This window comes from Actinomadura livida (assembly GCF_014648675.1).
In the GTDB taxonomy this organism is placed as follows: Bacteria; Actinomycetota; Actinomycetes; order Streptosporangiales; family Streptosporangiaceae; genus Spirillospora; species Spirillospora livida.
The window spans coordinates 1-42,421 of record NZ_BMRO01000005.1; the positions used below are offsets into that span (position 1 = coordinate 1).

The 42,421-nt window shown below is 69.2% G+C and carries 43 protein-coding genes and 2 tRNA genes; 14 read left to right on the forward strand and 31 right to left on the reverse strand.

The features are described 5' to 3' along the window. Positions 1-322: 322 nt before the first annotated feature. Entirely contained in the window at positions 323-1,183 is an 861-nt protein-coding gene (locus tag IEZ03_RS12680) for a dioxygenase family protein (protein ID WP_184890187.1), read from the reverse strand. A gap of 868 nt (positions 1,184-2,051) precedes the next feature. Here IEZ03_RS12680 and IEZ03_RS12685 point away from each other — a divergent pair. From IEZ03_RS12685 to IEZ03_RS12695, 3 genes are all read left to right on the forward strand, one after another. Further along, positions 2,052-2,285, forward strand: a complete 234-nt coding sequence (locus IEZ03_RS12685; protein ID WP_184890188.1) for a hypothetical protein — start codon at positions 2,052-2,054, stop codon at positions 2,283-2,285. Next, positions 2,242-3,150: a helix-turn-helix transcriptional regulator gene (locus IEZ03_RS12690; protein WP_184890189.1), complete on the forward strand. Its 909-nt coding sequence runs from the start codon at positions 2,242-2,244 to the stop codon at positions 3,148-3,150. The genes IEZ03_RS12685 and IEZ03_RS12690 overlap by 44 nt, the downstream gene beginning before the upstream one ends. 314 nt (positions 3,151-3,464) lie before the next feature. Continuing rightward, positions 3,465-4,388 carry a DMT family transporter gene (locus IEZ03_RS12695; protein WP_184890190.1) on the forward strand — a complete coding sequence of 308 codons (924 nt, stop codon included), beginning with the start codon at positions 3,465-3,467 and terminating at the stop codon, positions 4,386-4,388. Here the strand turns inward: IEZ03_RS12695 and IEZ03_RS12700 are convergent. The 3 genes from IEZ03_RS12700 to IEZ03_RS12710 form a co-directional block, all read right to left on the reverse strand. Then, entirely contained in the window at positions 4,369-6,150 is a 1,782-nt protein-coding gene (locus tag IEZ03_RS12700) for a M64 family metallopeptidase (protein WP_184890191.1), read from the reverse strand. The genes IEZ03_RS12695 and IEZ03_RS12700 overlap by 20 nt on opposite strands. Positions 6,151-6,265: 115 nt before the next feature. After that, positions 6,266-7,057, reverse strand: coding sequence for an SDR family NAD(P)-dependent oxidoreductase (locus tag IEZ03_RS12705; RefSeq protein ID WP_184890192.1), 792 nt, complete (start codon positions 7,055-7,057; stop codon positions 6,266-6,268). 17 nt (positions 7,058-7,074) lie between these two features. Then, positions 7,075-7,284: a hypothetical protein gene (locus tag IEZ03_RS12710; protein WP_132050546.1), complete on the reverse strand. Its 210-nt coding sequence runs from the start codon at positions 7,282-7,284 to the stop codon at positions 7,075-7,077. A 230-nt stretch (positions 7,285-7,514) separates the two neighbouring features. Between IEZ03_RS12710 and IEZ03_RS37790 the strand changes: the two genes are divergently transcribed. From IEZ03_RS37790 to IEZ03_RS12720, 4 genes are all read left to right on the forward strand, one after another. Next, entirely contained in the window at positions 7,515-7,634 is a 120-nt protein-coding gene (locus tag IEZ03_RS37790; protein WP_221480955.1) for a DLW-39 family protein, read from the forward strand. A 23-nt stretch (positions 7,635-7,657) separates the two neighbouring features. Further along, entirely contained in the window at positions 7,658-8,005 is a 348-nt protein-coding gene (locus IEZ03_RS37795) for a hypothetical protein (RefSeq protein WP_229808255.1), read from the forward strand. Next, positions 7,933-8,373: an HAD family hydrolase gene (locus tag IEZ03_RS37800; RefSeq protein ID WP_229808296.1), complete on the forward strand. Its 441-nt coding sequence runs from the start codon at positions 7,933-7,935 to the stop codon at positions 8,371-8,373. Before IEZ03_RS37795 ends, IEZ03_RS37800 begins: the two co-directional genes overlap by 73 nt. Before the next feature lie 17 nt (positions 8,374-8,390). Beyond that, positions 8,391-8,466: transfer RNA gene (locus IEZ03_RS12720), tRNA-Ala, on the forward strand. 49 nt (positions 8,467-8,515) lie between these two features. Here IEZ03_RS12720 and IEZ03_RS12725 read toward each other — a convergent pair. The 9 genes from IEZ03_RS12725 to IEZ03_RS12765 all read right to left on the reverse strand — a co-directional run bounded on the left by IEZ03_RS12725 (position 8,516) and on the right by IEZ03_RS12765 (position 16,079). Then, positions 8,516-9,670: a tyrosine-type recombinase/integrase gene (locus IEZ03_RS12725; RefSeq protein WP_184890193.1), complete on the reverse strand. Its 1,155-nt coding sequence runs from the start codon at positions 9,668-9,670 to the stop codon at positions 8,516-8,518. Further along, positions 9,670-9,906: an excisionase family DNA-binding protein gene (locus tag IEZ03_RS12730; protein ID WP_308427965.1), complete on the reverse strand. Its 237-nt coding sequence runs from the start codon at positions 9,904-9,906 to the stop codon at positions 9,670-9,672. The genes IEZ03_RS12725 and IEZ03_RS12730 overlap by 1 nt, the downstream gene beginning before the upstream one ends. Continuing rightward, the gene (locus IEZ03_RS12735) at positions 9,903-11,582 is read right to left on the reverse strand and encodes a replication initiator (protein ID WP_312883186.1); all 1,680 of its coding nucleotides are present in this window, start codon (positions 11,580-11,582) and stop codon (positions 9,903-9,905) included. Before IEZ03_RS12735 ends, IEZ03_RS12730 begins: the two co-directional genes overlap by 4 nt. Further along, on the reverse strand, positions 11,579-13,036 hold the full coding sequence (locus IEZ03_RS12740) for an FtsK/SpoIIIE domain-containing protein (protein WP_229808256.1): 1,458 nt from the start codon (positions 13,034-13,036) through the stop codon (positions 11,579-11,581). Before IEZ03_RS12740 ends, IEZ03_RS12735 begins: the two co-directional genes overlap by 4 nt. A gap of 85 nt (positions 13,037-13,121) precedes the next feature. After that, on the reverse strand, positions 13,122-13,427 hold the full coding sequence (locus IEZ03_RS12745) for a hypothetical protein (protein ID WP_184890194.1): 306 nt from the start codon (positions 13,425-13,427) through the stop codon (positions 13,122-13,124). Positions 13,428-13,718: 291 nt separating this feature from the next. Next, complete coding sequence (locus IEZ03_RS12750; RefSeq protein WP_229808257.1) at positions 13,719-14,159, reverse strand: plasmid replication, integration and excision activator; 441 nt, start codon at positions 14,157-14,159, stop codon at positions 13,719-13,721. Positions 14,160-14,254: 95 nt separating this feature from the next. Then, positions 14,255-14,986, reverse strand: coding sequence for a GntR family transcriptional regulator (locus tag IEZ03_RS12755; RefSeq protein ID WP_184890196.1), 732 nt, complete (start codon positions 14,984-14,986; stop codon positions 14,255-14,257). Positions 14,987-15,305: 319 nt separating this feature from the next. After that, the gene (locus tag IEZ03_RS12760) at positions 15,306-15,608 is read right to left on the reverse strand and encodes a hypothetical protein (RefSeq protein ID WP_184890197.1); all 303 of its coding nucleotides are present in this window, start codon (positions 15,606-15,608) and stop codon (positions 15,306-15,308) included. A gap of 177 nt (positions 15,609-15,785) precedes the next feature. Continuing rightward, a complete protein-coding gene (locus tag IEZ03_RS12765; protein ID WP_184890198.1) occupies positions 15,786-16,079 on the reverse strand; it encodes a hypothetical protein in 294 nt (97 codons plus the stop codon). Between the two features lie 319 nt (positions 16,080-16,398). Here IEZ03_RS12765 and IEZ03_RS12770 point away from each other — a divergent pair, with 319 nt between their 5' ends. Continuing rightward, the gene (locus tag IEZ03_RS12770) at positions 16,399-17,283 is read left to right on the forward strand and encodes a DUF5919 domain-containing protein (protein ID WP_184890199.1); all 885 of its coding nucleotides are present in this window, start codon (positions 16,399-16,401) and stop codon (positions 17,281-17,283) included. Further along, the gene (locus tag IEZ03_RS12775; protein ID WP_184890200.1) at positions 17,280-18,086 is read left to right on the forward strand and encodes an inositol monophosphatase family protein; all 807 of its coding nucleotides are present in this window, start codon (positions 17,280-17,282) and stop codon (positions 18,084-18,086) included. Before IEZ03_RS12770 ends, IEZ03_RS12775 begins: the two co-directional genes overlap by 4 nt. Positions 18,087-18,093: 7 nt before the next feature. Here the strand turns inward: IEZ03_RS12775 and IEZ03_RS12780 are convergent, their stop codons facing one another. Continuing rightward, complete coding sequence (locus tag IEZ03_RS12780; RefSeq protein WP_184890201.1) at positions 18,094-18,900, reverse strand: hypothetical protein; 807 nt, start codon at positions 18,898-18,900, stop codon at positions 18,094-18,096. A 373-nt stretch (positions 18,901-19,273) separates the two neighbouring features. On the opposite strand from IEZ03_RS12780, the gene IEZ03_RS12785 reads away from it, so the two are divergent. The 3 genes from IEZ03_RS12785 (at position 19,274) to IEZ03_RS12795 (ending at position 21,093) form a co-directional block, all read left to right on the forward strand. Continuing rightward, positions 19,274-19,435 (forward strand): translation initiation factor IF-2 N-terminal domain-containing protein, encoded by a 162-nt coding sequence (locus tag IEZ03_RS12785; RefSeq protein WP_184890202.1) that lies wholly within the window; start codon positions 19,274-19,276, stop codon positions 19,433-19,435. A 414-nt stretch (positions 19,436-19,849) separates the two neighbouring features. After that, positions 19,850-19,929, forward strand: a tRNA-Ala gene (locus IEZ03_RS12790). A 687-nt stretch (positions 19,930-20,616) separates the two neighbouring features. Beyond that, positions 20,617-21,093 (forward strand): hypothetical protein, encoded by a 477-nt coding sequence (locus IEZ03_RS12795; RefSeq protein WP_184890203.1) that lies wholly within the window; start codon positions 20,617-20,619, stop codon positions 21,091-21,093. A gap of 80 nt (positions 21,094-21,173) precedes the next feature. Here IEZ03_RS12795 and IEZ03_RS12800 read toward each other — a convergent pair whose 3' ends face one another. From IEZ03_RS12800 to IEZ03_RS12875, 17 genes are all read right to left on the reverse strand, one after another. Continuing rightward, the gene (locus tag IEZ03_RS12800) at positions 21,174-21,500 is read right to left on the reverse strand and encodes a hypothetical protein (protein ID WP_184890204.1); all 327 of its coding nucleotides are present in this window, start codon (positions 21,498-21,500) and stop codon (positions 21,174-21,176) included. A gap of 540 nt (positions 21,501-22,040) precedes the next feature. After that, a complete protein-coding gene (locus tag IEZ03_RS12805; RefSeq protein ID WP_184890205.1) occupies positions 22,041-22,232 on the reverse strand; it encodes a hypothetical protein in 192 nt (63 codons plus the stop codon). Positions 22,233-22,332: 100 nt separating this feature from the next. Next, a complete protein-coding gene (locus IEZ03_RS12810; protein ID WP_184890206.1) occupies positions 22,333-22,647 on the reverse strand; it encodes a hypothetical protein in 315 nt (104 codons plus the stop codon). A gap of 310 nt (positions 22,648-22,957) precedes the next feature. Next, on the reverse strand, positions 22,958-23,137 hold the full coding sequence (locus IEZ03_RS12815) for a hypothetical protein (RefSeq protein WP_221480956.1): 180 nt from the start codon (positions 23,135-23,137) through the stop codon (positions 22,958-22,960). Positions 23,138-23,142: 5 nt separating this feature from the next. Then, complete coding sequence (gene cydC / locus IEZ03_RS37805) at positions 23,143-24,882, reverse strand: thiol reductant ABC exporter subunit CydC (RefSeq protein WP_221480957.1); 1,740 nt, start codon at positions 24,880-24,882, stop codon at positions 23,143-23,145. Continuing rightward, complete coding sequence (gene cydD / locus IEZ03_RS37810) at positions 24,879-26,534, reverse strand: thiol reductant ABC exporter subunit CydD (RefSeq protein WP_221480958.1); 1,656 nt, start codon at positions 26,532-26,534, stop codon at positions 24,879-24,881. Before cydD ends, cydC begins: the two co-directional genes overlap by 4 nt. Further along, positions 26,531-27,541: a cytochrome d ubiquinol oxidase subunit II gene (cydB, locus tag IEZ03_RS12825; protein ID WP_184890207.1), complete on the reverse strand. Its 1,011-nt coding sequence runs from the start codon at positions 27,539-27,541 to the stop codon at positions 26,531-26,533. Before cydB ends, cydD begins: the two co-directional genes overlap by 4 nt. A 14-nt stretch (positions 27,542-27,555) precedes the next feature. Continuing rightward, a complete protein-coding gene (locus tag IEZ03_RS12830) occupies positions 27,556-28,965 on the reverse strand; it encodes a cytochrome ubiquinol oxidase subunit I (protein WP_184890208.1) in 1,410 nt (469 codons plus the stop codon). 141 nt (positions 28,966-29,106) lie between these two features. Then, complete coding sequence (locus IEZ03_RS12835) at positions 29,107-30,366, reverse strand: ATP-grasp domain-containing protein (RefSeq protein WP_184890209.1); 1,260 nt, start codon at positions 30,364-30,366, stop codon at positions 29,107-29,109. A 119-nt stretch (positions 30,367-30,485) separates the two neighbouring features. Further along, a complete protein-coding gene (locus IEZ03_RS12840) occupies positions 30,486-31,784 on the reverse strand; it encodes an MFS transporter (protein ID WP_184890210.1) in 1,299 nt (432 codons plus the stop codon). Then, positions 31,781-33,046 carry an ATP-grasp domain-containing protein gene (locus IEZ03_RS12845; protein WP_184890211.1) on the reverse strand — a complete coding sequence of 422 codons (1,266 nt, stop codon included), beginning with the start codon at positions 33,044-33,046 and terminating at the stop codon, positions 31,781-31,783. The genes IEZ03_RS12840 and IEZ03_RS12845 overlap by 4 nt, the downstream gene beginning before the upstream one ends. Before the next feature lie 71 nt (positions 33,047-33,117). After that, positions 33,118-34,221, reverse strand: a complete 1,104-nt coding sequence (locus IEZ03_RS12850; RefSeq protein WP_184890212.1) for an amidinotransferase — start codon at positions 34,219-34,221, stop codon at positions 33,118-33,120. Continuing rightward, positions 34,214-35,635 (reverse strand): iron-containing redox enzyme family protein, encoded by a 1,422-nt coding sequence (locus IEZ03_RS12855; RefSeq protein ID WP_184890213.1) that lies wholly within the window; start codon positions 35,633-35,635, stop codon positions 34,214-34,216. The genes IEZ03_RS12850 and IEZ03_RS12855 overlap by 8 nt, the downstream gene beginning before the upstream one ends. Then, positions 35,632-36,759 (reverse strand): 50S ribosomal protein L11 methyltransferase, encoded by a 1,128-nt coding sequence (locus IEZ03_RS12860; protein WP_189241190.1) that lies wholly within the window; start codon positions 36,757-36,759, stop codon positions 35,632-35,634. Before IEZ03_RS12860 ends, IEZ03_RS12855 begins: the two co-directional genes overlap by 4 nt. Before the next feature lie 80 nt (positions 36,760-36,839). Then, complete coding sequence (locus IEZ03_RS12865; protein WP_184878178.1) at positions 36,840-37,277, reverse strand: Rieske (2Fe-2S) protein; 438 nt, start codon at positions 37,275-37,277, stop codon at positions 36,840-36,842. 143 nt (positions 37,278-37,420) lie between these two features. Continuing rightward, on the reverse strand, positions 37,421-38,800 hold the full coding sequence (locus tag IEZ03_RS12870) for an iron-containing redox enzyme family protein (RefSeq protein ID WP_184878181.1): 1,380 nt from the start codon (positions 38,798-38,800) through the stop codon (positions 37,421-37,423). Positions 38,801-39,402: 602 nt separating this feature from the next. Next, positions 39,403-40,398: a helix-turn-helix domain-containing protein gene (locus IEZ03_RS12875; protein WP_184878183.1), complete on the reverse strand. Its 996-nt coding sequence runs from the start codon at positions 40,396-40,398 to the stop codon at positions 39,403-39,405. A gap of 104 nt (positions 40,399-40,502) precedes the next feature. Here IEZ03_RS12875 and IEZ03_RS12880 point away from each other — a divergent pair, with 104 nt between their 5' ends. Both IEZ03_RS12880 and IEZ03_RS12885 read left to right on the forward strand, forming a co-directional pair. Further along, positions 40,503-40,949: a rhodanese-like domain-containing protein gene (locus IEZ03_RS12880; RefSeq protein WP_184878185.1), complete on the forward strand. Its 447-nt coding sequence runs from the start codon at positions 40,503-40,505 to the stop codon at positions 40,947-40,949. A 177-nt stretch (positions 40,950-41,126) separates the two neighbouring features. Then, positions 41,127-42,421, forward strand: a 1,295-nt coding sequence (locus IEZ03_RS12885; RefSeq protein ID WP_189241191.1) for a DEAD/DEAH box helicase, incomplete at its 3' end; no start/stop codon positions are given.

Sequence of the window (42,421 nt, forward strand, 5' to 3'; positions counted from 1 at the left end):
GCGCCACCCTGCACGAACCGGCACACAAGATCACGTAACCACGCCGACCCAGATCAACTTCTCAAACACGCACTTAGGGGGTGTGGATAACCGCGACTCTGTGGAGTGGCGGACGAAGTCGGTTACGGCCGGCTGGACGGCTCTGCGAGGAGCCGCATTGTTGGTGCGGAAGAGTGCCGTCCGCCGCCGAGACGGCCGGGGATTCGGCTATCAGGTGGGGTCCGGGGCATGGCGGCTTGAGCGTTCGGACTCGGCGCCGGAAGGGGCTCGGTTCGGCATGGGGGTGGGGCCTGATTTCCACAGGTTGTGGATAAGTGTGTGGTCAGGTTCGGGCTTTGGTCAGGGTCAGGTCGAACTCTGCGCGCCGGAAGGGGGGCCGGAGGCCGTACTGCGCGGCCTCCTGTTCGTCGTTCGACTCGGCGAAGTCGACGATGAGGCTTTGTTTGACCGCGAAGACCGCGTCGGAGTCGAGGTAGGGGCTTCCTGCGACGAAGACGTGGGTCGTCAGGGGTGTGTGGCCGGCCGCCTGGACGATGAAGTGGATGTGCGCGGGACGGTACGGGTGTCGTCCGGTGGCCTGCAGCAACCGGCCTACCGGTCCGTCTGTGGGAATCGGGTAATGGCTGGGGACGACCGTGCGGAAACGGAATCGTCCTTCGGTGTCGGTGTGGAAAAGTCCGCGGCCGTTGCCTGGCGGCTGTAGGTCAGGTTGCTGGACGTCGTAGAACCCTTGTTCGTTGCACTGCCACACGTCGACTTCGGCGTCGGGAAGTGGCGTCCCGTCGGTGTTGAGTACGCGACCGGAGACCGCACATGGTTCTCCTTCGCCGACGAGATCGATGTTGTCGCCTAGGTCGCGTGGGGGCGAGTCCACCATGTGGAAGGGGCCCAAGACGGTGCTCTCTGTTCCGCCCGCGCGTTCGTTCAGGGTTTCCACGAGCATTGAGACACCGAGGACGTCCGAGAGCAGAACGAACTCCTGGCGGGTGTCGCTGCAGGCGTGGCCGACCGCCGTCAGGAACTGAATCGCCTGCTCCCACTCCTGGATGGACGGTCTCGTCTCGCGGACGAAGGCGTGCAGGTGCGCAGTGAGTGCGGTCAGGATCTCCTGGAGACGCGGATCCGGTGTCTTGCCGAAGCTCTCCTGGACGGCCCGGGCGGCAGTGTCCACGTTGAAGTCCACGAGATGCCTCCTATCCACAAGCTGTGGATAACTTTGCGCGGCGGGGAGGCCGGTGTTTCGTCCCCGGTCCGGGCGGCGCCCCGTCCCTTCCCATAATCCTCTCCTGTTGTGGTCTTCGCACGGCCGAATGACGCGTCAACGCTCCGTCGGGAGGTGTGCATGTAGCCTTCGCGACCGCCCGCGCCGGTGGTTCGGCGGCGTTTGCGCATGTCATGATCACGGTGCTGCGGGGCGGCGGGTTGTGTGTGGGGCTGGGGATTTCCGGTGGGCAGCGCTGTCCACCGGTCTCGGGGGGTTGTGGAGGCCGGTTGCCCACAGGGTGTGAACGGGGTGTGGGCGACACTCCGTCCAGGGTGGCGTTGTGGCTGGTCAGCAGGTTTTCCACGGCGTGGACAACGGGGCCGCGGGGTTGGGGGCAACCTGGGGAAGAATGGTGGACGCCGCGGCCGGCGGTCGTACCCAGGGTGTGCACAGTAGTTATCCACAGGTTGTGGATTCCGTGCACGGCGGTGCGGCGGGGTGGATCCTGTGAGAGGACGGAGGGCAGGAGGTCGCTCGAACCGTGGAGAACCCCGTTGTTCTGGGGATCTCCCTGTGGATGCGACCTTCTGCAGCACCGAGTGGCATGGTCCGGCGGATGTGTGCGGACGATGTTCACAGCCTGTGGATAAGTGTCGGCCGGAGGTGGGGAGAGGGATGTCGCTTCGTGGTCTGTACAGGTGCCGCACCATCCGGCTGAATGTCGGCATGAGGTCAAGTCTCGTGGCGTCCACGGCGGCGTGCGGGCGCGGCTGCGTACGATGGCCCGGTCGCTCCACGGTGCCTCCGACCTGCGAACACCAGTTCGAATCCGTGCTACGCTCGCGGAATGGGGCAGTTGCTGAACGAGCCGGTTCGCGCCGAGCACGACCCGGCGGGACGGCTCACCGCGTACGAGTGGCGGGGGACGCGCTACGCGGTCGACGAGGTGCTGAAGACGTACGGGACGGCCCAGGAGGGGCGCGTGTACCGGGTCCGGGTCACGGGCGCCGAGGGAGTGGCCGTCGCGGAGCTCGGCCGTGACGAGGATCGCTGGCGGATCCGGCACGTCTTCTCCGCCTGACCCCTCGGGTGGCGCCGTCGACCAGACCCTCTGGACGCGGGTGGACGGCGTCCAAGGGAGCCCGCTGGACCTGCTGACGGCCCGGATCGGCCGGCGGCACTACGCGCCGCACATCCACGACGAGTACGCCATCGGCGTCACCGTCGCCGGGCTTGAGACGATGCGCTACCGCGGCGAGAAGATCTACTCCGGCGCGGGCAGCGTGGTCGTGGTCGAGCCGGGAGAGGCGCACACGGGTGGTCCCGCCCTCCCCGAGGGGTTCGCCTACCGGTGTTTCTATCCGGATGCCGAGCTCCTCAGCGCTGCGACGTCGGGCGGCCCGTCGGCGCTGCCGCACTTCCGTGAGGCGATCATCGACGATCAAGGGCTCGGCGAAGCGCTCCGGCTCGCGCACCGCGCCTTGCGGCTAGGGGAAGACCCTCTTGAAGGAGAGTCACGCCTGCTGAGTGTTCTGGGGACGCTCGTGGCCCGGCACGCCGTCCAGACCCCGAAGATCGTTCCTGGCGGGCGCCGGGGCGACGCCGGACGGATCGCACGAGCCGTCACCGCGCGCCTGTCCGACGAACTCCTCACGCCGCCGACCCTCGCGGAGGTCGCCGACGGCCTGGAGCTCTCCCGCTACCAGCTGCTGCGCGCCTTCCGGGACACCGTGGGCATGCCGCCGTACGCGTGGCTCGCCCAGTACCGGGTGATGCGGGCCCGCACGCTTCTGGAGGCGGGGCACCGCCCGGCGGAGGTCGCGGCCCTTGTCGGGTTCGCGGACCAGGCGCACCTCACCCGATGGTTCCGGCGAGTCGTGGGCGTCACACCCGGCGTTTACCGCAACAGCGTTCAAGACAGCATGGTGCGCCGCATCGCATCCTGAACCCGTCAATCGGTCGCATATCCCGGGCCGCCATGCCGTCCGGCGCGTGTCGTCCAGTCGCCTGTCACGCGCCGGCCCCCGCGGTGACGTGTCGCGGGCCATGCGTCCACAGGGGCTCCGTCACGGAACGTCCGTCGAACCATGCTTGTTGAGGACGTTGGACGCGGACGCGCCCTGTGCGCTCGGCGCTCGTCCGGTGGGACGGGGGCCGAAGCGTTGATCAGATCCTGTCGCGGGATCGCGCGCCGGTAGGCGCCCGTAGTTGTGGGTCGCGCTCCTGGGCGGCGGAGCGGGCATCGGGAATGGAGGTCGGGGTGAGCCGTCGAGGTTGGGCGCTGTTCGTGCTGATGGGGGTGCTGTGGGGCATTCCCTACCTGTTGATCAAGGTGGCGGTCGAGGACGTCTCGGTGCCCATGGTGGTGTTCGCGCGGACGGCGCTGGGCGCGGCCGTGCTGCTGCCGCTCGCGATCCGGGCTGGGCGGCTCGATGTGGTGCGCCGGCACTGGCGTCCCCTGCTGGCCTTCACGGCGGTGGAGATCCTCGGCCCGTGGGCGCTGCTGTCGCACGCCGAGACCGAGCTGACCAGTTCGATGACGGGCCTGCTGATCGCCGCGGTCCCGATCGTCGGGGTCGTGCTCGCCAGGCTCGTGGGCGACGCCGAGCGGCTCGGCCCGGTGCGCTGGGCGGGGCTGCTGGTCGGGCTGACCGGCGTCTGCGTGCTGGCGTGGCCGCATCTCGGCGGCGGCAGCGCGTGGGCGGTCGGCGAGGTCATGCTCGTCGCGCTCGGCTACGCGATCGCGCCGATGATCGCGCTCCGGCGGCTGCAGGACCTCCCGAGCCTGCAGATGGCCGCGTTCTCACTGGCCATCGCCGCGGTCGTCTACACGGGGCCCGCGGCGCTCACCTGGCCGGACTCGATGCCGAGCACGCAGGTGCTGGCCGCGCTCATCGCGCTCGGCCTGGTGTGCACGGCGCTCGCCTTCATCGTGTTCTTCGAGCTCATCCGGGAGGTCGGCGCGTCCCGGGGGATGGTGTTCACCTATGTGAACCCGGCCGTAGCGGTTGCCGCCGGTGTCGTCTTCCTCAGCGAACCGTTCACCGGAACGATCATGCTTTCGTTCGCGCTGATCCTCGGTGGGTCCGTCCTCGCGACCGTGCAGCGCCGCCAGGCGCCCGGGCCCACCCCCGAACCGAAGGGCGCGCGGCGCGATCCGGCGGTCAGCGAAGGGTCACTGTGAACTTCGCGGGCTTCCCGATGTTGCCCGCGCGGTCGATCGCCCGGTATTCGATGGTGTGCCGGCCCTTGCCGAGTCTGCCGTGGGTGAGGCCGTCGATGACGGTTCCTTCCGCAGTGAACAGCCAGGGGGCGGACGAGTCGGTCGGCCAGCCGAAGTAGTTGAACCAGCCGTCGCCGTCCACGCGGAACTCCGTGACGACCGCGCCTGGACGGTCGTCCTCGCCCGTCAGCCGCATCGTGAAGGGACCGTCGAAGACGTAAGGGCCTCCTGGACGAGCGTGCGCCGCCTCCGACAGCTCGTAGGACGCTGTCGGAGGTTGCGCGTCGATCGTCCAGGCCCGGCTACGGGAACCGACACGTGCGACCAGTTGATGCGTGCCCTTTGACAGGTCGAGGCGTGCGAGATCGATGTCGCGGTCACCGCCCCGTACGCGTCGCCCGTCGATCTCCCAGCGAACGGTGGGCTCGCTGTGCGTCGGGTGCGTCGTCTCCACGTACACGACCGATTCACTGCCCACGGGCTTGTCGGTGGGTGTGGACGAAGTGAAGTCGACCGGCACGTGCTCTGGCGTAGTGGCGATGTCGGTATCGACCGTCCACGTGCGGGTCTGGGTGAGTGCCGGCATGGCGCGTATGGCCGGGTCCCTGACGAAGTGGGTGGGGTCGGTGACTTTCACCTGGACGGTGTGCAGGCCCTTCTTGAGTCGCAACCGGGCCAGGTCAAGGTCGGAGCCCTTCTGCACGACACGCCCGTCGACCGTCCAGGTCACGGACAACCGGTGCCTAGCCGGGTGCATGGTCTCCACCCACAGGACACGGTCGTCGCCCACAGCCGTGTCGTTCGGTGTGTGCGCCTGGATCAGATTGACCTTGGCTGAGATCCGCTGGGTCATCTGTTCGCGGCCGACCTGGTCGAAGTAGTAGCCCAGCGTCTTCATCATCGAGTGCTGGCTCGGCCTCCACACGCCCTTACTGAAGTAGAGCCCGCCCTCGTACCGCCCTATGGTGCCCCCGGACTCGCTTCGTTCACCGAGCCACCGCCACCACTTCTTCTTCTGCGACTTCATCTCGTGCTCTGTCAGCAGCGTGTGGTGGACGGACTCAGGCTCCGGACCGCTGTACGTCCCGCCCGGAACGCCTCGCTGGTAGTAGTCGTACTCGTCGTTCAACCCACCCAGCGAGTGCCCCAGTTCGTGCGGCGCGATGAGAGCCGACATCGCGTTCCCGCCCGACGCCGTCGCATATGCGCCGCCTGCACCGCCGTAGGTGTCGCTGTTGGCGAGCGCGAGAATCTGGCGATTTCCTGCGTTCGTCCCTGCGGCGAGATCCGCATACGTCTGGGCCGCTGTGGAGTCGACCGTTAGAAGCCGCTGGATACCGTCCTCCCTGCAGCCGCTCCAGAACGCCATACGCAACGGCGTCGTCCGGCGTGGGGAAGTCAGCGACGGATCACAGCTAACCCCAGACTCACCGGACGGAATCTCGACCGCGTACACGTTCATGTAGCTGCGGTACGACTTGAACGGCTCGATCGTCCACAGGTCGTTCAGATGCTCGGCGAGATGGGCGCGGAACTTCGGCATGTCCTCCGCCGTGTAGCCGTCGCCAAGAACGACCAGATTGAAGCGCTTGGCCGGATCTCCGGTGATTTGAACAGGGACGACCGTCGCGTCCTCGGGCTCCACCGCCTTCGCGGGCGCCGCCGTCAGGGACAAGACGGCCACGGCCGCCGCGACGGCCACGGCCACCCGGCCCGTCCACATGAGCAGACCTCCTCGCGTGGGCGCGCGGCGGGCGGGGTGCGGCCCGGAGGGCGCCGGCTCACCCCGCTGATCAAGCGGGGACAGTCCGGATTATCACCCGCAATCCGTCCAGTCGCTAGCGTTTGCCGCGCTGGCCGTCCGCGAGCCCCCGCGCGACCCGATGCCCGCCAGCCCGCCGCTGCACGGCCGCCGACAGGCTGGGCGCGACCCCGCCCAGCCTTGCCCCGAGGCGCAGCCCGAGCGGCGCCACGTCGACCTCCGCGATGTTCCGCTCGATGGCCCGGACGGTCGCCCGCGCCACGTCACGCGGCGTCCGCGTGCCGACGCCCTTGGGCAGCGTGACCCCGGCGTCGGCGAACATGCCCGCGTCCCGGATGAAGCCGGGGAACACCGTCGACACGCCGACGCCGTGCGGCCGCATGTCCTCCCGCAGGGCCAATGCGAATCCCCGCATCCCGAACTTTGTCGCGTTATAGAGCGACGCGTGGCCGGACGCCGTCTTCCCGGCGAGGGACGACACGAACACCAGGTGCCCCCGGCCACGTTCGGCCATCTGCGCGCCCGCGAGCTTCGCCATCACGATCGGCGCCCGCAGGTTGACGTCCAGCACGCGGTCGATCTCGGTCATCGAGTACTCGTCGAGCAGGCCGGACGCGGGCAGCGCCGCGTTCGCGACGAGCACGTCCACCCGGCCGACCTCGTCCAGCAGCAGCTCGGCCGCCGCACGATCCGCCAGGTCGGCCACGATGGCCCGGCCGCCGAGCCGTTCGGCCAGGGGTTCGAGGACGTCCGCCCGCCGGCCCGTGAGGACGATCTGCCCGCCGCGATCGGCCAGCGCGATCGCCAGCGCCCGGCCGATCCCGCCCGTCGCCCCGGTCACCAGGACGGTCGCTCCACCCAGCTCCATGACGTGATCCTTTCGGATCACATGCCGATGCGCCAGAGCAGCAGAATGATCGACGAAAGCACCAGCCCGGCCGCGCCGAGCGGGACCTCACCCATCGCGATCATGGCCGTGCAGCCCGTCGCGGTCAGGCCGGCGACGAGCACCATCCCCCGGCCGCCGGACGGCTCCTCCCGCGGCGCGCCGGAGTCGAACTCGCGTTCCCAGCGCCGGAAGTCGTCCTCTGCCATCGGTACTCCCGAAGGTCCGTCCCAGGGATTATGCGGCCGCCCGGCCACCCCCGCGCAATGGCGCGGACGTGACAGGACCCCCACCGGGATTGGACGCCGGGTCCGATACGGGCGAGGGGGTGCGGATCGCCCGCGAACGGTTGCTAGGCTGCTGAGAGCCTGGGAAAGCAGACGCTGATGCGAACGCGTCCCGGGTTTTGACTTCATAGTCGAGGTGAAGGGGTCCCACCATGAAGAAGCTGCTCGTTCTTGCCGTCGTCGCACTTGGTGGCTTCGCCGTCTGGCGCCGGATGCAGCAGGACCGCGCCGAGCTGGACCTGTGGACCGAGGCCACGTCGTCCGACAGCTGAGCCGCCGGCGATAAGGCCCCGGCGTGAACGAAGCAGAGCCGATCACCGTCGCCTGCCTCGATCTCGCCGGGACCACTGTCGCGGACGGCGACACCGTCCGCACCGCCTTCACGGAGGCGATCGCCGCACTGGGGATCGTCTCCGGCACGGCGGCCCACGAGCGCGCCCTGGCACGCCTCCGCGAATCACACGGTGAGTCGCAGATCGGTATCTTCCGGTCGCTCTTCGACGAGCCCCGCGCCCAGGCCGCGCACTTGGCCTTCGATCGCTCCTACGACGAGCTCGTCGCCGCCGCGGCCTGCAGCCCGTCCCCGGCGCCGCCGAAACCCTCGACCTCCTCCGCGGCGCCGGCATCAGCGTCTGCCTGCTGACCGCCTTCAACCGCCGCACGCAGGCCCGCGTCCTCGACACCCTCGACTGGTGGCACCGCGTCGACCTGACGCTCTGCCCCGAGGACGCCCCCCGCGACCGCCCGCGCCCCGACCTCATCCTCACCGCGGCCCTGCGCTTGGGCGTGGACGACGTCCGCAACATCGCCGTCTGCGCCGACACGGCCACGGCCATCCGCTCGGGCCGCCGCGCCGGCGCCTCCATCGTCGCCGGCACCCTGACCGGCGCCCACGACCACGACCGCCTCCGCACCGCCGGCGCCACCCACATCCTCCCCAGCGTCACCGCCCTCCCCGACCTCCTCCTCCCGGCCCCCGCCGGTGACACGTTGACCGCCGACCACCGGTAGGCTGGTCCCCGCCGCACGGGGCCTTAGCTCAGTTGGTAGAGCACCGGCTTTGCAAGCCGGGTGTCAGGGGTTCGAATCCCCTAGGCTCCACCAGCCAAAGAGCCCAGGTCAGAACCGAAGTTCCGGCCTGGGCTCTCGCCTCTCAGGATCTTTTCTTCCGCTTCCGTGCCCGTTGCGTGCCCGATCGCTTCTTGCCCTTGAGTTCAGCCTTGGCCATGGCGCTCAGGGTGTCGGCGATCTCCCGGTGCCGCTCGTCCGTCGCGTGCAGGTAGATCATGGCCGCGCGGTCGCTCGCGTGGCCCATGCGCTCCTTGAGTTCAGGGAGCGTCGCGCCTGCGATCGCTGCGAGGGTGTTCCCGGTGTGGCGCAGGTCGTGAAACCGCACGTCCTTGAGATTCGCCTTCTTCAAGGCCCGCACCCAATTACGCCGGAAGTTCGCCCGGCGGAGCAGCGCGCCTTTAGCACCGACGAAGATCAGCCCCTCGTCGCCGTCCTGGGCGAACTTCTTGACGTGCTCCTTCAGGTCGGGGAGCACGATTGCCGGAATAGGAAGCGTCCGGACGCCCGCCTCAGTCTTCGGAGGGCCGAAGTGAAGCGGCCTGCCGGTGACCTCCACAAGCGTGCGCTCGACTCGCACCGTGCCGGCCTTGAGGTCCAGATCTTTGCGACGCAGCGCCACGGCCTCACCCCAACGCAGGTTCGCGAAGGTCGCGAGGAGGACGAGCGCCCGGTAACGACGGTCGATCACCTCGGCCAGGGCGAAGACTTCCGCGATGCTGAGGACGGGTCGCTCTGCCGAGTTCTCAGCCCCACCGCCCTTGATCGTGCACGGGTTTCGCTTGATCATGCCGTCACTGACCGCCGTGCCCATGATGGCTTTGAGTAGCCGATACGCCTTGGCTACCGTGACGGCTCCGGCCCCCGATTCGAGCAGCCGGTTACGCCAGCGCCGCACATGAGCATCCTTGATCTCTGAGACGGCCGAGTTGCCGAAAGTCGGGATCAGGTGGAGCCGGACGAGCCCCTCATAGCGCTCGACAGTCTTGGGGCGAAGGCCAGGCCGCTCCTTGATCCACGCTTCCGCGTACTCCTTGAAGGAGACGTCACCAGCGTCCGGAGACAGCCAGTCACCGCTCTTGATCTCGGCTTCCTTGAGCACAAGCCATTGCTCGGCGTCACGTTTGGTCACGAACGTGTACGGCGCAGGTCGATCGATTCCGTCTGGCCCTGGGTAGCGAGCTTGAAACCGTCCCGAGGGCAGCCGCCGGACGCGTCCGAAGCGCCGCTTGCCAGCCATTACGCAGCCCTCCTTGGGGAGCGGAACCGAAGGGTGACCGGCTCCACGAGGCCGGACGCAACGAACTCACGAAGTGCAGACTCGGGGATGCGGACGAACCGGCCGACCCGCACGAACCGGATACGCCGTTCCTCGATCAGACGCCGTGGAAATCGTTCGGAGGTGTTGAGGTACTCGGCCGCCTCCGCCACTGTCAGCAGCCGGTCAGCCGGGGAGATGCCGGGTCGCTTGGTCACGCCGCCTCCGCAGTTGCCGAAAGTTCGGGGGTTGGGTTGTGGGTTGCTTGGTCGAGTTGCTTGCGTCGCTGGATGCGTTCGTTGATCAGCAGCAGTAGGCGTTGTTCTGCGGGTTTCACGTCCGGGTCGCCAGGCCCGGCCCGTTCCCAGACGTGCACGGCGTTCGGGTCGGCCGGGTTGGTGACGGGGACACCGGCTTCAGCGAGTCGTGCGAGGACCCAGGCTTTGCGGTCGGCTTTGTGGTCGGCGAGGGTCTTGCCGGACCATTTGCGGGAGACGAGGACGCGGCGGCCGCCGTAGCCGAGGTGTTCGCGTCGGTGTGCTTTGCCCTTGCAGTAGCCGGGTGTGAGGCCCTTGCGGGGGTTCTTGGGCTGGACGCCGTAGCGCAGCCAGTTCGCGCACGTCGGTGAGCACGGCTCGTACCGGAGTGCTTCGGCCATCCGGTCGACGTGCTCACGCTGCGCCGGAGTCTCGGCGTTGTGGCACTCGGCGACGCCCTTGACGAGGTACTTGGTCAGGTAGCCGATCAGCTTGCGCGACTGCGCGGAGTCGGCGAGGACGCCTTGTGCGTCGATCTGCCGCCCGAACTTCACCACGTGCAGCGGTTCGGCGTCCTCGTCCTGGCCGAGGGAATCAAGCGCCTCATCCCAGGTTGGGAGCACTTCACCGGTCGCCGGGTCGAGGTACCCGCCGTTCTCGCCCGCCGCCTCATCCCAGACCGGGAGCCGCTCCCCCTCGAAGACGACACGATCGGTCGAGGGCCACCACACCTGGTGGTACGTGGCCGCCACTACCTGCCGCAGCTCAGCCCGCGAAATGGTCCCGCGGATGGCCATGTGCAGGTGCGGAGCGAGCCGCCGTTGTGGTTCGACGGCCGCGAAGTACTGCACGTCGTAGCCGACGAACCGGCGAAGGTTCTGCACGAACCGATCGACCAGCTTGGAGAAGTGAAGCGCGTCCCGCGCCGCCCGTGTGTAGTCGTAGCCGTCCGGGTCGACCGGGGTTCCGTTCGAGCGCACCCGCCCGTAGGAGTCCAGGGTCAGGGTGAGGAAGATCGAGGGCCGGAACGCCTTGCCGTCCTTGCCCCGGAAGACCTTGCCGACCGTGCGGGAGTCGACCGGACGCCGGGGAAGGTCGGGGGCATCCTGCCGCCTACGGGTCGACCGGGTCCGCCGGCTCTTGCCCTGTTCTGTCTTGAGGGAGCCGCGGACCCCGGTGCGTTCGAGCTCGTTGTCGAGGTCGCGAATGACCGCGTCCCAGAACTCGGAGTCTTCCCCGTCCGCCGTACCGTCGACGGCCGCACGGTCACGGGCCGCCGCCGCATGCGCCCGCAACTCCATCCACGCCCGCTGTTCCTCGTCCGGGTCGGCACGTGTGATGATCGGTTCTTCGGTCAGGTGCCAGCCTTGACGGCACTGCACGGCGCGGAGCTTGCGCTTGCGTTCGGCGCACGAGGGGCACACCGAGGCCAGGGTGTGCCCGCACGGGACATACACCACCTCGGCCGCACCCGTGTTCAAGTCGACCCGCCGCATCGGCACGGGGCGGATGCAGACGCCGTGTTCGACCGCGACTGCTTCCAGCACCCCCCGCGCCAGCGGAGGCAGCGTCTTGACCACCGGTTCCGGACCGGGCTCGTCTGGAGCGTCGGGGGCGTCGAGGGTGGGTTGCCTCACGCCGCCTCCACATCGGGCAGGCCGAGCGCGACCATCGCCCGGATATCGGCATCAGCCACGTAGGCCGCCCGCACCCGCACCGGGTCGGGGGAGGCTTCCAGCCGGACGAACCCGACCCCCGCGCCGACCTCCGGAACCGATGAGATCTGGTCGGCCAGCGCACCACGGTCGCGGGCACCGTCACCGAGCACCATGTCGACCTGCTCGTCTTCATCGAGGCGCAGGGCGATGCGGTCGGGGAACAGGTTGCGCAGGTTGTTGACCTCTTTGCGCGCGTCCTGCTGCGCGCCGATGACGCAGTACCCCACCGACCGGCCCTGCGAGGTCAGCACCGCCAGCGCCGACTCGGCCCGCTTTCTCAGGTCGCGTTCGGGGCAGTAGGCGGTCAGGAACGCCAGCTCATCCACCACGATCACCCGGAACGGGAACTCAGCCGAGGGCGTGAACGAGCGCGTCATACCGGCGAAGCGTTCGGCGCGTTCGTTCATGTCCGCCGCAGCTTCCTCCAGGAGCTTGACCATGCCGCCCTTGGGATCGGAGGAGTACCGCCCGTACCGCTCGAACAGCACCCGCCCAAACGACAACTCCATCCGTTTCGGGTCGACGGCCCACACCTCCACCAGCCCACCGATCATCAACGGCAGCAGCGCGCGGACGGTCGACCAGATGACCGAGCCCTTGCCGGCCCCCGTCGCCCCCGCGATCAACACGTGCGTGCCGAGGAGCCGCAGCCGCCACGGTGAGCCGTCCTCGCACCGCCCGACCACCACGCCGGACAGGTCGACGTCGGAGGCGTCCGGGACGGGGAGAGCCGGTATCGGTTCGGCGAGGGCATCACGGCGGACGAACTCCAACCACACCCGTCCCGGACGGTCCCCGTCCCGCACCCGCGCCAGGGACGCGCCGAAGCCGTGCGCCAGGTTGGCCGTGACCCGCTCCCACGCGTCTGGGGCTTGACCTTTGAGCATGCGGACCAGCACCCGGTCGGACGTGGGACCGCAGCGGACGCGGACCAGGGAGGGCAGGTACTCCCTGCCCTTGTGCATCTTGGTCAGGCCCGCCGTGACCAGGACCGGTTGCCAGTGCCGCCGGTACACCCACACCATGCGCCACCAGGACCGAGCCGGACGGGCGATCCAGCGGACGAAGGACGGACGGTCCACCCCCGCCCACACACCCAGGCCCATGGCGAGGAGGGTCAGGACCAGGACGGGGACGGTCCACCCGTAGGCGTAGCCGAGCCAGCCGAGCGCGGACGCGGCCGAGACGGGGACGATGTTGCGGACCAGGAACACGAGCATGCGGACCAGGAAGCGGACGGCGTTGACGATGAGCACCAGGCCCTCGGGCATGTGCCACACCGGAGGCGCCCACTTGGGCGCCGCGAACGGGTCACGCTGGGTTTCGACGGCGACGTTCTCACCGGGGGCGAGCTTGCGGAACTCCCATGCCATGATGGGTCACACCTCTTCTTTGAGCAGTTCAGGGGAGAGAGAAGGGGCGGCCGGAGATGCGACCTCCAGCCGCCCCACTCGCTTGTCAGGCCGCCGACTCGGCCGACGCGCCAGGCACCGAAGCGCCGTTGAGGACGTGGAGCCGTTCCACCTCGGCCGCGTACCGCGCGAACGACTCGGCGAGCTTGCGCGCGACGGCCAGGTCTTCGGCGGTCGGAACCGTCGGGTTGGTCGGGGTGATGGTCACGTGCGCCTGTGCGTGCGAGATCACGAGCTGGCCACGGTCACGCACGCACAGCAGCGAGATCTGCTCATCCGGCCGCAGGGTCACGTTCACCGATGCCGTCCCGTCCGGGTCGACCGTGAGTGTGGTGTAGCTGTAGGCCCCCATCAGACAGCCGCTCCCTTCCCCGACGAACGGCGCGCCGAGGACCGGCCCGACGAGGGCGACGGCCGCAGCGGTACAGCCGCTCGACCTCGCCCGCGTACGCCGCCGCCTGCTCGGCCAGCCGCCGCGCGAACTCCACATCCGAGGCGCCCAGCCGCTCCGGAAGCGTCAGGGTGACCAGCACCCGACCCGCCGACACCGAGAACAGCGGAGTACGCGCCCGAAACGACTTGAACTCGGTCGAGGCCCCGCCGTCGATGGGCAGCGACAGCGCCGACATGCGCCCGCCCGCCATCACGCCGCATCCTTCGCGGCGTTGTCCTTGCCCGAGCCACGGGCCGCGCCGCCCTTGAAGTTGGCCGGACGCACCGCCGCCGCCTTGAGCGAGTAGGCCAGCCGCCCGGTACCGCTGTTGACGTACGGCGTGACCGCCAGGCCGTCGAACTCCACCGGCACGAACGGGAAGCCCGCCGGAGCCTCCGGCATCACCGGCTGAACCGGCGCCATCAGCTTGACCTTGAACGTCCCCTTGGACTCGGGGTCGGCGTCCAGGACCTCCACGGCCCACACCAGTTCCCCGGTGTCCTTGTCCCGCGCCTGGACGAAGTTCTCCCGGGTCGACCGGTCGAAGTCCCGCACCGGTTCGACACCGCCCTTGACGAACGCGCCGTAGGGGAACACGTCCCCGAACGCGACCTTGAACGGACCCTGCACCGCCATGACAATCGCTCCCATCCGGTCAACTGTCTGTCAGTTGACCTATCAAGTGCGATCCTAAGCGTATCCAGCTTGGTCTATCAAGTAACTAACCGGCGAGTGGCCGGATACGGTCACGCCAGCGGGTAGGCGTCTTCCAGCTCATGCAGGTCAGCAGGCAGGACCGTGTCAATCACCATCAGCGGACGACCAGCAGCGTCCCGAGCCGTCGCGTACACGACCAGGACGGGCGTCCCTTCACTCATCGACAAGGCGCCCGCCTCCTCACCTGTCGGCATCCTCGCGACGATGTGCTCGATGACGTGATCGAGCTTCACATCCTTGCGGGACTCCAGATGCTCCCGCACACCTTGTTTGAGCGGTTCGGCGCTGGTGAGGTTGGTCCCCTCCGCCAGGTCCAGCGGCAGCCACAGGGACAGGAGTTCAGACGGCGAGCCGTCAGCCGTCAGCAGCCGCCGGCGAAGGAACGCCTTGCTGGTAGACCCGAGGCCGAGCAGGGAGCGGATGCGGTTCGGTGCGTCAACGACGCCAGCGGCCAGGACCTCACCGGGGATGGCCGCCTCCGAGCCAGCCAACCGCACCTGCCCCGCCCGTGCGCTCTCCAGCGAGGCCAGGGCGGGACGGCCCCGGACGAACCGCCCCTTGCCCTGCTGAGAGTCGATCCAGCCTTGATCCCGCAGAACCCGCAGGGCCGCCACCACGGTCGGGCGACTCACCCCGAACTCTTCGATGAGCTGGTGTTCGCTCGGCATCGCCGAGCCGGGGGCGTACCGGCCGGACTCGATGCGCCGTTGAAGTTCCGCGACAAGCTGGGCGTACTTGGGGGGTACGGATTCTAGGCTCATCTCGTCCGTCCATCATCCGACAGGTTGTCTTACCAGGTCAGCGCTAATCTACGCCGAACCCCTCCCGGCTGTCACGACTAACGGACGCCAGCAGGCCCGACTACGCCAGCAGGAGCAGCCGACCCAACCGCCTCAGCCATCCGGGTCGCAAGCTCCATCGGCGTCGCCGCTTCTAGGAGCACCCACCGCGCCGACCATGGCAAGACAGCCCACCACCGCAACGTATGGTGCCCGAACCAGACCGACGAGCCGGGGAACCGGCGTTGCAGGGTGACGACCGCCGCGGTCACATCGTCCGGTGCGTCCCCGGCCCACGGCATCACGGCCGGTGCCCCAGCGGGTAGGAGGCGGCCGGTTCGGTCATAAACGCGGTGATGCGGTCGGCGGCCCCGTCCAGGTCCTTCACCGGGTGAAGGTTGTCCACCCGCCACCAGGAGACCACTCCTTTGCGACGGTTCACCACGACATAGCCGACGACATCCTTGGCCGTCCCGCCGGGCCGGGTGACCGTCAGTCCGGGTATCGCGTCGCGCATCTGCACGCACAGGCCACGGGCGACCAAGGCCCGACACAGGGCACCCAACACGCGCAGTTCGGCGTCGCGGGACAGCGAAGGACTCATCACCTGTTCTCGCTTTCGTTGGAAGCAGAGCCGGAGGCGCGGGGCCAGGTCCGTCCCTCCCACACGCGTGACCTGCTGGGGGAAACGGGGGCGATCACGCGACGGACCGTCCTCGCCGCGCCGCCGGCTCTGCCGTTCAATGCGCTATGGCCAGCCCCTCGGGCCAGCCGCACAGCGCTAGTCGAAGTGGTCGTTCGCCGAGCCGTTGAGCTGCCCGGCCTGTGCGGTCACAAAGCGAGCTACCTTGCCCGCCGCGCCCGCCACGTCATCGACCGGGTGCTTGCTGTCGTCGCGTCGCCAGGTGAACGTCCGGCCCGAGGCCCCGACGAACACCCACACGAACAGGCCCGGATTAGCAGTAGCCACCAGCAGCCCCGGCATTGCCTCATCCAGCCGGACGGCCAGGCCCAGACCCAGGAGGGAGGCCCGCAGATCAGCCAGAAGCCGCAACTCGACATCCCGCGCGTTCACGACCCCGCACCATCCCGCCGCCCGGACGCACGACCCGACCCCAGACAGTCAGGGCAGGAGTCCCGACGACTGTCAGCCGGAACGCCCGCCACGTGCCCCGGCGTCAACGTCCGCCGCGCCACACGCCGCTTGAACCCGCGGCCCCTGCAAGAGGTGCAATCGCTCGCCATGACGACACCGTGCCAACAAGTCACGTTGCGTCACGACGCCGTGATCATCTCGTCTCGCACATCAACGTCTTACAACCGTCTCGACTTTGTCTCGTCTTCAACGTCACGCCGCGCCTAGCCTGGTGAACGTCGACCAGAGAGGACGGCCGGTGTCTCCCCAACCGATCCTGCTGCAAGTCGTGATCCGCCAGCACCGCCTACAGCGGTACGGCATGTTCCAGGCCGCCTACAACGAGGCCGCCAAGAAGGTCTCGCCCGAGCTGGCGGGCACCGCACCGAGCCGCGCCCAGCTCCACCGCTGGACGTCCGGGGAACTCAAACGCCTTCCCTACACAGATCACTGCCGGGTCCTGGAGGCGATGTTCCCCGAGTGGACGGCCGACGAGCTGTTCGCCCCATGTCCGCCTCACGTCCTGGCGCACGAGCCCGCCGCCCATACCCGCAGCGACGAGCGCGCCGACCTTGAGTCGACCGCCGACCGAGTAGGCCCCAACCCCTACGCCGACGTCACCGCTGTGTTCGCCACCCGCGCCGAGTTCTCATTCGCACACCCGCCGCACGCCCTACTCGACGGCGCGAGCAGCATCCGGGCCGCCGGCCTCTCCCTCAACATGCTGTGCCAGCAGTACCCCGACCAGCGTCTCTACCGGCTCATCGAAGACGGCGCCACCTTGCAAGCCCTGTTCCTGGACCCCGAAGGGGAGGCCATCCGAGCCCGCGAACAGGAAGAGGGCTACACGGACAACCACCTGACGACCCTCACCCGCCTGAACATCGAGGTCCTGACGCGCCTACGCAAGCGCCTCTCGCCCGAGGCCCAAGACCGGCTGTCCGTCGCCGTCTATGACGAGACGATCCGGTTCAACATCACGCTCATCAACGACAAGCTATGCGTGATGCAGCCCTACCTACCGAACGCCCGCGGAGTCGACTCGCCCACGTTCCTCGCCGAGCGCAACTCGACCGGCACCGGCCTGTATGGGACGTTCGAAGAGATCTTCACCGCGCTATGGGAACGAGGCCGAACCGTATGACCGACGCACCCACCGCACTCCTACCCGTCGCACTCCGAGCAGCGGAGATAGCCAGCGACCTAGTGCGCACGCGCGTCCCCGGCCTGCTCACCGCCAAGGGTGACCGCGACATGGCCAGCGAAGTTGACTACGCCGTAGAACGCGCGGTCCGCGACTACCTTAAAGAGCGAACCCCGGACATCGCCATACTCGGCGAAGAAGAAGGCATCAGCGGAGACACTGCTGGCGACCTCATGTGGGCCATCGATCCGGTAGACGGCACCGCCAACTTCGTTCGCAACATCCCGCTCTGCGGATTCTCACTCGGCCTGATCGAACGGGGCCGCCCCGTGGTGGGCGTCATCGACCTACCGTTCCTAGGCACCCGCTACCACGCAGCCCAGCACACCGGCGCCTACCTCGAAGACCGCCGCATACAAGCCAGCATGACCACCGACCTCAAAGACGCCATCGTTGCCATCGGTGACTATGCCGTAGGCGAGGGAGCCGAAGCCAAGAACCGCCAACGCATCGCCCTAACCGAACGCCTAGCCGCCAACGTCCAACGAATCCGCATGCTCGGCTCAGCCGCTATAGATCTCGCATGGGTAGCCGAAGGCAAGCTAGACGCGAGCATCACGCTCTCAAACAAGCCATGGGACACAGCCGCCGGCGTCATCATCGCCCGGGAAGCAGGAGCCATGGTCATCGACAAGGATGGCACAGACCACACCTTGAAGTCAGCGGCAACGATTGCGACTACGTCAACTCTAGCTAATGCCTTTCTCGACCATATAAGCTATTGCATATTCGGTGTGAGTTGACGGCCATTTATGGTGAGAAAATCAGAGCGCCTTCGAAGCCGGGACAATCAACCACAGTTGGCCGCCCTCCGTCGGCTGCAGAGCAGCGATTTCTGATCGTCAATGCGTACATATGCATTCCATGTAGACAGTAATAGAAAACCTCTTCATCGATCTGAACTTGATCACCGGTTTCGTAGCCTAGCCAAGGGCAACTGTCAACAAGACGTCGATCCACAACCCCCGCCCTGTGTACGATTACATTGCGTAGTTGCTGGCTCTGGAAAAGGGACCTCTTTACTCGCGGATCTACAACCCCGCCGAGTCCGATCGCCTCCAGGAGGGGCTCGTACTTAGTGACGCCGCTCTTCAGGTCGACCTTCAGGTCTCGCTGCAACTCCGTAACGATCAGTCGCGCCCGTTCGTCCTCGCTCAATTGAATAAATTCACCCAGAGGAATCTTTATCTTCGAGATGGGAGACGTCTTAGTGATATCGGGCTTGTATTTGATCCAACTTTCTACCAGATCTTCAATAAGTGCTTCTAGTGACCCCCATGCTCCTACTAGTGCATGTGCGTGAAGTAGTGGAAACCCCTTCTCTTTCTCCTTTTGGGCTAGATCTGCTTTTCTTTTGGCGTCGGCAACTCTCTTTGCTTTGCCTTCGTCTGCATCGTCGAAAATTGCATCAAAAAGTTCGGGTCGCAAAATGAGCCCATGAAACCCTTCATGTGTGAGATGTATGAGATTCTCAATGTCCGCACTTTGTTTAGAGTAGCGACTAAAGGGCTTTTGCCATATGCGCCGATTGCGTTCGGAGGGTGACTCGATCGACATGTATCGATCGTACGCTCACTACGCCTGTGGCTGAAGTAGATTTAGGCTCCCAGCCCAGAGCGGATCACTGCGAGTCGGTTGTTGCTCAGAGGCTTGCCGAATTGGGCTGTTTAGGATCAAGGGGCGGCGGCGCTCAGGCCGCTGCGCGGCCCCGCGCCTGGCCGCCCGGAGCGTGCGGCGTGGGCGCCGGTCACCGGACGGCCGCGCCGGGCCGCGCGTCCTGCCACCGCCGCCCCGTCCGCCAGGTGCCGGCGGTCAACGGGTCCGCGCCGCCGACCCGTACCCTTGTTGGTGTCCCACCGGGGCTACCTGGCCCGTCCACGCGTCATACTCTGGTTCCGGCCGAGCCGATCTATGGACAAGGGCCGATGCGATGACCATGCGTATCTACGAACTCGCAAAGGAACTCGACGTCGAGATCAGGGTAGTCATGAACACCATGCATGAGCTCGGCCTGTTTATACGCAGTGCGGCATCGTCCATCGCACCAGAAGAAGAGAAGCAGATCCGCGAAAAGCTTCACCGTGATCCGTGACAAGGGCCAGGGTGCGCATCGCCGCCCGACTACCGGCTGACCGCGAGGGCTGCGGCTCCAACACGCCTCCGGCGGGGGCCTCCGACTCCGGGAAGCTCAGCCTGAGCCTTGACGGTCACCGTGGGTTGGGTGGGAAGCCTGAGCTTCCCGTCTGCCGCCGTCCCGATCAGTGATCTACCAGACCAGGGCCAGGGGGCCAAGGTCGTTCGTCCGGTAGGGCGCTCCACCTTGGCCCCCTGGCCCTGGCCCGGCAGCGCGGAGCGCGGGACGACGGCAGACGGGAAGCTCAGGCGGGGTGAGTGGTGCGGAGTGGTCGCCAAGCCAAGGGCGTGCCCGTTGCGTGCCCGATCCCAAGGTGATCAAGGGGGACTCGCGGTCACCAGCGGGGTGATCGTTGGGGAGGACCAGGTCAGCGGGTTGCCAGGTCGGGCGGGAGGTTCATGATCGGCTTTGCAAGCCGGGTGTCAGGGGTTCGAATCCCCTAGGCTCCACCAGCGAAGACGCCCCCGTCCGGATCTTGGACGGGGGCGTTCGGGCCATTAACGGGCCATTAGGCCACCGGGACGAGCACGCCGCTAGGCCCGTCACCGTCACCGCCGTGCCGCTCCGCTCCGCTTTGATCTTGTCGTTGAGCGCGTCAGCGATCACCGATCGACCCCGCCTCTGAGGTGGCGTGCTCCCTGGACGCGGTCAACACCAGGGGGAGCAGTGGACCAAGCGCCTCAGCCATCCTGGTCGCGCGGTCACTCGCATGGCCCCATGCGCTGTTTGAGTTCGGGGGGAGCTCCGCGCCCGCGATCACGAGGGCGTATGCCGAGCCCCCTGAAACCAGTCAGCCCACGTCCCGTACTCCAGAGACTCGTCAAGCAGGGGCTCACCGACATCGAACACCACAGCGCGGATCACGTTGCCAGATGGCGATCAGGATCAAGTCGTACTCGGTCCCACGCCGGTCGAGCACGACACCACCAACCAAATGGAGCAGGGGCCTCGCGTCTTCAAGGCGCCTGCTACGCCGATCGCCTGCGGCGACCGGCTTCGGGCTGTGCGTTTGGGACAATTCGCGGATGACCAGCCCGCAGGAGGACGCGCCGCAGGGACATGACCCATGGCGGTCACCTCGAGCGGGATATGTGGTTCCTGCAGCGTCGCGGCGGTCTCGTCATCGTGGTCTCGCCGGCGTGGTGGTGTCTACGCTCGTACTCGCACTGTTGGCTATCGGCGCCAGATGGGCGCTTTCGGGCGGGCTGTATGGGTGTACCGACCGCGACGAGCGGCTTGCATCCACTCTGGTTCGATCGGACGTTCTGAGGCTGCATCCTCGTGGTGCCACACTCCAGGACCAATACTCTGGCTGTGATGAGGACGACGGCTTTGCCTACGCCGGGCGCCAGTATCGCCCTACATCCAATGAGGAGAGCATCCTCGCCTTTTATCGAACTCGGGCGCTGGTGGCCGGGTGGAAGCTGTTGAAGGAGAACGCGACGCCGGTTCCTCCGGAGGGGTTGGTAGGGTCGGCGACGCGTCTCTGCTTCACCAAGGCCCTCAACGATGTGACCGGCTATCTATCCGTGTGGTTTCCCAGCGACTTCGGTGACAACACCACCTACTTCGGTGTCGAGGTGACAGCTAGTCACGACGGATCGGCGTGGTGCTGAGGTCCCTCCGTCGGCCAAGCCAGGCGGGAGCGACGTGGCCACCCCAATGGAACGCCTTAGCGGGCACTCCGGCGCTGCGGTCAGGAGCGAGTTAGTGCCCATGTGGTTTCGAAGATCTGGGCAGTGATGCGTTCTAGGCCCCAGGCCTCCGGATCCATTTCGCCCTCGGCTAGGAACCCGTGTTCGTCCTCCAGGTGTTGCCAGCTGTACCGCAGAACCCTGCCGGTGTCTTCGACTTCGATGTGGCGGATGGGCCAGTGTGCCCCTTGATCGATGATCGTTTCGAACAGGAAGAGCCGGTCATCTACCTCATCGTGTCGACCACGCCAGTGGTGGGTCGCTCGACCCGACTCGGCGAGCGCCCTAATCGCTGGGCCGCGCTGGTCCCTCATTACCGGCCACTGCACGGCAGGAGCTTACGGCACGCCCTCAGTGGGCAGCTGGTTACGGATGAAAGTGGCGTTGGCATGGCGGGCGTTCAGGGCCCGATCGTTGCAGCGTGGGGCGTTGTGGGGTGGGGGCTTCTAGGTTTGGACGGTCACGGTGGTGGGGTTGTGAGAGTGAGTGTGAATGCTGGGCCGGGTTCGGTGGGGGTCCAGCCGCTGGCCAGGGCCTGGCGGATTGCCTTGGATACCGTTCGAGGCAGAACTGCACCGGTGGGCAGAAGGAGTAGCCAGTTGCTTGGGTGGGCGCAGGGTAGGGAGACGACCAGCAGTGCGCCCTTTGTATCGGCGGCCTCTACGACGAAGGTCAGGGGAGACTCACCCAAACCTTGGGAGTATGTGGGGCGGCCACGCACCTTCCAGCGGTAAGTGGATCCGTCCAGGACTATGTGCCGGGACCCCTTCTTTGCCAGAGTCACGGGACCTCCGTCATGTCGTGTTTGCAGGTACTGCTGCAGGGTGGGCCAGGATCCGGGGCCGGGCTTTGCTCCGCTGATTGCTGGGTCAGGGGCGTCCCGATCGCTTCTGGGTGAAGCGGACGGTGTCGATTATGGCTCCGATTATGATGCCTGCTATGGCGCCCAGCAGGCCGGTGCCGATTGCGCTGTCGCCGGATTCGTAGCTGTTGCCGAACCATCCCCAGGTTGCTCCCAGGGCCGCGCCTGCCAGTAGACCGACCAGCCATCCGAAACTCATTCGCATAGGGAAACCCTCAGACGTCGACGACAAGTTTCCGTGAGTATGCAGAGGTTGTTGATCTTTGTCGAGTTGGGGGCGGCCGATATTCGGGGTGGGGTTACGGGGGTTGGCGGGTTAGGGCTGCGATGGCGTCCACTGTTGTCAGTGGGATGAGTAGGGCGGCGTCCCAGGTTTCGTCGTCTTGGCCGATCAGGAGGGTTGCCTGGTCGTCGGTGGTCAGTGACCAGAAGACGGGGGTGCCTGCGCAGATGCCCGCTTGTAGGGAGCGTCGGTTGGGCCAGGTTGCCTCGCGGATCTCGCTTAGGCGGGATAGGTCCTTGAGGGGTGCCCAGACGTGTATCTCCCAAGATTCGGACTGCAGGATTAGTAGCGGGGTTGGGCCGGCGTCCATGTCCAGGGTCACTTCGACCATCTGGGGATGGTTGCACAGGGGTGGGCGCCTCTGTGCAGGATTTCCTTTTGGGGCGGCGCGTGAGGGGGGAGGGTGAGTGTATGTGGTTGTGGCTGGTTGTCGGGTTCTTTGTTCTGCTGTTTGGGTTCGGGGCCGTCTACGATTGGCGGCTTCGGCGGCGGGGGCATCGGCTGCGGGACGGGGCGCAGCTGATGGGCGAGGCCCGGGAGAACCGTCGTGACATGCGTGCCTGGTACCGGGGGTCGCACGGGCACAGCGGCGAGGATTTGTCGTGGACGGCTGAGAAGCGGCGGTATCGGCGGTGAGTCGTTCAGGTTCGGGAGCGGCCCACGTAGAGGTTGCGTGCTCGGTAGTAGGTGTCGGACGTCGGGCCGGGCGAGCCTGAGGAGCCCTCCATCTGCAGGTTGATGATTATCCACATTGGCTGGCCGACGAAGTTGGCTCCGCGGTGGCCGCCTACCCAGGAGCCGTCCAGGTAGTAGTGAATCACCAGCTCTAGAGCGGTTGGGCGGGTTCGGTGGTGCGTTCTCTGGTCCAGAGGGTGCGGTAGGTGCCGGGGCGGGTCAGTAGGTCGTCGTGGGTGCCGCGGTCGGTGACGGCGCCCTCGTCCAGGACGATGATCTCGTCTACGGCGTCCAGGCCGGCTAGGCGGTGGGTCACCAGGAGTGTTGTTCGGCCCTCGGTGGCGGCTAGTAGGTCGGCGGTTAGGGCGTCGGCGGTGGCGATGTCCAGGTGTTCGGCGGGCTCGTCCAGTAGGAGGATCGGGAAGTCCGCTAGGAGGGCGCGGGCCAGAGCGATGCGCTGGCGCTGGCCTCCGGATACCTGTGCGCCGTGTTCGCCGACGTGGGTGTCGAGGCCCTGCGGCAGGGAGTCGACCCAGTCGAGGACGCGAGCGCGGTGCAGGGCGTCGCGGATCTGGTCTTCGGTCGCATTAGGGCGGGCCAGGCGGACGTTCTCTCCGATGGTCGAGTCGAACAGGTGGGCGTCCTGGGCGCAGAGGCCGATGACCTGGCGGACGTCATCGCCGCGCAAGGCGCGGAGGTCTACGCCGTTGAGGGTCGCTTGGCCGCCTGCCGGTTCCAGGAAGCGGAGAAGGACGGCGGTGAGCGTGGTCTTGCCGGAACCGCTCGGTCCGACGATCGCGCAGCGGCGGCCTGGGGTCAGGTCCAGGGAGATGCCGTCGAGCGCGTAGGGGGCCTTGGGCGTCCACCGGGCACGCAGGTTCTTCACCGAGAGCGTGTAGGGCGCCGTAGGAAGAGGTGCGGGGTCATCCGGGTCGTGCACTGGCTCGGGGCTGTCCAGGACGGCGAAGACCCGCGTGGCCGAACGGCGGACCCGTTCCATGTACTGGGCGGCCAAGGGCAGCCCGGCCACGACCTCGAACGCGGCCAGCGGCAGGAGGACGATCACCGCGAGCAGCACCCCGTCGAGCACACCCGAGCGGACGGCAGGGAGCCCGACCGCGAGGCTGCCCCAGACGGCCAGACCGCCGGCGAGGGCCGAGATGGCCGCTCCGGCGCCGGCGGTGGTGGCGGACCGGGCTGTGGCGCGGGTGAAGTCGCGGTCGAGTCGCGTTGCCTCGGCGAGTTGTGCGGGGGCGGCGCCGTAGGCGATGAGTTCCGGCGCGCCCTGGAGGGTGTCGACCACGTGCAAGGTCAGCTCGCCGCGCAGGTCCGTCGTCCGGCGTTCGGCACGCCGCGCCATGGCGGACGACAACCAAGGAGCGGCGACACCTGCGAGCAATAGTGCGAACAGGAGCACGGCCCCGGCGGACGGAAGCAGCGCCCAGGCGAGGCCGACGGATGCGCCCCCGACGACGGCGGCGACCACGCAGGGCAGAAGCACCCTGAGGAAGAGGTCCTGAACGGCATCGACATCGGCGACGAGACGGCTCAGGAGGTCCCCGCCACGGAACGACGGAAGCCCGCCGGGCGCCAGCCGTTCCAGCCGTTCGTACACGCGTGCACGCAGGTCGGCCAGGATGCGGAACGTCGCGTCGTGCCCGACGAGCCGCTCGACGTAGCGGAACACGCCGCGTCCAAGCCCGAACGCCCGGACGGCCACGATCGCGACCATCAGCGTGAGCACCGGCGGATGCTGCGCCGCCCGCGAGATGAGCCACGCCGAGGCCGCCATCAGCCCGACACCGCTGCCGAGTGCCAGGACTCCGAACACCACGGCGATGACGAGCCGCCCCCAGGCGGGCCGGGCGAAGCGGAGCAGCCGGAGGATCATGCCGTCACCGCCGCCGGGGCGATGGGGACGGCGCGGTCGGCCACGGCGGCGAGGGCCGGGCGGTGGGCGACGAGGATCACGGTGCGGGTGGCCGCCAGGCGGCGGACGGCGTCGATCACGGTCGCCTCGCTTTCCGCGTCGAGGTTCGAGGTGGGCTCGTCCAGCAGGAGGAGCGGCGCGTCCCGCAGGAAGGCGCGGGCGAGGGCGATGCGCTGCCGCTGCCCGGCGGACAGGCCGAGCCCCCGCTCGCCGAGCGGCGTGTCGAGGCCCAGCGGGAGGACGTCGATGAACTCCAGCGCGTTCGCGGCCGCGGCGGCGGCCCGGACGTCGGCGTCGGACGCGCCGGGGCGGCCGAGCCGGATGTTGGCGGCGACGGTCCCGGCGAACAGGTGGGGGCGCTGCGGCACCCACGCGATCTGCGCGCGCCAGGCGTCCGGGTCGAGGTCGGCGAGGTCGTCCCAGTCGGCCATGACGCGTCCGGTGTCGGGGCGGACGAAGCCGAGGAGCACGGCGAGGACGGTCGACTTGCCGGCCCCGCTCGGCCCGGTGAGCGCGACGGTCTCGCCGGGGTGGACGGTGAGGCTGAAGTCGTCCAGCGCGGGGGCGCCGCGCCCGTCGTAGTTGACCGTCACGCGGTCCAGGCGGAGCGTGGTGCGGACGAGGTCGGGCACGTCGGTGCGCGTGCCGGCGGCGGGCGCCGGCGTCTCGATCACCTCGAAGATCCGCGCGGCGGCGGTGAGGCCCTCGACGCTCGCGTGGTACTGCGCGCCGACCGCCCGCAGCGGGAGGTACGCCTCCGGCGCGAGGATCAGCACGAGCAGCGCGGTCTCCAGGCCCATGCCGCCCTCGACCAGCCGCAGCCCGATCGACACGGCGACGAGCGCGACCGAGATCGTCGACAGCAGCTCCAGGACGAGCGCGGACAGGAACGCGATCCGCAGCGTCGACATGGTGGCGCGCCGGTGCCGGTCGGTGACCTCGCGGATCTTCGCGGCCTGCGCCTTCGCCCGGCCGAAGATCTTCAGGGTGGGCAGCCCGGCGACGACGTCCAGGAAGTGCGCGGCGAGGACGGACAGCGTCCGCCACTGCCGGTCCATCTTCCGCTGGGTGGTCAGCCCGACCAGGATCGCGAAGACCGGGATGAGCGGCAGCGTCACCGCGATCGTCACGGCGGACAGCCAGTCGCCGAGCAGGATCCGCGCGCCGACCGCGACCGGGACGATCACGGCGAGCACGAGCTGCGGCAGGTAGCGGGAGAAGTAGTCGTCGAGCGCGTCGATGCCGCGGGTGGCGAGGGTGGCCAGCTCGCCGCTGCGCTCCCCGGCGAGCCAGCGCGGGCCGAGGAGCAGCGAGTGCGCGAGCAGCCGGCCGCGCAGCTGCGACTTGACCGCGGCGGACGAGCGGTGCGCCGCGACCTCCTGCAGCCACGCGACGAGCGTCCGCCCGGCGACGACGGCGAGCAGCAGCAGCATCGGGGTGCGCAGGTCGGCGAGGGACGCGCCGCCGAGGAACGCCCGGGTGAGCATCCCGGCGAGCAGCGTCGCCTGCGCGATGATCAGCCCGGCGGTGGCGGTGCCGAGCACCACCGACGACAGGAGGAAGATCCGCGTCGTCCGGGCGTACTTCAGCAGCCGGGGATCGAGGGGCTTCATTTCACGGGCTCGCGCACGGGGATGTGGGACGTGCCGATGCGCTTGCGGAACACCCAGTACGTCCAGCCCTGGTAGATCATGACGATCGGGGTGAACACCACCGCGACCCACGTCATGATCGTCAGCGTGTAGTGGGTGGAGGCGGCGTTCTCGGTGGTCAGGCTGTTCGCGGCGCCGAGGGTGGACGGCATGACGTCCGGGAACAGCGCGGTGAACAGCGTGGCGACGGCGAGGACGATGGCGGTCCCGGTGCCGATGAACGCCCAGCCCTCGCGCCCCCGCCCGTTGGCGGCGGCGGCGAACAGCAGCGCGGCGGCGGCGCCTCCGGCGGTCAGCCAGGTCACCGGCTTGCCGTGCTGGAGCTGCGTGATCAGCAGGAAGCTCCCGCCCGCGGCGACGGCGGCGACGGCGGCGATGCCCGCGACGCGGCGGGCCTGGACGCGGATGTCCCCGGACGTCTTCAGCGCGAGGAACACCGCCCCGTGCAGGACGAACAGGATCATCGTGGTGAGCCCGCCGAGCAGGGCGTACGGGTTGAGCAGATCGGTCAGGGTGCCGACGAACTCGTGGTCGGCGTCCAGCGGCACGCCGCGGACGATGTTCGCGAACGCGACGCCCCACAGGAACGCCGGGACGAGGCTGCCCCAGAAGATCGCCTTGTCCCAGCGGGCGCGCCACCGGGGGTCGTCGGACTTGCCGCGGTACTCGAACGCGACACCGCGGATGATCAGCGCGAGCAGGATGGCCAGCAGCGGCAGGTAGAAGCCGCTGAACAGGGTGGCGTACCACTCGGGGAACGCGGCGAACATGGCGGCGCCCGCGACGATGAACCACACCTCGTTGCCGTCCCAGACGGGCCCGATGGTGTTGATGACGACGCGGCGCTCGACGTCGTCGCGGCCGAGGACGGGCAGGAGCATCCCGACGCCGAAGTCGAACCCCTCCAGGAAGAAGTAGCTCGTCCACAGGAAGGCGATGATGATGAACCAGACGGTGGTGAGTTCCATGACCGGCGGCCCTCTCAGTAGGCGAACGCGAGCGAGCGCTCGGAGTCGTCGTCATCGGCGGAGTCCGGCGGCAGGACCTCGTCCTCCGAGGGCGGCCCGGCCTTGGCGTACCTGATCATCAGCCCGGCCTCGATGACCATCAGGACGCCGTACAGCGCGGTCAGCGCGACGACGGAGATCAGCATCGAGCCCGCGCTGACGCCAGGGGAGACGCTCGCGGACGTCTTCAGCACGCCGTAGACCGACCAGGGCTGCCGCCCCATCTCGGTGAAGATCCATCCGGCGGAGTTGGCGATGAACGGAAGCGTCAGCGACAGCACGCCGACCCGGTAGATCCAGGGGCTGGCCGGCAGGCCCCTGCGCCGCAGCAGCACCAGCCCGGCCGCCGAGATCAGCGCGGTGAGGAGCCCGACGCCGACCATGAGCCGGAAGTTCCAGTAGGTGACGGGGACGAACGGCCGGTAGTCGCCGGGCCCGTAGGCGGCCTCCGCCTCGGCCTGGAGGTCGTTGATGCCGCGGACCTCGCCGTCCCAGCTGCCGGTGGACAGGAACGACAGGACGGCCGGCACCTTGATCCCGAAGATCTCCTCGCCGCCGTCCGGGGTGCCGACGGCGAACAGCGACAGCCCGGCGGGCCGCTCGGTCTCGTAGATCGCCTCGGCCGCGGCCATCTTCATCGGCTGCCGCTCGGTCATCGTCTTGCCGAGGAGGTCGCCGCTGATGGCGACGCCGATCGAGGCGACGAGGGTGACGCCCAGCGCGAGCTTCAGCGACGGGCGGAACACCTCGACGTTCTTGCGGCGGGCCAGGTGCCAGGCGCTGACGCCGGCCATGAACATGCCGCCGGTGACGAACGCGGCGGTGATCGTGTGCGGGAACGCGGCGAGGTGCACCGGGTTGGTGAGCACGGCCCAGAAGTCGGTGAGGACGGCTCGCCCGGTCTCCTCGTCGATGCGGTAGCCGACCGGGTTCTGCATCCAGGAGTTCGCGGCGAGGATGAAGAACGCCGAGAGCACGGTGCCGATGGACACCAGCCACATGCACATCACGTGCAGGAGCTTGGGCAGCCGGTCCCAGCCGAAGATCCACAGCCCGAGGAAGGTCGACTCGACGAAGAACGCGAGCAGCCCCTCGATGGCGAGCGGGGCGCCGAAGACGTCGCCGACGAAGCGGGAGTAGTCACTCCAGTTCATGCCGAACTGGAACTCCTGCACGATCCCGGTGACGATCCCCATCGCGAAGTTGATCAGGAAGAGCTTGCCCCAGAACTTCGTGGCGCGCAGGTAGGCGGTCTTGCCGGTCCGGATCCACGCCGTCTCCAGGATCGCGACGAGCGCGGACAGCCCGATCGTCAGCGGGACGAACAGGAAGTGGTACACGGTGGTGATCCCGAACTGCCACCGGGCGATGTCGACAGGGTCCATGCTCGCGGGCCTCCGGCTACTACTACAAGCTGTAGTACTACATGCTGTCAGACATACTACGGGCTGTAGTAGTAGGGGAGGGCGTTCGATGCGTCACAGCCCCCGGGCCGGGTGGCCCGGGGGCTGTGGACGGCTTGCGGATCAGGCGTCGGCGTCGACGACCAGGTCCTTCTCGATCTTGCGGATGGCCTCCCGGTCGGCGTGGATCTGCGCCGCGTCCTCGTGGGCGAGGATGATGTAGCCCATCGTCATGCTGGCGAACAGGTCGGTGCTGGCGTCCACGTGATCGCCCGTGCCCACCACGTGCACCGGCGAGTGGTAGCTCGGCAGGTCGCGGGCCTGGTCGTAGATCTCCGCGTTGCGCACGATGCCGGTCGAGTGCGACATCAGGAACACCGCCATGACGTTCTGCCGCAGCGTGTAGCCGGGCGGCATCTGCGGGCCGAGGCCGCGGCACACGTCCACGATCCGGGTGACCTGGCTCTCCCCCGTGGCGATCTCGGTGACCGCGGGGTTGCCCGCGCCGGCCAGCCGCGCGTTGACCTCCAGCAGCCGCGGCCCGTCCGGGGTCATCATGACCTCGGTGTGCGCCGCCCAGTTGCGCAGGCCCACCGCGTCCAGCGCGGCCAGCCCGTAGTCGATCAGCTCGCCGTAGGCGTCGGTGTCGTACGGCAGCCACTCCACGAAGTCGTAGACCGCGATGCCCTCGCCGAACGGCACCCGCTTGTACTTGATCATGTCGGTGATCGAGTGCCGCCCGTCGTGGCTGACCGTGTCGATGGCGTACTCGGTGCCGGTCATCATCTCCTGGACGAGCACCTCCTCGGCCAGCACGTCCAGCTTGTCGCGGGTGCCGAGCATCGCGGTGAACAGCTCCCGCCAGCCCTGGCCGCCCGGCGCGCGGCTGACCCCGACGGTCCCGGCGCTGGTCGGCGGCTTGACGACGAGGTCCTTGCCCGCGAGCCCCTCGCGCTCGATCCAGGCGGCGACCGCCTCGGGGTCGCGGGTGGAGATCTGCCGCGGGACGGGCAGCCCCGCCTCGGTGAGCGCCTGGTGCATGAGGTACTTGTGGCGCCGCGCGTCCACCAGCTCGGCGACGTTGGAGAACTCGGGCGCGAGCGCGTCCGAGCACTCCTGGGCCAGCCGCAGCGCCGCCTCGACGCCGGGGATGACGGCGATCGGCTTGAGCCCGCCGAGCCGCTCGATGGTCCCGGCCATGTCGCCGTGGTGGTTGATGACCGCGTCATAGGCCCCGGGGTCGTGCGAGGAGTGCAGCGGCGCCAGCGACGGACCCGTGTAGTCCATCACGGCCACCGGGCTGAACCCCGCCTCCCGGAGGGCGGGGGCGACCATCGCCGCCGAGGTGAAGGGCCGCACGATCGCCACGACTGGTCTGTCCATGATGTTCACCCTTGCTCCGGTCTTGCTCCGGTCTTGCTTCGTTGGTTGCGCGGTCACCCGCGGGTGGCCCGCCCGCGACCCGGCCCGGGATGCGAGCGGGGCGCGGGCGGGCGCGTGCGTCAGTCGCCTCCCTTGGACGTGGTCGCGGGCGCCAGGTCCTCGGGCTCGTCGGGGCCGTCCGGACCGTCCGCCGGCCGGGCGCGCGACAGGCCCGCGCCGACCGCGACGAGCACGGCCGCGACGATCCCGAACGAGCCGGTCAGCACCCACACGAAGTCGCCCCAGGAGTGCCAGACGGCGACGCCGATCATCGGGCCGACGGCGTAGCCGGCCTGCTGCGGGACGGTCGCCGCCGCGATGTAGCGGGCCCGCAATTCCGGCGGCGCGATGATGCCGGGGTAGGCCATCATCGACGGCGCCGCGACCACTTCGCCGAACGTCCACACCACGGTCGCGAGGGCGAGCAGGCCGACCGAGGTGGGCCCGAGGTACATCAGGTAGCCGACGCCGAGCAGCGCCATGCCGACCGCCATCGGCAGCCCGATCGGCAGTTTCTGCGTCCACTTCGACAGCAGCACCTCGAAGACGATCACCACGAATCCGTTGATCGCGAGCAGCACGGCGTACAGCCGCTCGGTGTGCCCGATGCTCTGCACGAACAGCGGAAGGGTCGCCGAGACCTGGATGTAGGTGATCGCGGTCAGGAAGAGCCCGACGATGAAGAGGACGAAGCGGCCGTCGGTGAGCACCCTGCGGTACCCGCCTCCGGGGACGGCCTCCGCGACGGTCCCGTCCGTCCCGCCGACCCCGGCCGGGGACTCGCCCGGCGAGCCGGACTTCAGCGCCACCAGCGCGAACAGGCCGAACACCAGCGAACCGCCCGCGTCCGCGTAGAAAAGCACGTCGTACGACGCGTACACGAGCAGCAGCGCCGCACCGAGCGGTCCCAGCGTGGACCCGAGGTTGAAGGTGAGCCGCAGGAACGAGAACACCATGACCTGGCGGTTCATCGGCGTGAGTTCGACGACCCACGCCTGGGACGCGGGCCGGTACGCCTGGTTGAACAGCCCGGCGAGCCCGGCGACGATCACTGCCGTCCACAGGTTCGACGCGTGCACGAGCAGCGCCGTCAGCACCGCCGAGCCGAACATCGACCACACGATGACCAGGCGGTAGCCGATCCGGTCGGCGACCGCGCCGCCCACGGCCGTCCCGGAGATCCGGCCGACCATCAGCGCGGTGAAGGCGACCCCGGCGTCGAACGCGGAGAAGCCCCGGTGGGTCAGGAACAGCACCAGGAACGCGTTGAGGAAGGCCGCGAGGCTGGTGATGAAGTTGCCGACGACGAGGATGCGGACCGTCCTCGGCATCTCCCGTACGGTGCCGAGGACGGTCGCGTGCTCTCCGGTCGCGCTCACGCCGGTTCCCCGGTCTCCGTAGCGCCGGTCTCGACCACGAGAGCGGCGCCGGCGGCCTGGAGCGCGTCATGGCACTCCGGCACGGTGTCGGTCACGGCCGTCGCGAAGGCGATGCGGCCGAGCACGATCCCCTTCGGCGGCGGGGACACGACCGTGCCGGGGAGGACCATCGGCGAGACCTGGTCGATCGCCTCGGGCAGCCGGTTCTGGTCGAAGCCGACCGACGCGATCGTGGTGTCCTCCTCCGCCGGGTAGAAGAAGCGGATGCCCGCGGCCCTGGCGTGCGCCGCCGTGACGTCCGGGGCCAGCCCGCACGCCACCGCCGCCGCGGCGTGGCCGGGATCGACCCCCGTCGCAAGCCTGCCGAGGTAGGGGATCATGTCGCCGCCGAGCCGCCCGTTCACCTCGATGAGCTTCGGGCCGTCGGCGGTGAGGATGAACTCCGTGTGCGTCCAGCCGTCGCGGAAGTCCAGCGCGGTGTGCGCGTTCTGCAGCGCGTCCAGCAGGTCCTTGTCGGACAGCAGGGGGTCGTCGCCCGCGACGACGTGCCCCACCTCCTCCATGTACGGCGGATAGCCGACGACCTTGCGGCCGATGTAGAGCGCGGTGACCTCGCCGTGCCGCACGACGGCGTCGACGCTGATCTCCTCGCCGGTCACGCACTCCTCGACCAGCAGCGGCGTGGGCATGTCCAATCCGACCGGGTCCGGCGCCTTGGCCGAGAGCGAGAACTCGAAGCGGTCGCGGAGCTCGCCGGCGTCCTTGACCCGCACGACGCCGAGGCTGGCGGCGAGGCCGCGCGGCTTCAGGACGACCGGGTAGCCGATGTCCTCGGCCGCGCGGAGCGCCTCGTCCAGCGTCGTCACCGGGGCCGAGCGCGGCTGCGGCACGCCGGCCGCGTCGAGGGCCGCGCGGGTCCGCCCCTTGTCCCGCACCCGCAGGATCGTGTCGGGGCCGCCGCCGGGCACGCCGAGCGCCTCGGTGACGTGCGCGGTCGGCAGGATCCGCGCCTCGTCCCAGCACAGCACGCCGTCGACCGGCTCGCGCTCGGCCAGGCGCAGCGCCTCCTCGGCCATCGCAGGGCCGTCGATGGTGCTCGGCACCACGGTCCACCCGGCGATGTACTCCTTCTCCCAGGTCGGCTCGGCGACGTGGAAGAGGTGCACCCGGAACCGCTCGCTGATCGACCGCAGCAGGTACTCCCGGTAGACCCTCCAGCCCGTCGCGATCACGAGCAGATGGGGGCGGTCGTGTGTCGCCATCGTTGGTTCTCCCTCGATGGGCGCCCGCCCCCGCCGGAACTCCGCGCGCCGGCGGGCGCCCGTATGGCTGGTCAGGACGTGAAGTAGTCCTCGAGCGCGCCGCGCCGGCGGACGTCGAGGGTGGCGCAGTGGAAACCCCCGCCGAACGTGTTGACCGTGCGGAACGGGACGGGGATGGGGGTGAAGCCCTCCTTCTCCAGCAGCCGCAGGAGCTCGGTCTCCTGCGCCTCCACGAAGATGCGGTCCTGGTCCAGCATCAGCGTGTTCATCGCGATCCAGCGGCTGCAGAAGTACATCGTCTGGTCGGCGGGGATGGCGGGCTCGGGGCACACCACCGTGTCCCAGTCGGCGAACATCTCCGGCATCTCGGGCACCCGCTCGGGGTTGATCAGCACCCGGCCGGGCCGCAGCGGGACGAACGTGGCGTTGAGGTGCATCGGGTGGTCGTCCAGGAACGCCACCTCGTGCACCCGGAACTCGTCGCCGAGCAGCCGCCGCACCCACTCGATGCCGAACCGGTTGGTGACGTGGCTGCGCTGGACGAGGATGTCGCGGCCGAACCGCATGAAGTCGCCCGCGTCCACGATCGGCTCGAACTCGGTGATGACGGACGTCGCGTCCGGGAACGGGTCGTCCAGGGACGGCGTCTCGGGCTTGGCCGAGGCGTACCCCGGGTTGTAGGACGCGTCGGTGAGCTGCGGCTTCGGCGCGGCGACCCAGCGGGCCCCGCGCCGGAAGTAGTCCTTGAAGATCGTCCGGAACGGGTGGGTGGCGAAGTAGTACGACCGCCACCCCATCGTCGCCTCGACGATCTGGTCGCCGGCGACGAGCGCGATGTCGCGGGGGAAGGTGTGCGAGGACCCGCCGGTGGACGACCAGTCGGCGGTGCCGAACGACCGCGACTGGTCGACCGGGTCCGGCCGCCGCACCGTCACCCCCTCGCCCTCCAGGATCGACACGAACCCTTCGAGTTCCTCGCGGGCCGCCTCGACCTGCTCCTCCGGGAACCCGCCGCCGCCGTTGCGCCGGTAGAAGTCCCACGCCTCCGGCGGCACCGTCGCCTCGACCGCCGGGTGCCACGGCGGCACCGCGGCCCCGTCGATGACGCCGACGATCACCTCTTCGAGCGGGTCCCACTCGTTGTACGAGCCGACCGGCACCGATTCTTCAGCCATCGTGGGACGTCCTTTCGGCGGTTCGTGCGGTCACGCGCGCCTCGGGCGAGGCCGCCTTCAGCCCGTGCAGCCGGCCCCGCGGCACCAGCAGCACGTCGCCCTTCCCGAGGCGGTGCGGGTTCTCGGTGGCCCACGCGTACACGTCCACCTCGCCGGCGGTGACCTCGATGAGCCGGTCGGTGTCGTGCACGCCGGTGCTGAACGGGTCGTCCGGGCGGAGGGTGCCCGACTCGGCGTCGTCCAGCCCGGCGGACGCAAGCGAGGCCCCGGCCCGGGTGTGGTCGTCGAGGGTGTCGGCCCAGGCGATCTGGGCGCGGAAGTCGGCGTCGCCGAGCCGCAGCAGGAGCTTGGTGTCCTCGATCCCGCGCACCAGCTCGGGGATGACCAGCTCACCGTGGGTGCGGGCCAGCCCGAGCAGGAGGTTCTCGTACGTCATCCGCCCGTGGTGGATGTCGATGTGCGCGTGCTCGTCGCAGTACTTCGCGTCCACCCGGTCGCCGTAGACGGCGCGGAGCATCGCCCCGGTGTCGGCGAACCCCTGGGCGAACAGCCACTCCAGGTAGGTCACCGCGGCCATGTAGCGGAACATCCCGCGGTGGTCCTCGGTGAGCCAGTTGAAGTAGTTCACCCCGACCAGGGAGCTGGTCAGGTAGAAGTTCCAGTAGGCGTGCAGGTCGGTGCGCAGCCCGACGCTCGCCAGCATCTCCTTGAAGATCGTGCTGTGCTTGGCGCCGTACACCCCGTAGCCGAACTCGTCGAGGAAGATCTTGAAGAGCTCGGACTGCTCGGCGCCGTAGGACCCGCCCAGGTTGCGCGCCATCGCCGACGCCTCGGTCAGCGCGTCCAGCGCGAGCTGGATCAGGTGCAGCGCCGCGGCCTCCTCCGGGTGCCGGCACTCGGTGATGGCCCGCATCGTGCCGGTCACCGGCGCCGCCGCGTCCACCGCCGGGTTGTTCCCGGACGCGTCGGCCGGCGCCCCCGCCTCGCCGACCTCGGCGAGGAAGTACGCCTGCAGCTCGTCCAGCGTCCGCACCGCCGGGACGGGGACGGCGTCGTCGAGGAACGAGAAGGCGTAGCGCTCCAGGCCGGGCCGGACCTGGTCGCGGAGCCGCCGCACCTCGTCGCCGTAGAACAGGTCGAAGTCGTCCTTGACCGGCCCGAGGCCCTCGGCGGGCAGCAGGATCATGTCGCTCTCGTAGGCGTTGCACAGCGCCCGCCCCGCGATGAGCTGCCCGGAGCTCAGGAACTCCGCCTCGGTGGCCGGGACGGAGAAGTCCCGGTCGCCGGTGCCGGGCGGGCCGATCGGCCGCCGGAACGGGTTCCCCTCGATGAACACCTCCGGCCCCGGCTGGAAGATCCGCTGCGCGCAGTACTCCGCGAAGGCGGTGGACCGCCCCGTCGTGGTGATCGTCATCGCGCCGCCTCCGTGACATCGCGTTCCGTGCCATCGCGTGCGGGGACATCGCGCTCGGGGCCGGGCTCGCTTCCGGTGCGGACGGTGAACCGGACGCACTCCCCGTCGTGCACCGCGTCCAGGACGACCGGCTCGCCGGGCTGCACGAGCACGGGCACGGGCAGGCACTGGATGGCCTGCTTCCAGTGCGAGTCGTGGCCGGGCGCGTTGTCGAGCGTTATCCCCGGCAGCAGCTCCATCTCGAACCAGAACGCGATCGCGTGCAGCCTGCCGGCGGCGGTGGGGCGGACCCGGAGCTCGGTGCCGCGCGGCGTCGCGTCCGCGGTGCGGAAGTCGAAGTCGAACACGGTCAGCGGGTCCGACAGCGTCCGGTGCTCGTGCCGGTGGAGCCGGGAGTCGAAGTACTCCAGCGTCGACAGCCGGTTGAACGGCGCCAGGTCGAACCCGTAGAGCTTGCCCACGTGGTTCTTGCGGAACAGCTGCTCGCTCTCCACCAGCTGGGCGATGATCCGCCCCCGCGAGGGCATGATCGTCGCGTCCGGGGTGAGCAGGTGCTCGCGGGCGTGCGCGATCGTGCCGAGGATGCCCTCGCCGAGCAGCCCGCAGTCGACGATCTCGGTGACCAGCAGGTCGGCGCGCCGGGGCAGGTCCTCCGGCACCGTCATCCGGGTGGACATCTTCGGCACGACGCTGACCGCGTCGTCGTATCCGGCCACCCGCACGACCCGGGAGGTCGTCTCGGCGACGGGCTCCTGCCCCTCGCACGCCACGACGTGGCGCGCCCCCGCCCGCGCGGCCATCATCGCCAGCAGCCCCGAGCCGGCGCCGATGTCCAGCACCAGCGCGTCCGGGTTCGCCGCCACCGCCTGCCGGATCGCCCGGTCGTAGAGCTCCGCGCGCTCCTCGTCGTGCAGCATCTCCCAGTGCCAGCGGGGGACGGCGCGGCGGACGGCGCGGTTCCGGCCGATCCGCGCCTCCTCGTTGTCGCGATCCAGGCCGAGGATGAGCTCGTACGCCTTGGCGGCGTCCTCGTAGCGGCCCTGGTGGTGCAGGTCGCGTCCCCAGCGCAGGAACTGCGCGAGTTCCAGGTCGTCGTCGGCGTGGATCTCCGGAACGGGATCCATCAGGTCGGATTCTGTCGGTTCCACAACCGTGCCTCCTCGGTTCGGACCAGGTGATGCTGTGCTGGCGGCGCTGTCCGGTGTCATCGGCGCGCGACCTCCCCGGCGCCGACCGCACCGGCCGCCTCGCCCGCGGACTCGGCCGCGCAGGGCGCGTCCGGCGGCAGGTTGGCGAGGACCTCCTTGCGGATGACCGAAATCGGTTCGCCGCCTTCGTCGTCGCCGTCCGGGAGGACGACGACGGCCTCGTCGCCGCTGCGCACCATCGGCAGGCTGGTGCGCTTCACGGCCGCGACGCCGACCTTGGTGCCGTGCCAGGGGCAGCTCAGCCGCCGCCCGTCCGGGGTGCGGCGGGCCAGGCTCAGCGGCCCGCCCCGGTGCGGGCAGCGGTCGAGGACCAGCAGCGCCCGCCCTTCCGTGTGCAGGACGAAGTAGCGGTCGTGGCCGACCAGCACGGTGTTGTGGCGGCTCAGATCCATGACGATGACGCGGGCCATCTGCTCCTCTTGTCGTTCGGGCACGGCCGGGTGACGGTCGGGGACGGCACCGGCATGGCGCGGGCATGCGAAACCGGGTACGGGGTCGGGTGTCCGGTGAGGGTGTGCGGCTCACCGGCGACTTGCGGAAGCGGAGGACGCCGTTCCCGACGACGCCCGGGAGTCGGTCAGCCGTCCGGGGTCACGGCATGGAGCAGGTAGTCGCATGCGGCGGCCGTCGACCGCACGCCGTAGAGCCGGCCGGCCGGGATCAGCACGGCGTCGCCGCGGGCCAGCCGCTCGGGCGGGCCGGTCGGGGTGGTGATGAGCTCCGCCTCGCCGCGCTCGACCTCCAGGACCATGGAGTCGTCGTGGCTGCGCGTCCCGAACGGGCTGTCCGGCGTCAGCGCGACCCGCCGCGGCTCCGGCCCGAGCCGGACCGTTCCCGCGAGGTCCCGGTGCCGGGGGAGGTCGTCCGACCAGCGGATCTGCGCCGCGGTGTCGTCCTCGAACCAGCCGCCGATGAGCCGGGCCTCGGCGACGCCGCGCATCAGCTCCGGCACGACCCGCGGCCCGTGCCTGGCGGCCAGCGCGAGCAGCACCTCTTCCCTGGTGATGCGCCCGTGATGCTCGTCGATATGCGCGTGCTCATCGCAGTAATGCAGATCGACGTTATCCCCGAAGATGTCCCGGAAGACCTTCACCATCTCCACGAACGCGGGCGCGAAAACCGCTTCCGCATACGTCACCGCACCCGCGTACCGGAAGAACTTGGCGTGATCGCGGGACAGGTAGTAATAGTAGTTGTTCGTGGCCAGCGGGCCGGCGAGGTAGAAGTTCCAGTACGCGTGCACATGGGTCGCCATGGCACGGCTGCGCAGCATCTTGGCGAAGATGGTGGTGTGCTTGGCGTCGTAGACCCCGTACCCGAATTCGTCGATGAAGATCTTGAACAGGGCGGATTGCTCGGGTCCGTAGGCGCCGGCGAGGTTGCGCGACATCGCGGACGCCTCGGTGAGGCCGTCCAGCGCGAGTTGCACCAGGTACAGGTCGGCGGCGCTCTCCCGGTCGCGCGCCGCGGCGATGGCGGCCAGGGCGGGCGATGGACCGTTCTCGGCCTCGGCGACGACGTGCTGGAAGTAGGCGTCCAGGACCTCGGGGGTGGCGGCGCCGCTGACGTCCACGGCGTCGTCGAGGCAGGCGAACGCGAAACGTTCCAGGGCCGAGACGGACGATTCGCGGAGTTCGCGCAGCTCAGAGCCGTAGAAGAGGTCGAAGTCGGCGTGCAGGGGGGCGAGTCCCTGCTCCGGGAGCAGCACCGTGTCGGCCTCGTAGAAGGTGCCGAGCAGCCGGTGCGCGCTGAGGGAGCGGTGCGCGGCCCACTCGCCGGCGGCCGGCGGCCGGTCGAAGTCGCCCTCGGCGAGCGCGTCCGGGACCAGCATCCGGCGGTAGGGGTTGGGAGGGTGCAGTACCTGGGCGTCACCCTGGAAGAGCGGGCTGCGGGCGAACGAGATGATCCGCTTCCCCAGGGTGCGGTCGATTTCTTCCTCGGCAGATTGGATTGTCATTTAGTTATACCGTTCACCTGACTACTTCATGGGGTCGGGTGTAGTTGAGTGCGCCTTCCCGATGGTGACGGGAATAGAACGCAAGAACGGTTCGCGGTTCGTTGGCGGGTGGGTCGGGCGTTGCGCAGCGGAATAGGACTACCCCGGATGGTGAACAGAGAGTCCCCCCACGCGGTGGCACGTTAACAAAGGCCGCTGATCCGATCAATGATCAACTTTGACTTTATTGGGAAGATGATCTGGCAACTCTTGTGCGCGGCGGTACCGGTCAGGCCGCCGCCGCATTAGTGGTCTCCCTATCCCGGGCGCGGTCGCCGGCGCGGCCGGCATTCCCGGCGGACGCGCTGACCTCGGTGTTACGCCGTCCGCGGTGCCCCCCGGAGCCCGGTCGCGCCCCCCGCCGGCGGCGGGCCCGACTTCGCCCGGCGCGGAACGGACGCACCCGCCGGACACTAAGCGGGGGGTGCCCCCGTTTAGATGACCGTATTCGGCAGCTTGTGGACATCTCGGGCGCCCGCCGTCGCCGCCTTCGACGAGATGGTCTTGGGGATCGCCCGCGAGGTCGACCGCCAGAGCCCCGTCCCCGCCCGGTGACGCCCTTCTCAGCGGCGCGGGCTCGGCCGGCCCGGGGTCAGGAAGGTGCGGCGGTAGGCGGACGGTGAGGTCTTCATCGCCCGCGCGAAATGGTGCCGGAACGTCGCCGGACTCTCGAAGCCGACCGCCGCGCCGACCTCCTCCACCGGTGTGCCGCCCTCCTCCAGCAGCGGCAGGGCGGCCATGATCCGCTGGGCGATCACCCAGCGCAGCGGACTCGTCCCCGTCTGCCGGTGGAAGTGCCGGAGGAACGTGCGCGGCGCGAGGCGCGCCTCCCGGGCCATCCGCGCGACCGTGATCGGCTCGGCGAGGTGCGCGAGCGTCCACGCCATGGCGCGGGCGACCGCGTCGTCCTCCGCGGGCGGGGTCACGGCCGCCTCCACGAACTGCGCCTGCCCGCCCTCCCGGTGCGGCGGGACGACCAGCCGCCGCGCCACCGCGTTCGCGATCCGGGCACCGTGGTCCTTGCGGACGAGGTGGAGACACAGGTCGAGCCCGGCCGCGCTCCCCGCGCCGGTGAGGACGTCGTCACCGTCCACGTACAGGACGTCCGGGGTCACCCGCACCTTCGGGAAGCGGCGCCGCAGCAGGTCCGCGTGCCGCCAGTGCGTGGTGGCCTCGCGCCCGTCGAGCAGGCCCGCCGACGCGAGCGCGAAGGCGCCCGAGCAGATCGACACGACGCGGGCGCCGCGCGAGTGCGCCGCCCGCAGCGCCGCGACGACCTCGGGCGCGGGGTCGCTCCGGACGTCGGGCACGGCGACGACCATGACCGTGTCCGCGGACGCGAACGCGTCGAGGCCGTGCTCGGCCGTCATCGTGAAACCGCCGACCGCGCGCATCGGGCTGCGCTCCGTAGAACAGACCAGCAGCTCGTACCAGGGGACGCCCACCTCCGGCCGGGGCAGCCCGAAGACCTCCACGACCAGGCCGAGCTCGAACGGCGCCATCCCGTCGAACGCGAGCACCGCCACCGTGTGCCGCCGCGCCGGGGGAGTCACGAGCATGGCGAGATCTTAACGAGGGTAGGCATTCACGCCACTGTTCGGCCGGATCGCCACGACCGCAGGATTGAGACGCCCGCAGGAGACCCCCATGCCGAGGAGCACCGATGAGCGCCTTTCCCCCTGCCGCGTCCAGCGCGGAGGCCGTCCGCCACTTCGCCGCCCGCCTGTCGTTCGAGACCGACGTGTCGGACGTGGCGGCCCACATGGGCACCGGCGCGATCGTCGTCGTCGACACGCGCAGCACCGAAAGCTGGGACCAAGGCCACATCCCGGGTGCCGTCCACCTGCCGACCGCCGACATCGCCGGCCATGCCGCGACGCGCGTACCCGGCGGCACGACCGTCGTCGTCCATTGCTGGGGCCCCGGCTGCAACGGTGCGACGAAGGCCGCCCTGGAGTTCGCCAAGCTAGGCTTTCCGGTGAAGGAGATGATCGGGGGCTTCGAGTACTGGGCCCGCGAGGGGCTCCCGGTCGAGACCGGCGAAGGGGTCGTCCGGCGCTCCCCCGACCCGCTCACCGCCCCAGCGGCCGCCGTCTCCTGTGACTGTTGACACGCCCGGAAACCGCTGACGCCGAATGTTCCGGCGGGGACAGGGCATAAGGAGGCGGTCCGGCGACGTTAGACTCTAGGAATCACTCTCGGCGCCCCCATGGCGTCAGGCTCGTCCTTGTAGCCCACTCAGTCCGTGGTGCCTCCCGAGACGTGCCCCCCTCTCGGAAGGTAATGCGTGACCACAGCTGCCGCTGCACAGAACCCGTCCACGCCCGCGACCGCGGACGAAGAGCGGGTTCCCTCCTTCACCGAGCTCGGCCTGCCGCCGGCGCTGGTGACCGCCCTGACCCGTCAGGGCATCGACTCCCCGTTCCCGATCCAGGCCGCCGCGATCCCCGACGTCATGGCGGGGCGCGACGTCCTCGGGCGCGGTAAGACGGGCTCCGGCAAGACCCTCGCGTTCGGTCTGCCGCTCCTCGCCCGCCTCTCCGGCCGCAAGGCCGCGCCGAAGCGCCCGCTGGCGCTCATCCTCGTGCCGACCCGCGAGCTCGCCCAGCAGGTGCAGACCAACCTGGAGCCGCTCGGCCGCGGGCTCGGGCTCCACTTCAAGACCGTCATCGGCCAGACCTCGATGTTCAAGCAGATCGACGCGCTGCGCCGCGGCGTCGAGATCCTCGTCGCCACCCCCGGCCGCCTCAAGGACCTGATGCGGCAGGGCGCCTGCGACCTGTCCGACATCGAGATCGCCGTGCTGGACGAGGCCGACCACATGGCCGACATGGGCTTCCTGCCCGACGTCACCGACATCCTCGACGCCGCCAAGCCCGGCGGGCAGCGGCTGCTGTTCTCCGCCACCCTCGACAAGGACGTCGACGTCCTGGTCAAGCGCTACCTGAACGACCCGGTGACGCACGCCATCGGCCCGGTCGACGAGTCCGTCGACACCATGGAGCACCACCTCCTGCTGGTCGCGCCCAAGGAGAAGGCCGCCGTCACCGCCGAGATCGCCAACCGCGAGGGCCGGACGATCCTGTTCGCCCGCACCAAGCACGGCGTCGACCGGCTGGCCAAGCAGCTCGTCCAGGTCGGCGTCCGCGCGGCGGGCCTGCACGGCGGCAAGAGCCAGGGGCTGCGCACCCGCACGCTCGCCGAGTTCCGCGAGGGCTCGATCAGCGTGCTGGTCGCCACCGACGTCGCCGCCCGCGGCATCCACGTGGACGACGTGACCCTCGTCATGCACGTCGACCCGCCCGCGGACAGCAAGGACTACATGCACCGCGCGGGCCGCACCGCCCGCGCCGGCGAGAGCGGCACGGTCGTCACGCTCGTGCTGCCGCACCAGGTGCGCGCCACGTCCGCGATGACGCGCCGCGCCGGCATCAACGCGCCCCGCACCAAGGTCACCACCGGCGACGCGGAGCTGGTCAAGCTGACCGGCGCCCGCCAGCCGTCCGGCATCCCGATCGAGGGCCCGATCATCCCCGAGCGTGCGCGCCGCGAGGGCGGCGGGGGCCGGGGCCGCCAGGGCGG

Bases quoted from the DNA above. Each gene is read 5' to 3' on its own strand.
- IEZ03_RS12685 (WP_184890188.1), top strand. From the start codon at position 2,052: ATGGGGCAGTTGCTGAACGAGCCGGTTCGCGCCGAGCACGACCCGGCG.
- IEZ03_RS12700 (WP_184890191.1), bottom strand. From the start codon at position 6,150: ATGTGGACGGGCCGGGTGGCCGTGGCCGTCGCGGCGGCCGTGGCCGTC.
- IEZ03_RS12705 (WP_184890192.1), bottom strand. From the start codon at position 7,057: ATGGAGCTGGGTGGAGCGACCGTCCTGGTGACCGGGGCGACGGGCGGG.
- IEZ03_RS12710 (WP_132050546.1), bottom strand. From the start codon at position 7,284: ATGGCAGAGGACGACTTCCGGCGCTGGGAACGCGAGTTCGACTCCGGC.
- IEZ03_RS37790 (WP_221480955.1), top strand. From the start codon at position 7,515: ATGAAGAAGCTGCTCGTTCTTGCCGTCGTCGCACTTGGTGGCTTCGCC.
- IEZ03_RS12725 (WP_184890193.1), bottom strand. From the start codon at position 9,670: ATGGCTGGCAAGCGGCGCTTCGGACGCGTCCGGCGGCTGCCCTCGGGA.
- IEZ03_RS12740 (WP_229808256.1), bottom strand. From the start codon at position 13,036: ATGGCATGGGAGTTCCGCAAGCTCGCCCCCGGTGAGAACGTCGCCGTC.
- IEZ03_RS12745 (WP_184890194.1), bottom strand. From the start codon at position 13,427: ATGGGGGCCTACAGCTACACCACACTCACGGTCGACCCGGACGGGACG.
- IEZ03_RS12750 (WP_229808257.1), bottom strand. From the start codon at position 14,159: ATGGGAGCGATTGTCATGGCGGTGCAGGGTCCGTTCAAGGTCGCGTTC.
- IEZ03_RS12755 (WP_184890196.1), bottom strand. From the start codon at position 14,986: ATGAGCCTAGAATCCGTACCCCCCAAGTACGCCCAGCTTGTCGCGGAA.
- IEZ03_RS12760 (WP_184890197.1), bottom strand. From the start codon at position 15,608: ATGAGTCCTTCGCTGTCCCGCGACGCCGAACTGCGCGTGTTGGGTGCC.
- IEZ03_RS12775 (WP_184890200.1), top strand. From the start codon at position 17,280: ATGACCGACGCACCCACCGCACTCCTACCCGTCGCACTCCGAGCAGCG.
- IEZ03_RS12780 (WP_184890201.1), bottom strand. From the start codon at position 18,900: ATGTCGATCGAGTCACCCTCCGAACGCAATCGGCGCATATGGCAAAAG.
- IEZ03_RS12785 (WP_184890202.1), top strand. From the start codon at position 19,274: ATGACCATGCGTATCTACGAACTCGCAAAGGAACTCGACGTCGAGATC.
- IEZ03_RS12805 (WP_184890205.1), bottom strand. From the start codon at position 22,232: ATGAGTTTCGGATGGCTGGTCGGTCTACTGGCAGGCGCGGCCCTGGGA.
- IEZ03_RS12810 (WP_184890206.1), bottom strand. From the start codon at position 22,647: ATGGTCGAAGTGACCCTGGACATGGACGCCGGCCCAACCCCGCTACTA.
- cydC (WP_221480957.1), bottom strand. From the start codon at position 24,882: ATGATCCTCCGGCTGCTCCGCTTCGCCCGGCCCGCCTGGGGGCGGCTC.
- cydD (WP_221480958.1), bottom strand. From the start codon at position 26,534: ATGAAGCCCCTCGATCCCCGGCTGCTGAAGTACGCCCGGACGACGCGG.
- cydB (WP_184890207.1), bottom strand. From the start codon at position 27,541: ATGGAACTCACCACCGTCTGGTTCATCATCATCGCCTTCCTGTGGACG.
- IEZ03_RS12830 (WP_184890208.1), bottom strand. From the start codon at position 28,965: ATGGACCCTGTCGACATCGCCCGGTGGCAGTTCGGGATCACCACCGTG.
- IEZ03_RS12835 (WP_184890209.1), bottom strand. From the start codon at position 30,366: ATGGACAGACCAGTCGTGGCGATCGTGCGGCCCTTCACCTCGGCGGCG.
- IEZ03_RS12845 (WP_184890211.1), bottom strand. From the start codon at position 33,046: ATGGCGACACACGACCGCCCCCATCTGCTCGTGATCGCGACGGGCTGG.
- IEZ03_RS12850 (WP_184890212.1), bottom strand. From the start codon at position 34,221: ATGGCTGAAGAATCGGTGCCGGTCGGCTCGTACAACGAGTGGGACCCG.
- IEZ03_RS12855 (WP_184890213.1), bottom strand. From the start codon at position 35,635: ATGACGATCACCACGACGGGGCGGTCCACCGCCTTCGCGGAGTACTGC.
- IEZ03_RS12860 (WP_189241190.1), bottom strand. From the start codon at position 36,759: ATGGATCCCGTTCCGGAGATCCACGCCGACGACGACCTGGAACTCGCG.
- IEZ03_RS12870 (WP_184878181.1), bottom strand. From the start codon at position 38,800: ATGACAATCCAATCTGCCGAGGAAGAAATCGACCGCACCCTGGGGAAG.
- IEZ03_RS12875 (WP_184878183.1), bottom strand. From the start codon at position 40,398: ATGCTCGTGACTCCCCCGGCGCGGCGGCACACGGTGGCGGTGCTCGCG.
- IEZ03_RS12880 (WP_184878185.1), top strand. From the start codon at position 40,503: ATGAGCGCCTTTCCCCCTGCCGCGTCCAGCGCGGAGGCCGTCCGCCAC.